Annotated in this window: 56 protein-coding genes, 2 tRNA genes, 1 riboswitch and 1 other annotated feature; of the genes, 32 read left to right on the top strand and 26 right to left on the bottom strand. The window is 44.9% G+C overall.

All coding sequences use genetic code 11. The features are described from left to right. Window positions 1-105: 105 nt before the first annotated feature. Both VNE01S_RS10440 and VNE01S_RS10435 read left to right on the top strand, forming a co-directional pair. The gene (locus tag VNE01S_RS10440; protein WP_053393911.1) at window positions 106-375 is read left to right on the top strand and encodes a hypothetical protein; all 270 of its coding nucleotides are present in this window, start codon (window positions 106-108) and stop codon (window positions 373-375) included. Between the two features lie 140 nt (window positions 376-515). After that, a complete protein-coding gene (locus VNE01S_RS10435; RefSeq protein WP_053393912.1) occupies window positions 516-1,820 on the top strand; it encodes an inosine/guanosine kinase in 1,305 nt (434 codons plus the stop codon). A gap of 106 nt (window positions 1,821-1,926) precedes the next feature. On the opposite strand, the gene VNE01S_RS10430 is transcribed toward VNE01S_RS10435, so the two are convergent. Further along, a complete protein-coding gene (locus tag VNE01S_RS10430; RefSeq protein ID WP_053393913.1) occupies window positions 1,927-2,337 on the bottom strand; it encodes an H-NS family histone-like protein in 411 nt (136 codons plus the stop codon). Between the two features lie 537 nt (window positions 2,338-2,874). Next, window positions 2,875-3,057: riboswitch (Lysine riboswitch) on the top strand. A 115-nt stretch (window positions 3,058-3,172) separates the two neighbouring features. On the opposite strand from VNE01S_RS10430, the gene tet(35) reads away from it, so the two are divergent. Beyond that, window positions 3,173-4,774, top strand: a complete 1,602-nt coding sequence (gene tet(35), locus VNE01S_RS10425; protein ID WP_053393914.1) for a tetracycline efflux Na+/H+ antiporter family transporter Tet(35) — start codon at window positions 3,173-3,175, stop codon at window positions 4,772-4,774. 209 nt (window positions 4,775-4,983) lie between these two features. Here the strand turns inward: tet(35) and VNE01S_RS10420 are convergent, their stop codons facing one another. Beyond that, window positions 4,984-5,934: a sigma-54 interaction domain-containing protein gene (locus VNE01S_RS10420; RefSeq protein WP_053393915.1), complete on the bottom strand. Its 951-nt coding sequence runs from the start codon at window positions 5,932-5,934 to the stop codon at window positions 4,984-4,986. 348 nt (window positions 5,935-6,282) lie between these two features. Further along, window positions 6,283-6,419 (top strand) — a sequence feature (His leader region). A gap of 53 nt (window positions 6,420-6,472) precedes the next feature. Here VNE01S_RS10420 and hisG point away from each other — a divergent pair. The 9 genes from hisG to VNE01S_RS10375 all read left to right on the top strand — a co-directional run bounded on the left by hisG (window position 6,473) and on the right by VNE01S_RS10375 (window position 14,461). Continuing rightward, window positions 6,473-7,369: an ATP phosphoribosyltransferase gene (gene hisG, locus VNE01S_RS10415; RefSeq protein WP_053393916.1), complete on the top strand. Its 897-nt coding sequence runs from the start codon at window positions 6,473-6,475 to the stop codon at window positions 7,367-7,369. Window positions 7,370-7,375: 6 nt separating this feature from the next. After that, window positions 7,376-8,671, top strand: a complete 1,296-nt coding sequence (hisD, locus tag VNE01S_RS10410) for a histidinol dehydrogenase (protein WP_053393917.1) — start codon at window positions 7,376-7,378, stop codon at window positions 8,669-8,671. Between the two features lie 11 nt (window positions 8,672-8,682). Next, a complete protein-coding gene (gene hisC, locus VNE01S_RS10405; protein ID WP_053393918.1) occupies window positions 8,683-9,723 on the top strand; it encodes a histidinol-phosphate transaminase in 1,041 nt (346 codons plus the stop codon). Window positions 9,724-9,793: 70 nt separating this feature from the next. After that, window positions 9,794-10,867, top strand: coding sequence for a bifunctional histidinol-phosphatase/imidazoleglycerol-phosphate dehydratase HisB (gene hisB / locus VNE01S_RS10400; protein WP_053393919.1), 1,074 nt, complete (start codon window positions 9,794-9,796; stop codon window positions 10,865-10,867). 14 nt (window positions 10,868-10,881) lie between these two features. Beyond that, window positions 10,882-11,496: an imidazole glycerol phosphate synthase subunit HisH gene (hisH, locus tag VNE01S_RS10395; RefSeq protein ID WP_053393920.1), complete on the top strand. Its 615-nt coding sequence runs from the start codon at window positions 10,882-10,884 to the stop codon at window positions 11,494-11,496. A gap of 12 nt (window positions 11,497-11,508) precedes the next feature. Then, a complete protein-coding gene (gene hisA / locus VNE01S_RS10390; RefSeq protein WP_053393921.1) occupies window positions 11,509-12,246 on the top strand; it encodes a 1-(5-phosphoribosyl)-5-[(5-phosphoribosylamino)methylideneamino]imidazole-4-carboxamide isomerase in 738 nt (245 codons plus the stop codon). After that, a complete protein-coding gene (gene hisF, locus VNE01S_RS10385) occupies window positions 12,228-13,001 on the top strand; it encodes an imidazole glycerol phosphate synthase subunit HisF (protein ID WP_053393922.1) in 774 nt (257 codons plus the stop codon). Before hisA ends, hisF begins: the two co-directional genes overlap by 19 nt. After that, window positions 12,998-13,633 (top strand): bifunctional phosphoribosyl-AMP cyclohydrolase/phosphoribosyl-ATP diphosphatase HisIE, encoded by a 636-nt coding sequence (gene hisIE, locus VNE01S_RS10380; protein WP_053393923.1) that lies wholly within the window; start codon window positions 12,998-13,000, stop codon window positions 13,631-13,633. Before hisF ends, hisIE begins: the two co-directional genes overlap by 4 nt. Before the next feature lie 84 nt (window positions 13,634-13,717). Continuing rightward, window positions 13,718-14,461: a YebC/PmpR family DNA-binding transcriptional regulator gene (locus VNE01S_RS10375; protein WP_053393924.1), complete on the top strand. Its 744-nt coding sequence runs from the start codon at window positions 13,718-13,720 to the stop codon at window positions 14,459-14,461. A 65-nt stretch (window positions 14,462-14,526) separates the two neighbouring features. Here VNE01S_RS10375 and VNE01S_RS10370 read toward each other — a convergent pair whose 3' ends face one another. Beyond that, window positions 14,527-15,735, bottom strand: a complete 1,209-nt coding sequence (locus tag VNE01S_RS10370; RefSeq protein WP_053393925.1) for a putative manganese transporter — start codon at window positions 15,733-15,735, stop codon at window positions 14,527-14,529. Window positions 15,736-15,919: 184 nt separating this feature from the next. On the opposite strand from VNE01S_RS10370, the gene VNE01S_RS10365 reads away from it, so the two are divergent. Beyond that, a complete protein-coding gene (locus tag VNE01S_RS10365; RefSeq protein ID WP_053393926.1) occupies window positions 15,920-16,825 on the top strand; it encodes a manganese-dependent inorganic pyrophosphatase in 906 nt (301 codons plus the stop codon). 69 nt (window positions 16,826-16,894) lie between these two features. After that, the gene (locus VNE01S_RS10360; protein ID WP_053393927.1) at window positions 16,895-17,275 is read left to right on the top strand and encodes a DUF2750 domain-containing protein; all 381 of its coding nucleotides are present in this window, start codon (window positions 16,895-16,897) and stop codon (window positions 17,273-17,275) included. Window positions 17,276-17,349: 74 nt separating this feature from the next. Here the strand turns inward: VNE01S_RS10360 and VNE01S_RS10355 are convergent, their stop codons facing one another. The 6 genes from VNE01S_RS10355 to pspF form a co-directional block, all read right to left on the bottom strand. Then, entirely contained in the window at window positions 17,350-18,126 is a 777-nt protein-coding gene (locus tag VNE01S_RS10355; RefSeq protein ID WP_053393928.1) for a peptide ABC transporter ATP-binding protein, read from the bottom strand. Further along, a complete protein-coding gene (locus tag VNE01S_RS10350) occupies window positions 18,123-19,121 on the bottom strand; it encodes a peptide ABC transporter ATP-binding protein (protein WP_053393929.1) in 999 nt (332 codons plus the stop codon). Before VNE01S_RS10350 ends, VNE01S_RS10355 begins: the two co-directional genes overlap by 4 nt. Then, complete coding sequence (sapC, locus tag VNE01S_RS10345) at window positions 19,121-20,008, bottom strand: putrescine export ABC transporter permease SapC (protein WP_053393930.1); 888 nt, start codon at window positions 20,006-20,008, stop codon at window positions 19,121-19,123. Before sapC ends, VNE01S_RS10350 begins: the two co-directional genes overlap by 1 nt. After that, window positions 19,995-20,957, bottom strand: a complete 963-nt coding sequence (locus tag VNE01S_RS10340) for an ABC transporter permease (RefSeq protein ID WP_053393931.1) — start codon at window positions 20,955-20,957, stop codon at window positions 19,995-19,997. The genes sapC and VNE01S_RS10340 overlap by 14 nt, the downstream gene beginning before the upstream one ends. Next, entirely contained in the window at window positions 20,957-22,570 is a 1,614-nt protein-coding gene (gene sapA, locus VNE01S_RS10335) for an ABC transporter substrate-binding protein SapA (protein ID WP_053393932.1), read from the bottom strand. The genes VNE01S_RS10340 and sapA overlap by 1 nt, the downstream gene beginning before the upstream one ends. Before the next feature lie 115 nt (window positions 22,571-22,685). Further along, window positions 22,686-23,678 carry a phage shock protein operon transcriptional activator gene (gene pspF, locus VNE01S_RS10330; RefSeq protein WP_053393933.1) on the bottom strand — a complete coding sequence of 331 codons (993 nt, stop codon included), beginning with the start codon at window positions 23,676-23,678 and terminating at the stop codon, window positions 22,686-22,688. Window positions 23,679-23,882: 204 nt separating this feature from the next. On the opposite strand from pspF, the gene pspA reads away from it, so the two are divergent. From pspA to VNE01S_RS10295, 7 genes are all read left to right on the top strand, one after another. Further along, window positions 23,883-24,551 (top strand): phage shock protein PspA, encoded by a 669-nt coding sequence (gene pspA / locus VNE01S_RS10325; RefSeq protein ID WP_053393934.1) that lies wholly within the window; start codon window positions 23,883-23,885, stop codon window positions 24,549-24,551. Window positions 24,552-24,734: 183 nt separating this feature from the next. After that, window positions 24,735-24,968 (top strand): envelope stress response membrane protein PspB, encoded by a 234-nt coding sequence (gene pspB, locus VNE01S_RS10320; RefSeq protein ID WP_053393935.1) that lies wholly within the window; start codon window positions 24,735-24,737, stop codon window positions 24,966-24,968. Beyond that, complete coding sequence (gene pspC / locus VNE01S_RS10315; protein WP_053393936.1) at window positions 24,961-25,350, top strand: envelope stress response membrane protein PspC; 390 nt, start codon at window positions 24,961-24,963, stop codon at window positions 25,348-25,350. The genes pspB and pspC overlap by 8 nt, the downstream gene beginning before the upstream one ends. Before the next feature lie 142 nt (window positions 25,351-25,492). Then, window positions 25,493-26,524: an efflux RND transporter periplasmic adaptor subunit gene (locus VNE01S_RS10310; protein ID WP_053393937.1), complete on the top strand. Its 1,032-nt coding sequence runs from the start codon at window positions 25,493-25,495 to the stop codon at window positions 26,522-26,524. Between the two features lies 1 nt (window position 26,525). Then, complete coding sequence (locus VNE01S_RS10305; protein WP_053393938.1) at window positions 26,526-27,620, top strand: efflux RND transporter periplasmic adaptor subunit; 1,095 nt, start codon at window positions 26,526-26,528, stop codon at window positions 27,618-27,620. Continuing rightward, window positions 27,613-30,717, top strand: coding sequence for an efflux RND transporter permease subunit (locus VNE01S_RS10300; protein ID WP_053393939.1), 3,105 nt, complete (start codon window positions 27,613-27,615; stop codon window positions 30,715-30,717). The genes VNE01S_RS10305 and VNE01S_RS10300 overlap by 8 nt, the downstream gene beginning before the upstream one ends. A gap of 55 nt (window positions 30,718-30,772) precedes the next feature. Next, window positions 30,773-31,336 (top strand): DNA-3-methyladenine glycosylase I, encoded by a 564-nt coding sequence (locus VNE01S_RS10295; protein WP_053393940.1) that lies wholly within the window; start codon window positions 30,773-30,775, stop codon window positions 31,334-31,336. A gap of 72 nt (window positions 31,337-31,408) precedes the next feature. Here the strand turns inward: VNE01S_RS10295 and VNE01S_RS10290 are convergent, their stop codons facing one another. Both VNE01S_RS10290 and cls read right to left on the bottom strand, forming a co-directional pair. After that, window positions 31,409-32,614 carry a cystathionine beta-lyase gene (locus VNE01S_RS10290; RefSeq protein WP_053393941.1) on the bottom strand — a complete coding sequence of 402 codons (1,206 nt, stop codon included), beginning with the start codon at window positions 32,612-32,614 and terminating at the stop codon, window positions 31,409-31,411. 63 nt (window positions 32,615-32,677) lie between these two features. Further along, window positions 32,678-34,132 (bottom strand): cardiolipin synthase, encoded by a 1,455-nt coding sequence (cls, locus tag VNE01S_RS10285; RefSeq protein ID WP_053393942.1) that lies wholly within the window; start codon window positions 34,130-34,132, stop codon window positions 32,678-32,680. Window positions 34,133-34,500: 368 nt separating this feature from the next. On the opposite strand from cls, the gene VNE01S_RS10280 reads away from it, so the two are divergent. The 3 genes from VNE01S_RS10280 (at window position 34,501) to VNE01S_RS10270 (ending at window position 37,694) form a co-directional block, all read left to right on the top strand. Next, window positions 34,501-35,931 (top strand): sodium-dependent transporter, encoded by a 1,431-nt coding sequence (locus VNE01S_RS10280; RefSeq protein ID WP_053393943.1) that lies wholly within the window; start codon window positions 34,501-34,503, stop codon window positions 35,929-35,931. Window positions 35,932-36,051: 120 nt separating this feature from the next. Beyond that, the gene (locus VNE01S_RS10275; RefSeq protein WP_053393944.1) at window positions 36,052-36,747 is read left to right on the top strand and encodes a TIGR01621 family pseudouridine synthase; all 696 of its coding nucleotides are present in this window, start codon (window positions 36,052-36,054) and stop codon (window positions 36,745-36,747) included. 11 nt (window positions 36,748-36,758) lie between these two features. After that, window positions 36,759-37,694, top strand: a complete 936-nt coding sequence (locus VNE01S_RS10270) for a class I SAM-dependent methyltransferase (RefSeq protein ID WP_053393945.1) — start codon at window positions 36,759-36,761, stop codon at window positions 37,692-37,694. A gap of 60 nt (window positions 37,695-37,754) precedes the next feature. Here VNE01S_RS10270 and VNE01S_RS10265 read toward each other — a convergent pair whose 3' ends face one another. The 5 genes from VNE01S_RS10265 to VNE01S_RS10245 form a co-directional block, all read right to left on the bottom strand. Beyond that, on the bottom strand, window positions 37,755-38,360 hold the full coding sequence (locus VNE01S_RS10265; protein ID WP_053393946.1) for a CDP-alcohol phosphatidyltransferase family protein: 606 nt from the start codon (window positions 38,358-38,360) through the stop codon (window positions 37,755-37,757). Continuing rightward, window positions 38,353-39,000: an ATP-binding cassette domain-containing protein gene (locus VNE01S_RS10260; RefSeq protein ID WP_053393947.1), complete on the bottom strand. Its 648-nt coding sequence runs from the start codon at window positions 38,998-39,000 to the stop codon at window positions 38,353-38,355. The genes VNE01S_RS10265 and VNE01S_RS10260 overlap by 8 nt, the downstream gene beginning before the upstream one ends. Beyond that, on the bottom strand, window positions 38,966-40,675 hold the full coding sequence (locus VNE01S_RS10255) for an ABC transporter permease (RefSeq protein ID WP_053393948.1): 1,710 nt from the start codon (window positions 40,673-40,675) through the stop codon (window positions 38,966-38,968). Before VNE01S_RS10255 ends, VNE01S_RS10260 begins: the two co-directional genes overlap by 35 nt. Before the next feature lie 10 nt (window positions 40,676-40,685). After that, window positions 40,686-41,831 carry an ABC transporter substrate-binding protein gene (locus VNE01S_RS10250; RefSeq protein ID WP_053393949.1) on the bottom strand — a complete coding sequence of 382 codons (1,146 nt, stop codon included), beginning with the start codon at window positions 41,829-41,831 and terminating at the stop codon, window positions 40,686-40,688. A 367-nt stretch (window positions 41,832-42,198) separates the two neighbouring features. Further along, entirely contained in the window at window positions 42,199-42,642 is a 444-nt protein-coding gene (locus VNE01S_RS10245) for an META domain-containing protein (RefSeq protein WP_053393950.1), read from the bottom strand. Window positions 42,643-42,836: 194 nt separating this feature from the next. Here VNE01S_RS10245 and VNE01S_RS10240 point away from each other — a divergent pair, with 194 nt between their 5' ends. Continuing rightward, window positions 42,837-43,085, top strand: a complete 249-nt coding sequence (locus tag VNE01S_RS10240) for a DUF1289 domain-containing protein (RefSeq protein WP_053393951.1) — start codon at window positions 42,837-42,839, stop codon at window positions 43,083-43,085. 79 nt (window positions 43,086-43,164) lie between these two features. Here the strand turns inward: VNE01S_RS10240 and VNE01S_RS10235 are convergent, their stop codons facing one another. From VNE01S_RS10235 to VNE01S_RS10215, 5 genes are all read right to left on the bottom strand, one after another. Continuing rightward, window positions 43,165-43,386 (bottom strand): hypothetical protein, encoded by a 222-nt coding sequence (locus VNE01S_RS10235; RefSeq protein WP_053393952.1) that lies wholly within the window; start codon window positions 43,384-43,386, stop codon window positions 43,165-43,167. 297 nt (window positions 43,387-43,683) lie between these two features. After that, entirely contained in the window at window positions 43,684-44,076 is a 393-nt protein-coding gene (locus tag VNE01S_RS10230) for a GspS/AspS pilotin family protein (protein WP_053393953.1), read from the bottom strand. 2 nt (window positions 44,077-44,078) lie between these two features. Beyond that, a complete protein-coding gene (locus VNE01S_RS10225) occupies window positions 44,079-44,375 on the bottom strand; it encodes a YciI family protein (RefSeq protein ID WP_053393954.1) in 297 nt (98 codons plus the stop codon). Between the two features lie 103 nt (window positions 44,376-44,478). Beyond that, a complete protein-coding gene (gene yciA, locus VNE01S_RS10220; RefSeq protein ID WP_053393955.1) occupies window positions 44,479-44,877 on the bottom strand; it encodes an acyl-CoA thioester hydrolase YciA in 399 nt (132 codons plus the stop codon). A 92-nt stretch (window positions 44,878-44,969) separates the two neighbouring features. Then, on the bottom strand, window positions 44,970-45,521 hold the full coding sequence (locus VNE01S_RS10215) for a septation protein A (RefSeq protein WP_053393956.1): 552 nt from the start codon (window positions 45,519-45,521) through the stop codon (window positions 44,970-44,972). Window positions 45,522-46,024: 503 nt separating this feature from the next. On the opposite strand from VNE01S_RS10215, the gene ihfA reads away from it, so the two are divergent. Next, window positions 46,025-46,321, top strand: coding sequence for an integration host factor subunit alpha (ihfA, locus tag VNE01S_RS10210; RefSeq protein ID WP_053393957.1), 297 nt, complete (start codon window positions 46,025-46,027; stop codon window positions 46,319-46,321). 112 nt (window positions 46,322-46,433) lie between these two features. Here the strand turns inward: ihfA and VNE01S_RS10205 are convergent, their stop codons facing one another. Then, on the bottom strand, window positions 46,434-46,754 hold the full coding sequence (locus VNE01S_RS10205) for an HI1450 family dsDNA-mimic protein (protein ID WP_053393958.1): 321 nt from the start codon (window positions 46,752-46,754) through the stop codon (window positions 46,434-46,436). 2 nt (window positions 46,755-46,756) lie between these two features. Further along, window positions 46,757-47,323, bottom strand: a complete 567-nt coding sequence (gene yeiP / locus VNE01S_RS10200) for an elongation factor P-like protein YeiP (RefSeq protein ID WP_053393959.1) — start codon at window positions 47,321-47,323, stop codon at window positions 46,757-46,759. A gap of 132 nt (window positions 47,324-47,455) precedes the next feature. Here yeiP and VNE01S_RS10195 point away from each other — a divergent pair, with 132 nt between their 5' ends. Then, window positions 47,456-48,223, top strand: coding sequence for a nucleotidyltransferase domain-containing protein (locus VNE01S_RS10195; protein ID WP_053393960.1), 768 nt, complete (start codon window positions 47,456-47,458; stop codon window positions 48,221-48,223). 35 nt (window positions 48,224-48,258) lie between these two features. Here VNE01S_RS10195 and VNE01S_RS10190 read toward each other — a convergent pair whose 3' ends face one another. The 3 genes from VNE01S_RS10190 to VNE01S_RS10180 all read right to left on the bottom strand — a co-directional run bounded on the left by VNE01S_RS10190 (window position 48,259) and on the right by VNE01S_RS10180 (window position 53,176). Next, the gene (locus tag VNE01S_RS10190; RefSeq protein ID WP_053394079.1) at window positions 48,259-50,622 is read right to left on the bottom strand and encodes a DNA polymerase II; all 2,364 of its coding nucleotides are present in this window, start codon (window positions 50,620-50,622) and stop codon (window positions 48,259-48,261) included. A gap of 70 nt (window positions 50,623-50,692) precedes the next feature. Beyond that, complete coding sequence (locus VNE01S_RS10185; RefSeq protein ID WP_053393961.1) at window positions 50,693-52,546, bottom strand: Lnb N-terminal periplasmic domain-containing protein; 1,854 nt, start codon at window positions 52,544-52,546, stop codon at window positions 50,693-50,695. Between the two features lie 144 nt (window positions 52,547-52,690). Then, window positions 52,691-53,176: a DUF3015 domain-containing protein gene (locus VNE01S_RS10180; RefSeq protein WP_053393962.1), complete on the bottom strand. Its 486-nt coding sequence runs from the start codon at window positions 53,174-53,176 to the stop codon at window positions 52,691-52,693. Window positions 53,177-53,535: 359 nt separating this feature from the next. On the opposite strand from VNE01S_RS10180, the gene uvrY reads away from it, so the two are divergent. From uvrY to VNE01S_RS10155, 5 genes are all read left to right on the top strand, one after another. Further along, window positions 53,536-54,180 carry a UvrY/SirA/GacA family response regulator transcription factor gene (gene uvrY, locus VNE01S_RS10175; RefSeq protein ID WP_061781643.1) on the top strand — a complete coding sequence of 215 codons (645 nt, stop codon included), beginning with the start codon at window positions 53,536-53,538 and terminating at the stop codon, window positions 54,178-54,180. Further along, window positions 54,180-56,012, top strand: a complete 1,833-nt coding sequence (gene uvrC / locus VNE01S_RS10170) for an excinuclease ABC subunit UvrC (RefSeq protein WP_061781639.1) — start codon at window positions 54,180-54,182, stop codon at window positions 56,010-56,012. The genes uvrY and uvrC overlap by 1 nt, the downstream gene beginning before the upstream one ends. Window positions 56,013-56,084: 72 nt before the next feature. Then, window positions 56,085-56,642, top strand: a complete 558-nt coding sequence (pgsA, locus tag VNE01S_RS10165; protein ID WP_053393964.1) for a CDP-diacylglycerol--glycerol-3-phosphate 3-phosphatidyltransferase — start codon at window positions 56,085-56,087, stop codon at window positions 56,640-56,642. A 240-nt stretch (window positions 56,643-56,882) separates the two neighbouring features. Beyond that, window positions 56,883-56,956: transfer RNA gene (locus VNE01S_RS10160), tRNA-Cys, on the top strand. Window positions 56,957-56,959: 3 nt separating this feature from the next. Next, window positions 56,960-57,035, top strand: a tRNA-Gly gene (locus tag VNE01S_RS10155). Window positions 57,036-57,111 lie beyond the last annotated feature (76 nt).

Here is a 57,111-nt window from a genome sequence, read left to right as displayed (position 1 = left end):
ATGGTGAACTTTTGCCCGTTTGCTCTATCTATTTTCGCTTTTATCACTATCAATGATTTATATGTGGCATAGTTGACGAAATTCAAGCCAACGCGGAAATAACAAATGAGCGAAGAGAACCAGATCTTTGAAGAAGCGCAACTAATTGAAGTGGTCGAAAACCAACTTGAAGATGGCAATCCTCTCAAAGTAAAAGAGACATTAATGCGTCTTATGATGACAGGAACAAGCCGTGAAGATGCGATTGCGATGATGGCATGTGCCGTGGCGATTGAGATTTTTGATGTGATGAAAAACGAAGGTGAGTTTAACTTAAAACGCTACTCTGAGAATCTAGACCGACTACCAGATTTGAGCTTTATGGAAGGCGAGTAACCCTTCTTATTTCTACGTATGTCAGCAGCCAGTCATTTTCTTGTTGCTGGCAAACGTTTGCTATAATTCGGGATATTGCCGCACTGTCAAGTGCGATGTAGAATCCGGCATCCTTTCATCCCTTACTCAGAATCATTGATATGAAATTTCCTGGCCAACGTAAATCAAAACACTACTTTCCAGTGCATGCACGTGATCCGCTAGTTAGCCAATCACAAGAAAGCAAACAAATGTCACGTACACACATTATCGGTATCGACCAAACGTTAGTCGATATTGAAGCGAAAGTTGGCTCAGAGTTAATTGAAAAATACAAATTGAGTAAGGGGCATTCTCTGGTCATCGATGATGAAACGGCAGAAGCACTTTATAACGAACTAAAACAATTCGATCTTATTACTAATGAATATGCTGGTGGTACGATCGGTAATACCATGCACAATTACTCTGTACTTGCGGATGATCGTTCTACGCTTTTAGGTGTAATGAGCCAAGATATTAAAATCGGAAGCTATGGTTATCGTTATTTGTGTAACACATCAAGTCGTATGGACTTGAACTACCTGCAAGGGGTAAAAGGGGCGATCGGTCGTTGTTTCGCACTTATTACGGAAGATGGTGAACGTACATTCGCAATTAGTGAAGGCCAAATGAACCAGCTTTTACCAGAAAGTATTCCAGAGAATATTTTCGAAAACGCGTCGGCTCTTGTATTAACGGCTTATTTGGTGCGCTGTAAAGAAGGTGACCCAATGCCAGAAGCCACAATGAAAGCTATTGAATACGCGAAAAAGTATGATGTGCCCGTTGTATTGACGTTGGGAACGAAATTTGTCATTCAGGATGACCCAGAGTACTGGCAAGAATTTTTACGTGATCACGTAACAGTGGTGGCGATGAATGAAGATGAGGCGGAAGCACTCACAGGTGAGTCTGATCCTTTAGCTGCGTCAGATAAAGCACTCGATTGGGTTGATTTAGTATTGTGTACTGCAGGTCCAGTAGGCTTATTTATGGCTGGCTATACCGAAGATTCAGCAAAACGCGAAACGTCTTTACCACTATTGCCAGGTAGTATTGCGGAATTTAACCGTTACGAATTTAGTCGTCCAACATCCAAAAAAGGATGTGATAGCCCGATCAAAGTGTATTCGCATATTTCTCCGTACATGGGCGGCCCTGAAAAAATTAAGAATACCAATGGTGCAGGTGATGCGGCGTTATCAGCATTGCTGCATGATATGGCGGCAAACAAATATCATAAAGAAAACGTGCCTAATTCCAGTAAACACGCCCATGCGTTTTTGACATATTCTTCTTTCTCACAGGTGTGTAAGTATTCAAACCGCGCAAGCTATGAGGTGTTAGTGCAACATTCTCCTCGTCTGTCACGTGGCTTACCAGAGCGTGAAGACAGCTTAGAAGAAGCTTACTGGGAACGTTAACCCGAGATTAATTCTAATTAAAAGCCCTGACTATTCAGGGCTTTATTGTATTTAACACTCGACAATAAAAAAGCGCCGTTAAAGGCGCTTTTTTATTTAGAGCTTTTTAGATTAGGAATTCATCCAGAGACTTACCAGCATCTAACTGCTCTTGAATTGCTGAAGGTGTACGACCTTGACCTGTCCAAGTTTTCTCGTCACCGTTTGCATCTACGTATTTGTATTTTGCAGGGCGAGGTGCGCGCTTAGATTTTGATTTCGTCTTTGTCTTCTCACCAGAAAGAGCAGAAATTAGGGCACTTACGTCAATACCATCTTTTTCGATTTGTTCTGCAATCGCTGCTAGTTTCGCTTCTTGCTCCGCTTGTGCGGCTTTTTCTGCTTCAGCTTCTTCTTTACGCTCAGCAACCACAATCGTTAATTTATCTAGAGCTTCTTCCAGTTGTTCTAGCGTTAGTTCACGGGCAAACGCACGCAGACTACGAATATTTAATAATGTTTTAGTTAGTTCCGACATATTTTGATCTCACTAATTAAGGATTAGCTAATTGAAAGATAATAATCCTGAATTTTCTAATTTACAATCCATTAGAGATAAATTTAGTACATTTATGAAAAATACTAATATTTATAGTTCAAAAAATAGAGATATGTTCATTATTTATATAGTGTCGAGGATATTTGAAATCAATAGGCGAAATATGGTTTTTATAAATTTAATCCATGTGTTTCATATGTAGGATGGCAGTTTTAGCAGAGCACTATAAATTGCTTAATACGCAACTGGCTCGGCAAATAAATTATCAGTAATAAATCGAAGTGAATTATTATCGTGCTATTTATTGATGGAAGCCTTTAGAGTATGACGTACATATTGTGTGTGAGTATGCATATTTTAAGAAACTTTAGTGGCACTTTTGTACCAATATTTTTAACAATAATTTAGATGTATATGTTGAAATGGCGCATGGGATAAGTACAATGAGCGTCACCTAATGCGAGGCGTTGGTTAAATCATTGTTAGTTTTTCTTTCATTTGGTTTAAAGTTTCAACAATCGCGGTAGAGGTGCGGAATAAATCAGTACGACTTGTTGGGGTGATGCCAATGAGCAAGTCAGAAAGGTTACGCCGCCGAAGTGAGTATCTTCATCAAAAGTATTCGCTGGGGTTAGACTCGAATAGGGCTAACACTGCCATAGTCTATAATTTGTAAAACTATGGAGCGCTACTGTAGGGTTGGGTGAAGTGTTCGCTTCCCTTTCGCTAAGTTCAACACAATTGTGTGGAATTTAACTTCCAGCAATGAGTCTGCAGTAGATCTCTAACCATTTATTACTGGTTTTTGAAGATCATGAATTTAATTGATTTTGCATCATCTCCCTTATCTCTTTTGCCTCCGCTGGTGGCATTAAGTTTGGCGATCATTACTCGCCATGTCCTTGTTTCTCTTGGTGTCGGTATTGTCTTAGGCTCTGTCCTATTAAATGACTACTCAGTAAGCAATGCTTTGAGCTACGTTGGCTCAACAGTATCTAATGTGTTTGTCGAAGATGGCGGCCTAAATACTTGGAATATGAGTATTGTTGGCTTTCTATTACTACTTGGCATGATGACGGCCTTACTGACATTGTCAGGTGGTACACGTGCATTTGCTGAATGGGCACAGTCTCGAGTTAAAAGTAAACGCGGCTCTAAACTTCTTGCAGCCTTTTTAGGCGTATTCATTTTTGTCGATGATTACTTTAACAGCTTGGCTGTGGGCGCGATCTCTCGCCCAGTAACAGACCGTTTTTACGTATCTCGCGCAAAGTTAGCTTACGTATTGGACTCCACAGCGGCACCTATGTGTGTATTGATGCCAGCGTCTAGCTGGGGTGCTTACATTATTACCATAATCGGTGGCATTTTAGTTTCACACGGAATTACCGAATATTCGGCACTGGGTGCTTACGTTCGCTTAATTCCAATGAACTACTATGCGGTATTTGCACTGCTTATGGTGTTTGCTGTTGCATGGTTTGGTCTAGACATTGGTAAAATGCGCGACCACGAGATCGCGGCTTCTCAGGGGCGTGGTTTTGATAAAGACAAAGAGAATGACTCACAAGAAGCACATGAGCTGAATGAAGAGCTAGATATTCGTGAAAGTGACAAAGGCAAAGTAATGGATTTGGTTTTGCCGATCGTTACTTTGATTATTGCGACCGTTGCTTCCATGTTATGGACGGGTTCACAAGCCTTAGCTGCGGATGGCAAAGAGTTTGCTCTGCTTGGTGCGTTTGAGAACACTGACGTAGGCGCGTCATTGATTTATGGTGGTCTGGTCGGTCTAGCGGTTGCACTACTGACGGTATTCAAACAGGGCCTTCCATTTGCAGAAATCGTACGAACTCTTTGGATTGGTGCGAAGTCTATGTTTGGAGCAATCCTGATTCTAGTGTTTGCTTGGTCTATTGGTTCGGTTATTGGTGACATGGAGACAGGCGCTTATCTGTCTACTATGGCTCAAGGTAACATCAATCCACATTGGCTACCGGTTATTCTGTTCCTACTGTCGGGCTTAATGGCTTTCTCGACAGGTACGTCTTGGGGTACTTTCGGTATCATGTTACCAATCGCTGGCGATATGGCAGCTGCAACAGACATCGCTTTGATGTTACCTATGTTAAGTGCCGTTCTTGCTGGCTCAGTATTTGGTGACCACTGTTCTCCAATTTCTGATACGACCATTCTGTCATCAACAGGTGCGCGTTGTAACCATATCGACCATGTCGCAACACAGCTACCGTATGCGCTTGCTGTCGCACTAGTCTCTTGTGTTGGCTTTATCGCGTTGGGTATGACGTCATCTATTGCACTTTCGTTTGGCGCTGCAACCGTGACATTTATAATCGTATGCCTTGTGCTATCTTGGTTGTCAAAATCCAAAATAGCCTCTTGTCAGAACGCCTAGCCGCACTGATATATAGATAAAAAGCTCCGCTAACTAGCGGAGCTTTTTGTATACGTGACGTAAAAATATGTACCGCTATACACATCACTTTTATCTGTTGTTCCCCTATTGATTTATCCCATCTCTTCGACAAAAGAAGTGATACAGAGAATTCAATAGTGTTGAGTTTTTTTGAAATTTAACTGTCAAGTTAAACGCAGATAATGATTCTATATATCCAAGTTGTATTTCTTAATCAGTCGATACAAGGTTGTTCTCGAAATCCCAAGCTGTCTAGCCGCTGCGCTCATGTTGTGCTTATTGTCTTCAATGGCTTGAAGTAAATAGTCTAAATCCACTTGATCTGTGCGAGGGTTGGAGTGGCGTTCCAATGTATCAATGCCTAAGTCTGCTGGTGTTATTGTGGCTTTTTCGCACATTACCACGGCGCGCTGAATGACATTATGTAGCTCGCGAACATTACCCGGCCAAGAGTGGGTGAGGAGAGTCTCCTGCGCATCTTTCGAGATGATCACTTTCCCGTTGGACAGTTCCTGTAAAAAGTAGTCGGATAGTATAAGTATGTCGTTGCCTCTATCCCTCAATGGGGGGATTTTAAGGGGGAGAATGTTGAGTCGATAAAACAAGTCTTCTCGAAAGTTTCCTTGGACAACATCTGCTTTTAAATCGACATGGCTGGCGGCGATGATCCGGCAATCGACGTCGATTGTTTTGTCTGCACCAACTCGTTGTATCTGTTTACTTTCTAAAAAGTGGAGTAGGTGAACTTGAAGATCTGCAGGCATATCACCAATTTCATCAAGGAACAAGGTGCCTCGGTTTGCTCTTTGAATAAACCCAACTCTGTCGGAGATCGCACCTGTAAACGCACCTTTCTCATGACCAAAAAGCTCTGATGCAATTAACCCGCTTGGTATAGCTCCGCAATTGACTTCAATAAATGGAGCATTCTTACGTGAAGATTGCTGATGAATAATTCGAGCGCAAAGCCCCTTACCAACTCCAGTCTCGCCTTGTATAAGCACCTCTGCATCACACTGGGCGTACTTTTTGAGTTTGCAACGTAAGTCTTTCAAACACATGCTTTCGCCGATCAAAGGGCATAAACACAATTTCTCCACATGCAAAGAGAAATCTGTATTCAATCTATTCGTAGACATTTTATCGGAGTTTTCGTTTCTTTCCCTACATAAAGCGTAGCTACTAATCCGCGCAGAACTGATGTCGTTGGTGTTTCATGTTTGAGAATGTGAAAACTTCGTAAGTGAAACAAATGGCCCAAAGTCAGGCTCTTCATTAAGGATCTTGCGAACGCTTCATGTGACATATTTCGTTGTATCGTAGGGAATAATGCAAATTTATACTTTTTACTATTCAGTGTGTTATGTGTTTTTTTATGTTTTTAATAAATTAATGGTTGAAATGAAAATAAACCTTGGTTAGTGTTGTTGTTAACAGATAGATACATCTAGAGATTAATTAGTTATGCGCAATTTTGTAATGAACATTCACCATCACCATCACCCAGTCTAGTCTTTCGGGAGATGTGCGCATACCCGGGAGGCAGGAAACTCCCGGAGGTTAAAATCGCTAAATTCAGATTTCAAACCCTCGGGAGACCAAAATCTCCCGAGGGTTTTTTAGTTTTTAACGCTTTTAAATATACAAATAATCAAATACTTATGCAGGGATAACGCAATGCAAACACAACGCCTAAGAATCGCAATTCAAAAGAAAGGTCGCCTAAGCAAAGAGAGCCAAGCACTACTCAAAAAATGTGGCGTAAAGTTCAATGTAATGGGTGAGCGATTGGTTGTTCACTCAGAAAATATGCCAATTGATTTACTGCTTGTTCGAGACGACGACATCCCAGGGCTTATCATGGATGGTGTGGTTGATTTGGGCTTTATCGGGGAAAACGAACTGGAAGAAGTTCGCCTTGACCGCAAAGCGCTGGGAGAGCCGTCTGAATTCATTACGCTTCGCCGCATGGATTTTGGTGGTTGCCGACTGTCTATCGCCCTTGATAAAGATGAAGAGTACAACGGCCCGCAAGACCTGGCAGGCAAACGTATTGCCACCACATACCCGCACCTTCTTAAAGCGTACATGGATGAGCAAGGGGTTCCGTTCTCAACCTGTATGCTGACAGGCTCTGTAGAAGTTGCGCCGCGTGCAGGTTTGGCGGATGCCATTGCTGACTTGGTTTCTACAGGTGCGACATTGGAAGCCAACGGTTTGAAAGAAGCAGAAGTGATCTTCCAATCAAAGGCGACTCTGATTCAACGTGCTGGTGACTTTGATGCAGACAAGCAAGCGTTGATAGAGAAACTCCTTACCCGTATGCAAGGCGTTCAACAAGCGAAAGAATCGAAATATATCATGCTGCACGCGCCAGTCGAGAAGCTTGAGCAAGTTAAAGACTTACTTCCTGGTGCTGAAGATCCAACGGTTTTACCTCTTTCAGCCGACAAGCAAAAAGTGGCGGTTCACCTAGTGAGTACAGAAAACCTCTTCTGGGAAACGATGGAAGGTTTAAAAGAGCTGGGTGCGAGTTCGATTCTGGTTCTACCTATTGAAAAAATGATGGAGTAAAGCGCGATGAGAACGGTAGTTTGGCAATCATTAAGTGAGTCTCAGCAGGATTCAATCTTAGAGCGTCCAGCCATTGCAGAAGGTGCGAACATCACGGCAGCGGTCTCGGAAGTTATCGCAAAAGTCCGTAACCAAGGCGATGCGGCTCTTCTGGAACTGACAGAGAAATTTGATCGTGTTCGACCAGAGTCGATTCGCGTATCGAACCAAGAGATTGAAGATGCATCTGCGCGTCTTTCCCCTGAAATGAAACAGGCGTTAGAGCAGGCGTACAGCAATATTGCTAAGTTTCACAAAGCGCAAAAACCACAGCCTATCAAGGTAGAAACTCAGCCAGGCGTTGTATGTGAACAAGTCACTCGCCCAATTCAAAAAGTGGGTTTGTATATCCCAGGTGGCAGTGCTCCGCTGCCGTCAACGGTACTGATGCTTGGTGTACCAGCCAAAATTGCTGGCTGCCGTAAAGTGGTGCTGTGTTCACCACCGCCAATCGCTGATGAGATCCTCTACGTCGCTAAACTGTGTGACATCGACGAAGTGTACAACGTCGGTGGCGGTCAAGCGGTCGCAGCAATGGCATACGGTACTGAGACCGTGAGCAAAGTGGATAAGATTTTCGGACCAGGCAATGCGTATGTAACTGAAGCTAAACGCCAAGTGAGCAATGATTTTCGTGGTGCGGCGATTGATATGCCAGCAGGCCCGTCTGAAGTGTTAGTCATTGCCGATGAAACCGCAGAACCAGACTTTATTGCCGCTGACTTGTTGAGCCAAGCGGAGCACGGACCTGATTCTCAAGTGGTGTTAGTGACGCCATCCCCAGTGATAGCTGACCAAGTGACTGATGCGGTTCAGCGTCAACTGAAAGAGCTTTCCCGTGCTGATATTGCAGAAAAAGCACTCGCGTCGAGTTTAATCATTATTTCTGAGTCAATTACCCAAGCGATCTCAATTTCGAACTACTACGGTCCAGAACACTTAATCGTACAGACTAAGAACCCTCGTGAGTTGTTGCCTCTGCTCGACAACGCTGGGTCCATTTTCTTAGGTGATTGGTCGCCAGAGTCTGCCGGTGATTACGCTTCCGGTACTAACCACGTATTACCGACTTACGGTTATACCCGTACATACTCAAGCTTGGGTTTGGCAGATTTCTCTAAGCGCATGACGGTGCAGCAGTTATCAGAACAAGGTTTGCAGAATCTCGCACCAACGGTTGTGACGATGGCAGAAGCAGAAGGGTTAGATGCGCACAAACGAGCAGTGACTATTCGAGTAGAAAAATTGGCAGCGAAAGCATAAGGGTGATTGAGATGGAAAAGTTAGCAAGAAAACAAGTACAGAAACTCACGCCTTACCTGTCTGCGCGCCGCATAGGTGGTACTGGAGACGTGTGGCTTAATGCCAACGAATCGCCTTTTAACAATGAATACAAAACTGACTTTGCTCGCCTCAACCGCTACAGCGAATGTCAGCCAAAAGAACTGATCGAAGCGTACGCGAGTTATGCAGGAGTGAAGCCTGAGCAAACGCTGACGTCTCGCGGCGCAGACGAAGGTATCGAATTGTTAATCAGAGCCTTTTGTGAGCCGGGTGAAGACGCGATTCTTTACTGCCCGCCAACGTATGGTATGTACTCGATCAGCGCAGAAACAATTGGTGTTGAACGTAAAACGGTACCGTTGACAGCTGACTGGCAACTAGACTTACAAGGCATCGAAGAAAGCCTTGATAACGTTAAGTTAGTGTTTGTTTGTAGCCCAAATAACCCAACCGGTAACTTGGTTAAACGTGAAGACATTGTTGCTTTACTTGAGATGACTAAAGACCGTGCGATCGTGGTTATGGATGAAGCTTATATTGACTTTTGCCCAGAGGCATCCACTGTTGATTTATTGGAGCAGTACCCAAACCTTGCGATTCTTCGCACGTTGTCAAAAGCGTTTGCATTAGCAGGCTTACGCTGTGGATTTACGTTGGCAAACGAAGAGTTGATCAACGTTCTACTTAAAGTCATTGCCCCATATCCGGTGCCTATCCCAGTGGCAGAGATCGCGACTCAAGCCTTGTCTGAAGCTGGATTAGCGCGTGCTAAATTCCAAGTATTGGATTTGAATGCGAACCGAGCTTACTTGCAGGTAGGATTATCGATGATCCCTGGATTGCAAGTCTTTGAAGGTTGGGGAAACTATTTGTTGGTTAAATTCCCTGGCGGCGATGCACTATTTAAAGCAGCGTGGGATACCGGCATTATTTTGCGTAACTCACCAATCGAGAATTGCGTACGTATTAGCGTAGGTAATCGAGATGAGTGTGAGAAAACACTAGGGTTTATCCGCAATTATTATTCATAAGTAAAGCGTAGAGAATGATGAGCTCTGGCTACAGCAAGGGCTCAGTAAAAATAGAAATAAGGAAGTTCGAGTGAGCACACAACAAAAAATCCTTTTCATTGATCGTGACGGCACGTTGATCGTTGAGCCACCAACTGATTTTCAGGTAGATCGTTTAGATAAGCTTCAACTAGAGCCGTTTGTTATTCCGAGTTTGCTGGCACTACAAGATGCTGGCTACAGCTTAGTAATGGTCACCAACCAGGATGGTTTAGGCACAGACAGCTATCCTCAACAGGATTTCGATGCGCCGCACAACATGATGATGGAAATCTTTGAGTCACAAGGTGTGAAGTTTGATGATGTCCTGATCTGTCCTCACTTTGAAGAAGACAATTGCTCATGCCGCAAACCGAAACTAGGTATGGTTAAAGGGTATCTTCAGGGCGGCAAGGTCGACTTCAAAAACTCGGTTGTGATCGGTGATCGTCCAACGGATTTACAGCTTGCAGAAAACATGGCGCTTCGCGGCATTCAATATAACCCCGAAACGATGGGTTGGAAGCAAATCCTGAAAGACCTTACGGTGAAGGCGCGCGTTGCTGAAGTTGTTCGTACCACAAAAGAGACGGATATCAGAGTGAAGGTCAACCTTGATGAGCAAGGCGGCAATCAAATATCAACGGGGCTTGGGTTCTTCGATCACATGCTGGATCAAATCGCAACGCATGGTGGTTTCCAGATGGTGTGTAACGTTGAAGGCGATCTACACATTGATGATCACCACACCGTTGAAGATACGGCATTGGCTTTGGGACAGGCTCTGAAAGAAGCGCTTGGCGATAAACGTGGTATTGGCCGTTTTGGCTTTAGCCTGCCAATGGATGAGTGTTTAGCGCAGTGTGCGCTTGATTTATCGGGTCGACCATACCTTAAGTTTGATGCCGAGTTCGGTCGTGAACAGGTAGGGGACTTATCCACCGAGATGGTCGTACACTTCTTCCGTTCGTTGACCGACACTCTAGCTTGCACACTGCACCTGTCGTCTTCAGGTAATAACGACCACCACATTATCGAAAGTTTGTTTAAGTCATTTGGTCGCACGCTTCGTCAGGCGATCAAAGTGGAAGGAAACGAGCTACCAAGTAGCAAAGGCGTGTTGTAGGGAAGGGTAAAGCAATGACAGATCAGAAAGTCGTTATTATCGATACAGGTTGTGCCAACGTTTCCTCGGTTAAATTTGCAATTCAGCGCTTAGGCTACGAGGTTACCATCTCCAAAGACCCTGAAGTGGTGCTTGCGGCAGAAAAATTGTTCCTACCCGGGGTAGGCACTGCAAGTGAGGCGATGAAAAACCTCGAAGAACGTAACTTGATCGAGCTAGTTAAAAAGGTTGAAAAGCCGTTGCTAGGTATCTGTTTAGGGATGCAGTTGCTTGGTAAGTCCTCACAAGAAAAAGGCCAAAAAGCGGACGAACAAGTTGATTGTTTAGGCCTATGTGATGGAGATGTGCGCCTACTGGAAACTGGCGATTTACCGTTACCTCACATGGGTTGGAATACCGTCAGTGCTCAACCTGGCAACCCGCTGTTTAAAGGCATCGAAGAAGGCGAATACTTTTACTTCGTTCATAGCTTTGCGATGCCAGTAGGAAACTACACCATTGCGCATTGTGATTACGGCAAGCCGTTTAGCGCAGCGGTACAGAGTGGCAATTATTATGGCGTGCAGTTCCACCCAGAGCGTTCTTCAAAAGCGGGCTCGAAACTGATTCAGAATTTCTTGGAATTATAAGGATATAACTACGTGATTATTCCCGCATTAGATTTAATTGAAGGTCAGGTAGTGCGCCTATACCAAGGCGATTACGGCCAAGTGACCGAATACAAGGTAGACCCAGCAGAGCAATTTAACCTCTACCATCAAGCTGGCGCTAACTGGTTGCACTTGGTTGATCTGACGGGCGCTAAAGACACATCGGCACGTCAGCTTGATCTTATTGCTAAGCTATTGGCCAGTACACCAGCCAACATCCAGATTGGTGGTGGTGTACGTAGTGAACAAGACGTTATCGATCTTCTTGAAGCTGGCGCTCAGCGTGTTGTTGTCGGTTCAACAGCAGTAAAACAGCCTGAATTAGTGAAGGGTTGGATGGAAAAATATGGCGCGGAAAAAATTGTTCTGGCGCTCGATATCAACATAGATGAAAACGGTACGCGTAAAGTGGCCATTTCGGGTTGGCAAGAAGACTCGGGTGTAACGATTGAAGCGCTTATTAATGACTATCTAACCGTTGGCCTAAAACACGTGCTTTGCACCGATATATCTCGAGACGGCACGCTAGCAGGTTCAAACGTAGAACTGTATGTCGACCTGTGTAAGCAGTACCCTCAAGTTCAATTCCAGTCGTCTGGTGGTATTGGCTCTCTTGCTGATATTGAGGCGTTAAAAGGTACTGGAGTTTCAGGTGTGATCGTTGGTCGTGCGCTATTGGATGGAAAATTCACCGCAGAGGAGGCATTTGCATGTTGGCAAAGCGAATAGTTCCGTGTCTTGATGTGCGCGATGGTCAGGTTGTAAAAGGTGTTCAATTCCGTAACCACGAAATCATCGGTGACATTGTTCCACTGGCGCAACGTTACGCGGAAGAAGGCGCAGACGAGCTGGTATTTTATGATATTACTGCCTCAAGTGATGGCCGAGTTGTCGACAAAAGCTGGGTTGCTCGTGTCGCAGAAGTGATTGATATTCCGTTCTGTGTCGCTGGTGGGATTAAATCGGCTGAAGATGCAGCTCGTATATTGGAATTTGGCGCAGACAAAGTGTCAATAAACTCGCCAGCGTTAGCTAATCCAGAGCTGATTACTGAGCTTGCTGACCGATTTGGTGTGCAGTGTATTGTGGTCGGTATCGACTCATACTACGACAAAGAAACGGGGAAATACCAAGTTTACCAGTTTACTGGCGACGAAGAGCGCACGAAAGCGACACAATGGGAAACACGCGATTGGGTACAAGAAGTGCAAAAGCGCGGCGCAGGTGAAATTGTTCTCAATATGATGAACCAAGACGGTGTGCGCAACGGTTATGACATCGAGCAACTTAATATGGTGCGAGAAGTCTGCAATGTACCACTGATTGCTTCTGGTGGTGCGGGTGCGATGGAACACTTCGCCGAAGCCTACCAAAAAGCGAACGTTGATGGTGCCTTAGCGGCATCTGTATTCCATAAACAGGTCATCAATATTGGCGAATTAAAACAATACTTAAAACAACAAGGTGTAGAGGTACGCGTATGAGTTTTGCCACAGCAGAAGTAAACTCACTTGCTGAACGCATTAACTGGGACAAAGTTGATGGTTTAGTGCCTGCGATAGTCCAAGATTTTCAATCTAGCCAAGTGTTGATGATGGGCTATATGAACAAAGACGCGCTGGCAAAAACGGGTGAAACTGGCCACGTGACCTTCTTCTCTCGTACCAAAGAGCGTTTATGGACCAAGGGTGAAACCTCGGGCAATGTATTACAACTGAAGAACATCGCGTTAGATTGTGATAACGACACTCTGCTAGTGAAAGTCGACCCGATTGGTCCAACTTGTCACACTGGTACGACAACGTGTTGGGACGGCGATACACAAGAAGAGTCGCAGATGGTGTGGCTTCATCAACTTGAGCAGCTATTGGCTGCCCGCAAGAGTGCCGACCCTGACTCTTCTTACACTGCCAGCTTATATGCCCGTGGCACCAAACGTATTTCGCAAAAAGTGGGCGAAGAAGGCGTTGAAGTCGCGCTTGCGGCGACGTCGGGCGATAAGGCGGAACTAGTGTGTGAGTCTGCAGATCTTATCTATCACTTGCTTGTTCTGTTGCAAGACCAAGGTTTGTCGATGAACGATGTGGTTAACAAGCTTAAAGAGCGCCACAAGTAAAACATCATTATTTGTGATAAACTAGCCGAAATTTCAAAGCCGTAAGCACAACTTACGGCTTTATTGTTTTAAAGGGAGAATCAAATGGCTGGTCATAGTAAATGGGCTAACATTCGTCATCGTAAAGCGGCTCAAGACGCTAAGCGAGGCAAAATTTTCACTAAGCTGATCCGTGAGATCGTCGTTGCAGCGAAAGAGGGCGGCGGAGAGCCGGAAAACAACCCGCGTCTCCGTGCTGCGATCGATAAAGCCCTTTCGAACAACATGACCCGTGACACCGTTAACCGAGCTGTTGCACGTGGTGCGGGTGGCGAAGGTGACGAAGGCATGGAAACCGTTATCTACGAAGGTTACGGGCCAGGTGGCACGGCGGTAATGGTCGAATGTATGACAGATAATCGCAACCGTACCGTTTCTGGCGTTCGTCACGCATTTTCCAAAGCGGGTGGGAATCTCGGCACCGATGGCAGTGTGAATTATCTATTCGACAAGAAAGGGGTGATTTCATACGGGCCAGGACTGGATGAAGACGAAGTGATGGAAGTGGCACTAGAAAGTGGTGCAGACGATATCGAAACGGCAGAAGATGGCTCGATCGATGTGTTTACCGCACCTTCTGACTTTGGTTCAGTAAAGGATGCCTTAGATGCTGCTGGGTTCGAGTCGGAAAATGCAGAAGTGTCTCTTATCCCTTCGACAAAAGCTGAGCTAGACGCGGATACCGCGCCTAAATTGTTGCGCTTAATCGATGCTTTAGAAGATCTAGATGATGTCCAAGAGGTGTATCACAATGGTGATATATCCGATGAGGTTGCCGCAACTCTCTAACTTACGTCACATTTAATATAAGCACGCCCTCGACTGAGGGCGTGCTTATTTGGGACCTACAATGGCTAAATCTCAAATAAGAAATAGTAGCCATAACCGACGATGATCGCGGGCACAGCAGAATAGATAGTTGCAACAAAGGCAGCCTTAGGTGCCAGTGCAATCATAGGGAAGAGTGCGTCACCATCATTAGAAATCGCATTTGATATCTGAGCTGATAACGGTACCGCTCCAGCAATATATAAACTCGTGACCAAAATCTGTGGGCCACACCCTGGCAACATACCAATCGCTAGGCCAATCAGTGGCATCAGCATTCCCCAACCAGAGAAAGTTGCCGCTAAATCAATATGGCCAAAAAAGGCGATAAGCTCGAAAGCCATAAAAGCGACGATAACCCATGCAGTAACAAAGTTGGTGTCTTGCGCTGCTTTTTGCAGTGGGTGTGATGAAACACATTTGGTGTCTTCCGCTACCGTTGATTCATAGTCTTTAATCTCTTTAGTCAAAGACCACAGCAACATACTGCTAATGATAAGGATTGTGCCCAGCCACTCTATACTCATTGTTGGGAGTGAAAGTAGAGCGTTAATGTCTACTTGGAAAGAGCCTAAAAAGGCAACAACAGTGGCAGGGACGAGCAGCCATTTCCAGAACGCACCTTGTAGGTTGATTGCCTTCTTTTCAAAATTGGTTGTGTGGGTGGTTGATGTACAACAAAACTTATTAGCGACAGTTTGTGCTTCTGGACGCAGAAAGTCGTCTTTGTGAATCATGTTTACGACCCAACCGGACACACAACCTACAACTACCCCCAGGGCAACCACAGCAAACCCAATATCAGGTTTACTCGCCAGCAATAGAAAAGCGGCATCGCCCATCGTTGAGGTTAGCACGGCTACAATGGCGCCAAATCCAACTCGTCCGCTGACAAATTGCGTGGTGACAATAATTGCGCCGCCACAGCCCGGTAAAGCGCCGAGAATGGAAGAGAACAGAACCTGATAACCTCGCGACTTTTGGTAGAGGTTAACGATCTTGCTTTCTCTATTCATGAATATGGAAGCGTAGTGATAAATTGCGAGTGTAAAAGCGACGTAGGCAGACACCGCCCAAAACGCATCTGAGAGCGTATTTACCGCGACGTCGCGGGTTGTTTCATTGGCGACTAAAGCGACCAGTGAGATAGGCAGGAGCAATCGCTTATAAGCCGGACTAAATTGAGACAACGAAAACCACTGTGTGGAGGACTGAGAAACCTTAATTGAGTCCATAAAAACCTCAAATGCAAATGCGAATTATTATCAATATATGGTAATGATAATTATTTGCAACAAAAACTTGAAAGATTGGCTTTTCTTTTTCCTAACCCATGACAAATCTCAAAAATCAGGTAAAGTAACGGGCTTCGTGAGTTAATGCCCAAACAGGGCCTGTTTTAGTCGTATAGGAAATAAGATGATTCTAGTTGTAGGTCACAAGAACCCTGATAGTGATAGTATCTGTAGTGCACTAGTAGCCACTGAACTACTAAAAGCACGTGGTGTTGAAGCAATGCCAATTCGCCAAGGTGAAATCAACCGCGAAACTCAACATATTCTTGAAGTAGCAGGTGCAGAAGTTCCAGAACTTCGTACTTCTGTTGCAGGCGAGAAAATCTGGCTTGTTGACTACTCAGATCTAGCACAAGCACCGGATGACGTGGCTGAAGCAGAAATTCTAGGTATCGTTGACCACCACCGTCTGGGTGACGTGATGACCGTTAACCCAATGGAAGCTTGGATCTGGCCTGTTGGCTGTACCAACACAGTACTGTTCAACATGTTCAAGATCGAAGGTCACGAGATCACTCCTCAAATCGCTAAACTAATGATGTCTGCAATCCTGTCTGACACAGTAGGCTTTGCATCGCCAACTTGTACTCAAAAAGACAAAGACGCAGTTGAAGAGCTAGCGAAAATTGCTGATGTTGCTGACGTTGATGCATTCATCAAAGATCTATTGATCGCAAAAACAAACATCGAAGGTCTTTCTGCTGCTGAGTTGGTAGAAAAAGACCTGAAAGGTTACCCATTCAACGGTCGTGATGTAGTAGTTGGTCAGGTTGAACTGGCAACTCTAGAACAAGTTGACGGTATGATCGACGGCCTTGAAGCGGATCTTGAGCGTCGTTGTAACGATGAAGGTCTAGCGTTTGCAGCTGTAATGCTAACAGACATCACAACTGCGCAAACTCGTCTACTATACAAAGGCGAGTGGGCTGAGAAGCTAGTTAAGCATGAGCAAGATGGCATGCTAATGATGGAAAACACGCTAAGCCGTAAGAAACAAGGCTGGCCGTGGCTACAAACCGAACTAGCGTAATCGCAAGTTTCGGATGAGCTTTTAAACGCCCATGGTTTTGCCGTGGGCGTTTTGTTTAAGGAGACATGTATGTTGGAAGCACTAACACAAGAACAAATCGATGCGGTAAACAAAATGCGCCCTGAAGAGCGTTTTAACTACTGTGTTAAAGAAATAGCGAAGCATCGTAAAGTTTGGATCCTTACCGATGAGCATGGCTGTGTGATGCTCAATACGGAAGACGAAGATTGCGTACCAGTATGGCCGAATGAAGAGTTTGCCAACGAATGGGCAACAGGGGAGTGGGAACACTGTAAAGCTGAACCTATTTCTACTGCCAAGTGGTTTAGCCGTTGGACATATGGCCTTGAAGAAGATGAACTGTCGGTCGTGGTATTTCCAAACGATAATGAAGAAGGCGTCGTGCTTTATCCTGATGAGTTTGAATTTGAACTCAAGAAGCGCTCTTAACAACTTGAAGTTGGGCTTTAACGACTCTCGCTGGGCTTTTGATACCCGCGAGAGTATTTTTAGGAGTGTTGGCCTTAGCGGCGCTTGCTAAAGTGACTCTCTACAAGACGCTGTGTGATGATGTGCTCAGGGCATGTCAAAACTTGCTGCGTTTCACCACTTTCAACCACATCACCTTCGTGCATCACCATGATCTTATCGGTAATGTGTTTAATAATCCCTAGGTGTTGGGACACATAAACAAACGACACCCCCATCTCTTCTTGTAGCTCTAAAAACAGGTTAATGATCTGAGAGCGCATTGCCATATCCAAGCCATTTAATGCTTCATCTGCAACGATGATTGAAGGTTGCAGGATCAGTGCCCGTGCAAGGCATACACGCTGTTTTTGGCCTGTTGCTAGCATTTGCGGGTAAAAGTAAGCATGCTCCGGCAGCAACCCGACACGAAGCAGCGTATCTTTTACACGTTTCACACGGGCCTCCATAGGCATATCCGTATTTCTTTTTAGTGGACCTTCAAGAATGTTGCCAATCTGGATCCTAGGGTTTAACGATGTATTAGGATCCTGAAATATCATGCGGATCAGTTTGCAGCGTGTCGTGTAGTCTTTATGCGCTAGCAGCTCACCATTTACGCGTATCTCACCAGCTGATGGCTCAACCACACCAGCCAGCATGCGCGCCAACGTCGACTTTCCAGAGCCATTTTGGCCTATAAACCCAATAGTTTGGCCCACTTCTAGCGTAAAGCTGACAGGCTTGACTGCCTGGTGGGTTTTCTTACGAAAAAGCCCTGGGCGCGTGACAAACTCTTTCGACAAATCATTGACTTCTAATAATGCACTCATGCTTTTTTCTTCTCCATGTTAAGTGGGAAGTGGCAAGCATATTTATGGTTTTTTATCGTTTTAGTCATTGGGATTTCAACACATTGACGCTGAGCGTATGGGCAACGTGGCCCGAGTCGGCAGCCTATTGGTAAATGTTGGAGTGGGGGGATGGACCCAGGCAACGATTGAAGTTTCTCTTTGTGAGGGATCCAATCATTAAAGTCTGGCATCGCTTTCAGCAGCGCCACTGTGTATGGGTGCTTAGGTTTTGCCAACAATTTTTGTGTATCGGCAGACTCAACGGACTGACCACAATACATCACGGTAATACGGCTGGCCCATTGGGTAATCGTTGTTAAGTCATGACCAATCAGAATGATTGAGGTGTTATTAACCTGATTCATTCGGCTCAACAGGCGCAGTATTTGCGATTGTGTAATCGGGTCGAGGTCGTTGGTTGGCTCATCAGCAATCAATAGCTTTGGTTTGGCTGCAATTGCCATCGCTATCATGACTTTTTGACACTCACCATCGGTCAACTCATACGGGTAGCTGCTCATGATTTGGCGGTGGTTTTTTATCCCAACCTTGTGCAGCAGCCCTATGGCTTGTTTTTTACGCCATTTAAAGCGTTCCCACCATTTACCTTCGAAAGATTTCGCGGGAATCGATTCAAGCAATTGGTTCCCCACCTCTTCTGATGGGTCCAGACACGTTGAAGGCTCTTGGAAAATCATGGCAATATCGCGCGCGATAACACGGCGTCGCTCACGTGGGGTGAGCTGAAGCAAATCAATATTGCCAAGCCGCATCCGGTCGGCTGTTACCTTCCAGTTGTCTTTACATACCCCGACGATTGCTTTGGCGACTAGGCTTTTTCCTGAGCCAGATTCACCTACCAAGCCACGAATCTCACCTTCATTTAAGGTAAGGCTCATGCGGTCGACTGCTTTCATCATGCCTTGCGGCGTCTCAATCTCAATGGTCAGATGTCGAATATCTAATAATGGCATTATTCGATCCCCGCATTCAGTGCCTGACGAACGCCTTCGCCAACCAAGTTGATAACAATAACGGTGAACATGATCGCTAAGCCCGGGAGTGTTACTGTCCACGGTGCTAGGTAGATCAGTTCAACCGAATCACCTAACACTGCTCCCCATTCTGTACTTGGAGCTTGCGCCCCTAAACCGAGAAAACCAAGAGCTGTTATATCAAGTATGGCAATAGAAAGCGCAGCTGTAACCTCTGCAGCGATTACAACGAGAATGTTGGGTAATATTGAGTTCCACAATAAGTAGAAGTCGTTCGCACCATCCAACCTAGCGGCCATGATGTAATCTTTCTCTACCTCAGTATGCACGGCGATATAAACGGAGCGGATAAAGCGTGGGATGAGCGCTAAACATATCGCCAATAATACGTTGAATTCGCCAAAGCCAAGCACCGCGACAAAAATGATGGCAAGCAGCAATGAAGGAATAGACATGACCGTGTCTAACAAGTGGTTTAACGTGCTCGAAATCAGGCCACGAGTCATACCTGCTAAAACACCGATAATGCAGCCAACTACGCCAGCAATAGCAGTAATAAGTACCGCAGCACCAAATGTAAACTGAGAACCAGCCAACAAGCGTGAAAGAATATCTCGACCAAGGTCATCAGTACCAAGAAAGTATTCTACTGTACCCGCTGGGTTCCATGATGGCGGAAGTAACAGCACCCCCGTTTGCTCTTGCGGATCGTGTGGCGCAATCCAAGGTGCGAGTATCGTCAGCACAATGATAAGTGCTAGGCACCACAAGCCAAACATGGCTAGGTTGTTTGATCGGAAACTGCGCCAAAAACGTTCAAATTGGGTAGGAATGTGTTCTTCCTGATACACGCTATCGGTTAGCATACCATTCCTTCCTTACTAGTGGGTTAATCATCGCGCCAATCAGATCAGAAAGAATATTGGCGGTTAAAACGAGAGTCGCTACCACAATTACACCAGCCTGAATAGAGACGTAATCCTGATCAGAAAGTGCATCCAGTAACCAGCGGCCAATGCCGGGCCAGTTGAAAATCGATTCCGTGATGATGGCCAATGTAAGCATGCTTGATAATTGGACACCGATCTTGGGAATGATGGGTGGAATAGCGTTACGAAGTACATGCTGGGTCACGATCTCTTTGGTCGAAAGGCCTTTGATGCGTGCTGCGCGAATGTAGTTTTGGCTCATTACTTCTGCAACTGAAGTTCGCATTGAGGCAATAACTTGTGTCGTCGGGGCAAGAGCCAGTACCAAACAAGGCAAGATCAAGTGTTCTATTACACTCTGCAGTGCGTGCGCTCGATAAGGGCTTTTGGATAAAAAGGCATCAATAATTGCGAAGCCCGTGACATGGTCTATTTGATAAAGCATGTCGTATCGGCCCGCGACTGGGAACAGTTCAAAATGGAGTGAGAACACCATGATCATCAACAGGGCTACCCAGAATATCGGCGCCGAATACCCAGCCATCGAAGTAAATGAGATGATCGTATCGGTCCACTTACCTTGCTTCATCCCCGCAACAGTACCGAGAGGAATACCAATTAAAAGGGCGAGAATGAAAGCGATAAAACACAGCTCCAGTGTCGCAGGGAAAACCACTGCAAGCTCATCAATCACTGGAATGTGGTGCTTATTCACACCAAAGTTAAGCTGCATTAACTCGCCTAAATAAGTAAACCAGCCAGACCAAAAATCTTGTAGAGCCCAAGGAGAGTTAGGTTCAAGGCGTAGGATACTGAACCCAACAATAGTCAGGATCAGCATTGTGATAATAAAAAGGTTAAGGCGTCGAACGGTATAAAAAAGCATTATTTCGTCCTCTCTACCTTATCAAAAGGCTGAGCGTTGAATGGGCTCACTTTGAATCCTTTTAAAGAATGATGCTGAGCTTGTAACTGCATGCCATGGTTAAGTGGAATGACAGGGAACTGCTCGTTGAGAATGTTCTGTGCTTGACGATACAAATTGAGTCGATAGCGCTTTTTATCCACTTCCAGTGCAAGGTCAAGTAAAAAGTCAAAGTCTGGGTGACACCAGCTTGAAACGTTTAAGCCTGCACGTTTTGAGTCACAAGAGAGTAATGGTCTGAAAAAACCGTCTGGATCACCAGTGTTAGCGATCCAGCCCGTCAGATATAGGTCCACACTTTCGTCTGGTTCAGTACGATCGTATCTATCGTCGGTCAATAGCCGCAGTGTAATACCGACATCTGCCAAGTTGGCTTGGATGAGCTCGGCGGTTTTCCTAGGGCTTGGGTTATAGGACCTAGGCTCCAGTGGTACAGACATGGTTAACTCTAGCCCTTCGCTGTAGCCCGCGTCACGCAGCAGAGCAAGCGCGTAGTTGCGATCATAACGAATTTGAGAGGTGTCTTTTTGGTATGCCCAAGAAGAGGGAGGCAATACAGAATAGGCTTGTGTTCCGGTGCCATAATAGACCGAGTCGAGAATATTCTGACGGTTTATCGCATAGTTTAGCGCCTTACGAACACGCGCATCATTCATTGCAGGGTGGGAAGTATTGACCGCGACAAAGGAAATATTCATTGCTGGTATTGCCGTCAAGGTAACGTTGTCGTTGTTCTTAATTACAGGCAGTTGGCTAGACAGCGGTGCATGTAATACGTCGCATTCATCTCTTAATAGCTTAGCTAGTGTGCCCGTGCCGCGGTTTGATACATCGAATACCACTTGTTCCATTTTGGCTGGGCCTTTCCAGTAATTGGGGTGTCTTTTTAAGCGAATAAAGTCATTAAATTGAGATTCAGACAGATAGAATGGCCCGGTTCCAACTGGGTGTGAGTCAAGCATGGATTTTTCATCGACTAGCTCCAGTTGGTTCGCGTATTCCTTTGAATGTATAACAGCGTGACTGGTTGCAATACCAGATAAGAAGGAGTTGTCTGGTCTACTGAGAGTAAACTTCACTTGGTTTTCAGACAACGCAACAATATCAACCACCAAGTTTTGGAAGTCATTCCCGTTGAACCAAGGGTAAACGCCACCGCCTACATAGTGGTATGGGTGCGTTGAGTCTAAGATACGTCTGAAACTAAACACCACGTCATCCGCGTTCATTTTGCGAGAAGCGGTAAACCAGGGTGTTGTTTGAAATGCTACGTCGTCACGCAGCGTAAAGGTATATTTTGTGCCTGACTCATCGACTTCCCAGCTTGTTGCCAGGTTAGCAACTGGTTCATAGCTCTCGGGATCAAGAGTTAGCAGCGAGTCGAATATCTGTGGGCTTAACGTCTCTGGAGTAATACCGCTATCGGTAAGTTGAGGATTAAAGGTTTCAGGGCCAGCTTGACCACAGTAAACAAATCCATTTTGGCGGATTTTGCCGTGGTCAATGGCTTCGCCACAGCCTGTTAAAAGACCGCAGCTAAATAACCCAAGAGTAAGTTTAATGAACGCTTTCATAGCAAGAATGACTGTCGACGATAAGCACAATAAGATTCACCATTATGCCTTACTATCTTATTAATTTACCATTATTTGTTAGGGCTAACCAAAGTAAACCTTAAGTTTCGTCCTGTTATTCCGGGTTGGTCAAATTGTACTTACGTACCATACCCCTAAGTTGATGATAACTTAACCCCAGTAATTGAGCCGCTTTTCTTTGATTATATTTACTTTCTTCAAGCGCGGCGTTAAGTACTATCAGATCTTGTTTCTCCTGCCATTGCTTGTAATCCAGCGGGAATGTCAGTGTCTCTGCAATGGAGTCAGAGCAAGGGGACTCAGTCGACTTGTCTTGCTCCCATTGGGCGGAAAACGGATCGAACACCAGCGTATCAATAGGCATTTCCTGCTGACCGTGTTGATACACAGCCCGCTCAATGACGTTTTTTAGCTCACGCACATTGCCGGGCCAGTCATAATCCAGCAGGGCTTGCTCGGCTTGGTGACTGAAACCGACAAAATATTCATAACCCAATTCGCGACACATTTTTATCGCGTAGTATTCTGCGAGTAAGGGGATGTCTTCTTGTCGTTCGCGTAGAGGCGGTAGGTGAACAACATCAAAGGCTAAACGATCGAGTAAGTCTGCGCGGAACAGCCCATTTTCTGCCATTTGGGGTAAGTTTGCATTGGTGGCGCATACCAACCGGACATTGGCATTCAGTAGCTGGTGGCCACCCACACGCTCGTACTGGCCATACTCAATCACTCTAAGAAGCTTCTCCTGCACCATAAGTGGAGCAGTGGCAAGTTCATCAAGGAACAGCGTGCCACTTTCTGCGCGTTCGAACCGACCTTTATGCCTACCTTTTGAGCCCGTAAATGAGCCTTGCTCATGGCCAAATAGCTCAGAGTCAATTAAGCCTTCACTCAATGCTGAACAATTGAGTGAGATGAGCGGCTGATCCCACCGTTTAGACAGGTAATGGAGACGTTGAGCAATCAGTTCTTTACCTGTGCCTCGTTCACCGATGATGAGTACAGGGCGCTCAATGGCAGCAAGTTTAGAGACTTTATCCAATACAGCCAGAAAGGCTGGCGATTCGCCGATAAGGTTTTGTTGCATTTGCGTATTCCTTTGGTGAATTTTACCAACTGTTGGTTAAAATTATCATACACACTTAATTAGACTCAATGCAATTAATTTAAATTACTGATTATTAAGGGGTTTAAAAATGGCATGCATCTTGGATTATTGAATATCAACAGATAGAAACACCTAGTGATAACAAGCGGCATTCGTGCCAAGTGATAAGTAAGGAGCTGTGCTATGGGTATTTTTTCTCGATTCGCGGATATTGTTAATTCAAACATCAGCGCGCTACTTGATAAAGCGGAAGACCCGGAAAAAATGATTCGCCTGATCATTCAGGAGATGGAAGATACATTGGTTGAAGTACGCACTAATTCAGCAAAAGCGATTGCAGACAAGAAAGAGTTGGCAAGAAAAGTCGAAGCATTAGAAGATCAAATCGATGAGTGGCAGAACAAAGCCACATTGGCGTTGGCAAAACAGCGTGAAGATTTGGCTCGCTCTGCGTTGATTGAAAAGCAGAAGCTGCAAGATGTGCTGAAAGGTCTGCATACCGAACAAACTTTGGTTGAAGAAACCATCGAAAAGCTCACAGGAGAAATCGGTAAGTTAGAAAGTAAGATTACGGAAACGCGTGCTAAGCAGCAAGCTCTGACTATTCGCTCTCAGGCAGCGTCAAATCGTCGTGACGTTCAAAAGCACTTGCATACGGCGCGCACGTCAGAAGCGATGGCAAAATTTGAACAGTACTCACGTAAAGTCGATGAACTGGAAGCAGAAGCGGATGTTTACTCAAAATCGGGTAACTCAAAAACGCTAGAGCAAGAGTTTGCAGAACTTCAGGCTCAAGATGAAATCGAAAAAGAGCTAGAGAAACTGAAACAGCAAATGGAAGAGAAGAAATAAAACGTTAATTTTTACGAGTCTGGCTTTGGAACTCTGAAAGCTTAAGCTTCTACAAAGCCAGCACTCTTCTCACCATTTGTGTATGCGCTCGCCATTTGGCCTCGCATTTTGTGTTTCAATATAAACATTGGATTTTTTTGAGTACTTTAAGGCCTACAGAAGCCTTAATAGTAGGAGTTGCTTATGTCTTCATTTTTCATCGCTGGTCCGCTGATTGTATTTTTAATTTTCGTTGCGCCGCTGTGGTTGATCCTTCACTACCGCAGTAAAAAGAAAGCTGCTGGTGGTTTGTCTGAAGACGAATTCCAACGACTTCAGGCACTGTCTGAAAAAGCAGAACAAATGCAGCAACGCGTCGCAACATTGGAACGAATTCTTGATTCAGAATCACCAGAATGGAGGCGTCGTTATGAATAACAAAGAGCTATTTCGAGATACCACAAATGGGAAAATCTCGGGTGTATGTGCAGGGCTCGCGAACTATTTGAGCGTAGAAGTTTGGCTAATTCGTATCTTGGTGGTTTCCGCGGCATTGCTCGGTGGGAGCTTTTTGATTCTTCTTGTTTATATCGCGCTTACCCTGATGCTCGAAAAGCAACCGGTACAGTACGATGAAACGATTAAAACTCAGCAAGAGCATAAACTGAAAAGTAAACCTTGGCAGCAAGGGCAATCACCGGATGCACTTCTGGATACGTTAGAGAGAGATTTTGACCAGTTAGAAGGCAAAATTCGCTCAATGGAAGCTTATGTTACGTCCGATACCTTCAAAGTAAATCGAGAGTTCAAAAACTTGTAGTCATCTAGATGTAATGGCTACAAGTGTTAATTTAGACGAACCAAACGATTAATTTTAATCATATTTCTTAGTTCATACATGGCAGCAGAGCACTCCATCATCTATCTTTGATACTATTCGTAACGTGAATAGATGATGAGTTATGCATAAATCTTTCGTGCTTCTCGCCACAGTGGCTCTATTTAGTGGCTGTGGTAAGGAGCTTCCTCCTGTCCCTGAGCCTGAATCCAGGCCAGCAAAGCTATTCACAGTTTCAGTTGGTAATAACAAGGTCGAAAGACAGTTCCCGGCAACCTCGGAAGCCGGAGATAAAGCAGTGCTCGCTTTTCGAGTCCCTGGACAACTGCAATCCATAGACGTATCCGCAGGACTGAGCGTGAAAAAAGGCGATGTGTTAGCAACGCTCAACCCTGATGAATACTCGCTATTAGCCCAGCAGGCACAAGCGCAGTTTAGGCTGGCTGACGTTCAATTCCAAAGATACCGCAAGCTACGCAGGGATAAAGTCGTCTCTGCACAAGACTTTGACCAAGCCAAAGCAAATCACAATTCTGCCAAAGCGACGCTCGAACAAGCACAAGCAAATTTGCGCTATGCGAAGCTTATTGCCCCGTATGATGGCACCATCTCGCTTATTCCCGCTGAAAACTATGAGTTCGTTTCTGCTCAACAGGGCGTAATGAACATTCAAACGAATCAGAAAATGAAGGTGATTTTTCAGTTGCCGGATCATCTCTTGAATAGCTTTTCAGAGGGAGAGAACTTAACAGCTTCGATGACGTTTGATGCCTTCCCTGAAACTTCATTTCCGCTAACATTCCGTGAGATAGACACCGAAGCGGATCCTAAAACTGGCTCTTATAAAGTGACCATGGTGATGGACAGGCCAAGTAATGTCGGTGTTTTACCGGGTATGGCCGGAACCGCACGCGTTTCGGTGGAGCGAAGAGGTGATACGCCAGTACCAGAATCAGCACTGATGGAAAGAGACGGACGAACCTACGTTTGGCGGGTGAATCAGGAGGGGATTGTTGAGTCTGTCAGCGTAACATTGAACGAAAGTAGGCAGGTGGTCGATGGTCTTAGCGACGGCGATAAAATCATCATCTCGGGTGTCCGTGAAATTGAAGCGGGTATTAAAGTTCGTGAATGGATCAAAGAGCGAGGGCTGTAACATGAAGCACTGGCTAAGTATTTTTTCCTTCAATTTAGTGGTTATTCTTTCGGGTTGCGGCGGCGAGCAACAATATGTCGACTTTGGTAAACCCAAGGTCAAGGTTGTCGCGTTGTCGGATACAACTTTTAGCGTCGATAACATTTACTTTCCCGCAGTAGCTAAGGCGGCAGAACGCTCTCAAATCAGCTTTCGAGTCGAGGGTGAGGTGAGTGATATCTTGGTGAAAGAGGGTGACAGAATCCAAAAAGGCGACGTCATTGCGGAACTTGACCCTACTAATTACCAACTGGATGTAGACAACGCCAGTGCTCGGTACAGCGTAGTGAATAGCCAATATAGACGCTCAAAGCCTCTGGTCGATAAGGGTCTGCTAGCGAAATCTCAATTTGATGAAATTGCAGCCAACCGACAAATTGCTTACGCAGAATTACAACTGGCCAAACTCAGGCTTTCATTTACAAAACTAACTTCACCGATGGATGGCATAGTCTCTCGCGTGGCAGTAGAACAGTTCGAGAACATTCATGTTGGTCAACCCATCGTCAATATACATAGCATCGACAGCGTAGAAGTGGTCATGCAACTTCCTGATCGGTTATACATTCGTCAGCCGACACAAGGGGTATTCGACAATATTAAAGCGCTAGTGAAAGTACCGAGTGGAAATGAGTATAGCGCCTCTATAAAAGAGTTCACGACGGAGCCAGACCCGACGACAGGCACTTTTACAGTCACGCTCTCTCTTCCAATGCCAGATAAAGAGTACATTCTTGATGGTATGGCGGTCGAAGTCACCTCCAAACAGGCGGGAATTGGTTTAGATGCAAACGCTCAGGTTCTTGTACCAATTGAAGCCGTATTTAACGGGGATGGGGATGACTTACAAAGAAGCAATAAATTCGTCTGGCTGGTAAAGAGTGGCACCGTGAGTAAACAAAAAGTTGTGCTGGGGAAAGTGAGTAAAGATGCCGCGCAAGTGTTGGCGGGCTTAAGGCCTGAAGACACGGTTGTGATTGCAGGCTTAGCGAAGCTGCGTGATGGTATGACTGTTGAAGTTGTTGAATATGCGAGCAAGGAGACAGGGAATGAGTGAAAACAAGAATAACTTGTCTCAACACGATGACGACAACATAACAGGGATCGCCGCATATTTTATAAGAAATAGAGTCATTAGTTGGATGATCTCGTTGATCTTCCTGATCGGTGGTGCCAGCGCATTCTTTGGTTTAGGGCGATTGGAAGATCCTGCTTTTACGATCAAAGATGCGATGGTGGTGACTTCATACCCTGGTGCAACACCGCAGCAAGTTGAAGAAGAAGTGACCTATCCGATAGAGAAAGCCATTCAACAATTAACCTACGTGGACGAAGTTAATTCGATTTCGAATCGAGGTCTGTCACAAATCACAGTGACGATGAAGAACAGTTATGGCCCAGATGATCTCCCCCAAATATGGGATGAACTACGGCGTAAGGTTAATGATCTGAAACGCCAGCTTCCACCAGGCGTGAATGAGCCTCAAGTGATTGATGATTTCGGAGATGTTTACGGTATTTTGCTTGCAGTCACAGGAGATGGCTACAGTTACAAAGAACTTTTAGATTACGTGGATTATTTGCGCCGTGAACTTGAGCTTATCGACGGTGTGAGTAAGGTTTCGGTATCTGGACACCAGCCAGAGCAAGTGTTTATCGAAATATCGATGAAACGTTTGAGTAGCCTAGGTTTGTCCCCAGATACGGTGTTTAACCTACTTTCAACGCAGAATGTTGTGGCAGATGCTGGTGCCACTCGTATTGGTAATGAATATATTCGCATTCAGCCAACCGGAGAATTTGAAAACGTAGATCAACTTGGCGATTTGATCATCACCGAAAGTGGTGCTCAAGGGCTGATTTATTTACGCGATGTGGCAGAGATAACGCGGGGTTATGTTGAAGTTCCAAGCAATATCATCACATTTAACGGTCGAGTGGCGCTGAATTTAGGGATCTCATTTGCGCAAGGTGTCAACGTCGTTGAAGTCGGAAAGCGGTTTGATCGCCGTTTAGCCGAATTGAAGTATCAACAGCCCGTCGGTGTAAAAATATCGGAAATCTATAGTCAGCCGAAAGAAGTCGATAAGTCTGTGAGTGGTTTCGTTATTAGCCTCGGCCAAGCGGTGGCGATTGTGATTGTCGTACTGCTTTTTTTCATGGGGCTAAGATCGGGTCTTCTGATTGGCTTGATTTTACTGTTGACGGTGCTGGGTACGTTCATCTTCATGCAGTATCTCGCCATCGACTTGCAACGTATTTCACTTGGCGCATTGGTGATTGCGCTCGGGATGCTGGTGGACAATGCAATTGTTGTGGTTGAAGGCATATTGATCGGCACCCAGAAAGGGCGAACGAGGCTGCAAGCGGCAACCGATATTGTCACGCAAACCAAGTGGCCGCTGCTGGGAGCGACGGTGATAGCCGTGACGGCATTTGCCCCGATAGGATTATCAGAAGATTCGACTGGCGAGTACTGTGGCACCCTGTTTACCGTTTTGCTGGTTTCTTTGATGCTCAGTTGGTTTACCGCCATTTCATTAACGCCATTTTTTGCCGATATGTTTTTTAAGGGCCAGACATTTAAACAGGATGGTGAAGAGAGTGATCCATATAATGGAATGATTTTCGTTGTGTATAAAGGCTTTCTCGAATTTTGTATGAAACGCGCCTGGCTGACTGTGGTGACTTTAATTTTGGCATTGGCCGTCAGTATCATGGGTTTTTCCCAGGTTAAGCAGTCCTTTTTCCCATCTTCAACAACGCCTATGTTTCAAACGGATATTTGGTTGCCAGAAGGAACGGATATTAGGGCAACCAATACCAAGCTAAAAGCCTTGGAAACATGGCTAAGTGAGCAGAATGGCGTCGCACATATTACGACGACTGCTGGTAAAGGGTTGCAACGTTTTATGTTGACCTACGCACCGGAAAAAAGCTACGCCGCTTATGGCGAAATTACAACGCGCGTAGACAGTTATGAACAGCTGCCTGAACTTATGTCTAGCTTTAGGCGTCATCTAGAGCTCAATTTCCCCGAAATTAACTACAAACTTAAGCAAATTGAGCTTGGCCCTGGCGGTGGCGCAAAGATTGAGGCGCGTATTATTGGCTCAGACCCAACTGTCCTTAGAAGTATCGCCAGGCTGGTGGGAGACATCATGCAGGCAGACCCAGGGGCAACCAATATCAGGCATGACTGGCGTGAGAGAACAAAAGTGTTGGAGCCACAATTTAACGAGAGCCAAGCCCGTCGTTATGGCATTACCAAGTCTGATGTGGATGATTTTCTGGCGATGTCATTTTCAGGCAAATCAATCGGTATTTATCGAGACGGGACGACGCTGATGCCAATTGTTGCTCGTTTACCCGAAGGGGAGAGGGTGGATATTCGCAATATTGAGGGGATGAAAATATGGAGCCCGGCGTTAAGTGAATACATTCCGTTGCAGCAAGTCACATTGGGTTACGAACTGCGTTGGGAAGACCCAATCATTGTCCGAAAAAATCGAAAACGCGTTCTGACCGTCATGGCCGACCCCGATATATTGGGTGAGGAAACCGCATCGACATTGCAAAAGCGTTTGCAGCCACAAATTGAAGCGATAGAAATGCCTTCAGGGTATTCGCTTGAGTGGGGCGGTGAATACGAATCTTCAGGAGAGGCTCAGGCTTCACTATTTACAACTATGCCTATGGGCTACCTTTTCATGTTCCTAGTCACGGTGTTCTTGTTTAATTCAGTCAAAGAGCCACTGATCGTTTGGTTAACAGTGCCGTTGGCGATTATCGGAGTAACAACGGGGCTATTGGCATTAAACACACCATTTGGTTTTATGGCGTTACTCGGCTTCTTAAGCTTATCAGGCATGCTACTGAAAAATGGGATCGTGCTGCTCGATCAAATAGAGATAGAAATGCATTCTGGCAAAGATCCCTATATTGCGGTGGTAGATGCGGCCTTAAGCCGTGTTCGTCCTGTATGCATGGCAGCCATCACCACTATTTTAGGGATGTTTCCGTTACTCCCCGACATTTTCTTTAAGCCGATGGCCGTCACCATCATGTTTGGTTTGGGCTTCGCAACAGTATTGACTCTGATCGTTGTGCCTGTGTTGTATCGCCTGTTTCATAGAGTTAAAGTGCCAAGTTAAGCAAACAACAATCAAGTTTATCCTCTGAGTTACAGGGGGGCTTAAGGAGCACTGAATGAGTAAGGATACACCTTGCGCGTGGGCGATGAACCATGAACTAGAGCGTGTTTATCATGATGCAGAGTGGGGCGTCCCTGTTTTTGACGATACTGTCCTGTTCGAATTCATTACGTTAGAAGGCGCGCAAGCGGGTTTAAGTTGGATCACCATACTCAAAAAACGGGAAGGTTACCGTTCGGCGTTTGAGAATTATGACTTAGATAAACTGGCGTCATACGATGAAACGCATGTTGAGCGGATTATTGAAAACTACGACGTGGTTAAACATCGAGGCAAGATTGTGTCCGTATTTGGGAATGCGAGAGCCGCAAAAGCTCTGATTGAAGAATACGGCAGTTTTTCGAATGCCTTATGGCAATTTGTGGATGGGGAGCCAATTGTCAATCAATGGACTGAAATGAGTCAGGTGCCAGCGTCAACGGAACAATCTAAAGCCATGAGTAAGTTCTTAAAGAAGAAAGGCTTTAAGTTTGTTGGTGAAACCATTTGTTATGCGTTTATGCAGGCGGTTGGTATGGTGGACGATCATTTGCTAGGTTGCCCTCAAAAAAGCCGTTAAGTGTTTTTATTTTGCGTAAATAAATCCCCAGGTGTGTGATTAAGTCACCTGGGGATTTGTTTGGTTGAAGGACTAGATAGTCGCCTCTTTTTCGAGGATTAGCGCATTGTAACGAGCAAAGCCAGCTTCTAAGTCGGCAATTAAGTCATCCACATCTTCTAAACCGATATGGATGCGCACGAGCGTCCCTTCAAAGTTTGGATTCGCCACGGTTCTTAAGCTGTTAAAGCTTTTTGGCTCGTTGGCTAAAATCAAACTCTCATAACCGCCCCAAGAATACCCCATGCTGAAGTGTTCCATGCCATCTAATAGTGCAGTCGTCGCACGCGGGTAGCTGGTTTTCAGGACAAATGAAAACAAACCGTTGCCGCCAGTAAAGTCACGTTTAAAGAACTCATGACCAGGGCAAGTATCCAAGGCGGGGTGACGAACGTGGTCTACTTCAGGTCTGTTTTGTAGCCATTCTGCCACTTTAAGGCTGTTTTCAGCGTGCTGGCGTAAGCGTACATCTAGCGTTCGGATACCACGTAAACCAAGGTATGCATCATCTGGCGAGACGCACTGACCCATCAAATAGCTTTGTTCACGTAATTGGTCCCAATACTTTTCGCTAGCAACAGCGGTACCTAGCATGACATCAGAATGGCCAACAATGTATTTAGTAGCGGCTTGAATGGAGATGTCGACGCCATGTTCAAACGGTGAAAAGTGCACTCCAGCCGACCAAGTATTGTCCAACATTACGATAATATCGTGTTCATGAGCGATGCTGGATAGAGTCGGAACGTCTTGAACTTCCATCGTGATGGAACCTGGGGACTCGAGGAACAGAACTTTTGTATTTGGCTGAATAAGTTCGCGAATGCCTTCACCGATCATTGGATCGTAATAAGTGGTTTCCACACCCATTTTTTTCATGATCTTATCGCAGAAATCGCGAGTTGGTTCGTAACAGGTGTCCACCATCAGGATATGGTCGCCTGTTTCTACAAACGAAAGAATTGTGTTTGAAATCGCTGCTGTGCCACATGGGTAAAGTGCGCACCCTGCGCCACCTTCGATCTCAGTCATCGCATCTTGGAATGCAAAATGAGTGGTTGTACCGCGTCGACCATAAAAGAGTGTTTTATTTGCTCGGTTAACCGTGGCATGGTGCTTTTCCGCAACCGTCTTAAATACGACAGTTGATGCTCTTTGTACTGGTGGGTTAACTACGCCATTCGTCCATTTTTTGTCGCGGCCCGCGTTAATATATTTAGTCTTCTTGCCTTCTGACATCTGAAGTCCTTGTCTTAAATGTGTTGCCCTATTTAAAACATGGCAACACATTATTATCAAGAGCTAGAGTAGTGGATTGAACAAGTAGAAGACGCGTTCAAGGAATCTTGAGTAAAAAGATCGCTCTTTCCACTCTTTGAGTAGCACTAGATGTGAATCTTCCATATAGCTTTTTTGCAGCCAGTACATCTCTTTGGTGAAAGCTTCATCATCGATGGCAAGCGTCAGTTCAAAATTCAGCCATAGGCTTCGCATGTCCATATTGACTGATCCCACTAAACAAAACTGCTCGTCTATAACAACCGATTTTGTATGAAGCAGACCGCCATAAAACTCGTAGATGTAAACGCCAGCCTTCATTAACTCGGTGTAAAACGATCGAGAAGCCCACTGAACCATTAGGGAATCATTTTTTTGTGGGATGATGATTTCCACTTTGATGCCACGTTGCGCCGTCATTTTAAGCGTCTCAAGTAAATCCGCACTTGGCACAAAGTATGGTGTGGTAATACATACCGACTTATTGGCTTGGTTAATCGCTAAGGTTAAAACTTGAGAAATCAAGTACTCGGGCATACCCGGCCCAGATGGCACTACTTGAATTGGGTGCTGGGGTTCATTTGGGTCAAGGCGACACTCAGGAAACTGAGGCATTGTCCTTGAGCCAGTTTCGACCTCCCAGTCCCAGCAATGAATCGCAGACAGCACGTTTACCGTTGGTCCGGTTACACGCACCATAATATCGACCCACTGACCAACGCCAGAACCTTGTTTGAAATGGGCTGGGTCGACCATGTTCATCGAGCCTGTGTACGCGATCTTGTCGTCAATGACGATGATTTTCCGGTGTTGCCTTAGATCCAGCCTGCGTAGGAAAATACGCCAAGGGCTGACTTCCAATGCCTGGACAACTTCTATACCCGCATTTTCCATCATGGTGAGCCACTGGCTACGGAAAAACCTTGGGCTGCCTGCTGAATCAAGAAGTAGTTTGACCTGCACTCCTCTTTTGGAAGCCTGAATCAATGCAGAAGCCACGGAGTCGGCCAAGCCGCCAGGGTGCCAAATATAGAAAGCCATACGAATGTGTGATTGGGCGTTTTCTATATCATTAATGATTGAGCGCAGAATCTCATTTGGTGAGCGTTGCAAAGAAAGGGTGTTACCACTAAGAGCCGGAAGCCCTAAACGGTTGTTACACAACTCATCGATACGATAAATATGCCGGCCAAAAATTTCTGGCATGTGTGCATGGCAATCATTGAGTTTTTCAAACCATTCTGCAAACGGGGTAAGCATTTCCTTGGCACGCTCAGCGCGTTTTCGGCCTAGGTTCAATTCACCAAAAAGAAAATAAAAACCGACACCCACAATGGGGATGATGTAGATAATCATCAACCAAGCGAGGGAAACACTGACCGCGCGGCGCTTTAGCACCACACGAATAGTGACCCCTGCGACTAGAATCCAGTATAAGACGATGCCTGCAATTGTGAGAAAGTGATAAAACTTGTCCATTCAGTTACCTAGGAGCAAAACAGCTAAACTAGATAGTAATGCCCCTGTGAGATCTCGACAAGGGATGCAGAGAGACTTGGATCACTTGCAGGGAATATAGATAAAAGTTGAAAAGTGTTAGCTAAGCGTAATTCGGAGTGAAAAATGAATGTAGATGTGCAAAAAAACAGCAATTAAACATTCTGTTTACAACTTTGGTGAGAAAATATACTGTTCGGGGTTCCAATTTTATTCGTAAACTGCTTTACTTGCCATAACGTTAGCGTCATTCAAAATTCTAATAAGTGTACAAAAATAGATACACTCTACTTTTCTAGACGTCTAACCGAAGCAAACACAACATATAAAACTAGTTTAATGGAGTAATCGTGGCTACAACTACAAGTTCAAAGCCCCGTGATACGTGGGGGTCTAAATTAGGCTTCGTAATGGCCGCTGCAGGTTCTGCTGTAGGTTTGGGTAACATTTGGAAGTTTCCATACACCGCTGGTGAAAGCGGAGGTGGAGCGTTCGTTGCGATATATCTTTTCTTCGTAATTTTTATCGGCTTTAGTGTCATGCTCACAGAGTTCACTATTGGTCGTAAGACAGGTCTTTCTGCCGTAGGCGCATTTAAATCAACTGACCGTCGTTGGACGTTTACAGGTGTAATGGGCGTTCTTAGTGGTCTACTTATCATGGGTTTCTACCCAGTAGTAGGCGGCTGGGCTGTTGCTTATATCTTTAAAGTCGGTGGCGGTTTATTGAGTACCCCAGAGGCAATTGGTGACAGCTTTGGTGGTTTCATCTCTGATCCAGTGCAGCCTTTGCTATGGATGGGTTTATACCTATTCCTGAACGTGATGATCGTTATGAAAGGCATCTCTGGCGGGATTGAGAAGGCGGGTAAGATTCTTATGCCTCTGCTTTTCTTGATTCTGATTATTGTCTCGGTTAAGGGCTTGATGCTTCCTGGTGCAATGGCAGGTCTAGAGTTCCTATTTATGCCGGACTTCTCTAAGGTAGACAGCACAGTTGTTCTTGCCGCATTAGGACAGGCGTTCTTCTCTCTAAGTTTGGGTATGGGTTGTATGATGACCTACGGTTCTTACTTGAAGCGAAAAGAGAACCTGGTTCAGACAACCGGTATGGTTACTGCGATGGATACAGGCGTGGCTATCCTAGCTGGTGTAGCAATGTTCCCTGCAATGTTCGCATTTGGCATGGAGCCTGCGGCTGGTCCTGGTCTGGTATTCGTGGTTGTGCCTCAGCTATTCGCTGAAATGGGTGGCGTAATCGGCCTATTGCTAGCACTGCTGTTCTTCATCGGTTTGAGTGTTGCTGCACTGACTTCTTCAGTATCTCTACTGGAAGTGGTTGTATCATATCTGATTGATGAAAAGGGTATGCGCCGTCCTACTGCGGTAGTGACAGCCAGCGCAGTCATGGCTTCATTGTGTATCCTTGCGTCTCTGTCACTTGGCGGTGTAGGACCTCAGCTATTCGGTACGGGTGCGTTTGATATCTTCGACCTACTAACAGATAAGATCTTCCTTGCTGTTGGCGGTATGTTGGTATGTATCTTTGCAGGTTGGCGTCTAACTCGTGAAGACCTAGAGAAAGAAATTACTAACGATGGCAAAGTATCTTTCCCACTGTTTGGTCTATGGTACAACTTAGTGAAGTACGTGATCCCTGTTGCTATCGCTATTGTGGCATTCATGGGTATCAAGTCTGGCTTCGACAGCGGTAAAGGTGAAATCATGCTGCTGGGTATTGGTATCATTGTTCTTGCAGGTATTTTCTCTAAGAAACTCTAGAACAATAGAAGATATACAATCTACATGGGGGAGCTAAATAGCTCCCCTTTTTTGATCGGTACAACACTGGCTTTCACAAACATACAAGGTATACTCTTGCGTCCAACCGGAGCTCCCCAAATGTTTGATATTGTTTTTACTCATCCTGATTTCGTGGTCATCAATAAGCACCCGAATGTTTCTGTTCACAAAGATGATGGCGACACCATGCTGCTGCAAGAAGTCGCTAAAGAGACGGGTGATGCGCAGCTTTTTCTTGTACATCGGTTAGATAAAATGACGTCAGGTCTTCTGCTGTTGGCGAAAACTTCTAAAGCCGCGAGCGAATTATCTATTCAGTTTGCAAATCGTGACGTGAATAAGTTTTACTTAGCCATTGGCAGCAAAAAGCCGAAAAAGAAACAGGGCCTAGTGAGTGGCGATATGGAACGCTCTCGTCGTTCGTCGTGGAAATTAGTGAATAGCCAGCATAACCCAGCGGTAACGCAATTTTTTTCCGCTGCTGCTGAGCCTGGTGAGCGACTCTTTTTATGCAAACCCCACACGGGTAAAACTCACCAAATCCGTGTCGCGTTGAAATCTGTCGGTTCTGGCATTGTTGGCGATCCTATTTACAACACTGCGAGCCAAGCAGATAGAGGCTATCTGCATGCTTTCGCTCTCTCATTTCACTACCAGAATGAACACTTCTCACTGATGTGCGATCCGCGCAATAATCCATTGCTGGGTGAGAAATGGAATCATGAAACCGTAAGCTTAGGTATCGAGTCTTGGATTGCTCCGTGGGATTTACCTTGGCCAAAGATCAACAAATAACAGGAACCGCTATGCAGGCAACACAGCTACCAATCTTTTTTGAACAGCTTAACCGTCAATTAGAAGATGCGCCGCAAGAGGTAAGGCGGTTATTTCATGGGCGTGGAAGAAAGTTTGAAGGCCTAGAACAAATTACCTGTGACTGGGTACAAGGTCAGCTACTGGTCAATCTGTTTAAAGAAGTCGATGAAGACTTTTTGGCTGAGCTAAAACAAGGCCTAATGGCGTTAACGCAACAGGCTGTTTGGCAAAGTATTGAGGGAAAGACGATTGTCCTTCAACACCGTTATGGTGACGGTGCACCATCAGAAGTTTTAGTCGGAGAGCTAAACAGTCGACCTGTGGTGGTGGAATCGGGTCTTAAATACCAATTAGATATTGGTCGTAATCAGAACTTTGGTTTGTTTCTAGATATGCGTTACGGCCGAAACTGGGTACGAGACAACGCCAAGCATAAAAATGTTTTAAACCTGTTTGCCTATACCTGTGGTTTTTCTGTTGCTGCTATCGCTGGTGGTGCGGATCAGGTCGTGAATGTAGACATGGCTAAAGCATCTTTATCTAAAGGTCGCGACAATCACCGCTTGAATGAACACAACTTAAATCAGGTAAAATTTTTGGCGCACGATATTTTTAAGTCGTGGGGCAAGATCAAGAAGTCTGGCCCATATGAGCTGATCATTATCGATCCACCGTCATTCCAAAAAGGCAGCTTTGCTCTTACTAAAGATTACAAAAAGATTCTGCGTCGTTTGCCAGATCTTTTAGTGTCGGGTGGGCAAGTATTGGCGTGTGTGAATTCACCTCAAGTGGATTGCGACTTTCTGATCGATAGTATGAAGGAAGAGGCTCCACAACTCAGCTTTATTCAGCGACTAGAAAACCCACCAGAGTTTGCCGATATTGATGAACAAGCAAGCTTAAAAGTGCTTGAATTTTCGCTATAAACAAGCCGTAAGTAAGAGTAATAAGGCATGTACCTCTAGCGCGAGGTACATGCCTTTCTTTTATTTAAGCGTTTCAAACCCAGAGTAAATACGAGTAAACGTTGTGAACCAACACGCCGCGCCAAACACATAGGCAATCACTGCGAAATGCTGTGGGAAAAGGCAAAAAGCAATAAAGCTGGCGATGGTTTCCGTCCCTTCTGTTAGCCCACTCATGTAGTAGAGCGATTTGTTTTTATACACTGGATTATCTATCCCGCGTTTGCCTGCCATAATCGCAAAAGCCAAAAAGCTGCTGCCTGTTCCAATAAAAGAAAATATAAGAAAAGCGCCCGCCACTGCGTTTTGTTCAGGGTTCGCGAGTACAAAACCAAATGGGATGAGAGAGTAAAACAGGAAGTCGAGACTGATATCCAAAAAGCCGCCTGCATCCGTAATGCCCTGAATTCTCGCTAAGGCACCATCTAAACCATCGCATACTCGGTTGATGACGATGAAAGTTAAAGCAAGCAGGTAATACTCAGCAATCAGTGCCGGGAATGCAAAGCACCCCATAGCAAAGCCGAACAGCGTAACTTGGTTTGCAGTAATGTTTTTACCATCAAGTCGTTCGGCTGAAATTTCCAAAGGCTTGCGTATTAGTTGAATACTAAATCTATCAAGCATTGTTCGTCTCCCATGGCCAGGTCAAGCAACGGCTGTTTTCAGGTGTATCGTCAACATCGTGCGTGACCATCAACGCAGGTATATTGGCATCGCGCAGTTGATCAGTTACCCAGTTTCTAAATTGAATGCGGAGATCTTTATCCAGCTTGCTATAAGGTTCGTCCAGCAGGGCGACTTTGGGTTGTGCCAGCAACATGCGGGTAAGGCTAATGCGTGCACGTTGCCCACCAGATATTTGGTCTGGATAGGCGTCAGCAAGTTTGGATAGGGATATATTTTTAAGCGCGTCCAGAGCCAACTTTTTTCTATCACTTCGCTTAACTGAGTTGGGCAACGCGAAGGATAAATTCTCCCAAATTGCGAGGTGAGGGAAGAGTAAGTCATCCTGAAATAGGATCCCAACCTGACGGTGGTGTGCAGGCACTTGGTTTAAGTTTTTCCCGTTTAGCGTGATTGAACCGGAACAACAAAATTCAGGGGACAAATGCCCTGCAATGGCATCTAGTAGTGTCGATTTTCCGCAACCACTTGGTCCCATTAAAGTGACAATTTCGCCATTTTCTATTGATAGGTTCAGGTTAGAAAATAGAGGCTCACCTTGGCGATTATGGATGGCGAGGTTTTCGAGACAGAGACTCATTCAGTAATAGACCTTTTAAGGATAATCGGCGATATCTCATTTGTAAGCGACTAATCACTATGGCAAATGAAAAGAAAACAAACGGCAATAGAGCTTGCCAAATAGCGTAAATAGCGGTGACTCGCCGGTCAAACCCGCTGGAAAGTGCGACCGCTTCCGTTGTGAGGGTGCTGATACGCCCTGAGCCTAGCATTAAAGTCGGTAAATACTGAGCTAAGCTAACACTGATTCCCACAGCCCATGCAAACACAACGGCCGGCAATAGAATGGGCAGTTTGATTTTTAACCATGTATGCATAGGAGACTTACCCAGACTGAGTGCCACTCGAACCAGTCCGTTATTGAAACTTCGCCAAGGACCATCAAGCGACAAATAAATATATGGGAAGGCAAAAAAGACATGCGACCAGCATACCCAAAACCAATAACTGTCACTGTTTAGGTAAAGTGTCGCGACTTGCATACCAAACAATATCGAAAGCTGGGGGATCAGCATAGGTATTGCGATGATATAGCCTGGAATCTGCCGGCGATAACGCAGCTTATACTCTTGAGCGATGATGGCGAGTAACAAGGCAATTGAAGCACTTGTCAGAGCTAGTAACATACTTTGTCCAACTGTACTTACGATGCCATTCCACTCATATTCCCAAAAGCGCGTGCTATAGCGGCTCGGTAGTAAGTCAGGAAAGCGCCAGCGCTGCGCGAAGCTCCAAAGTACCATCAAAGGAATCATCACCGCCGACAAAATCGCCAAACCGATAAATAAGGTTTTGCCTGGAAGAGAAAAGCCACTGCGTCCGGAATACTGCCAGTTCTTATTGGCTTTAGTGATTGCCCATTCAATAGAGCGAGTTAGGGCAATCAGCATAGTCGCCATTATAAATAAGCTCACTGCGCCTGCTGCAGCTCTTGGTAAAAGAGAAAGATCTGGATCGTTAAACCATTGCCATACTAATACGGCAAATGTCGGTGGGTTGGTTGGTCCAACGATTAACGCAACATCAACGACAGACAGGCTGTAGGCCATAACAGCAAACATTGGAAAGCGAATTTTGGTTATCCATTGTGGGAAAAGACACTTCCACCAAGTTTGCGCACGATTGTAGCCCATTGAATGGCAGACCTTTTCTGTCTTTTCGACGTTAAGTTGCTGCAAGATAGGAATGCTCATGAGCAGCAAAAACGGCACTTCCTTCAATGCCAGCATCAGGATAAGGCCTAATGCGTAAGGGTCTTTTACAAGCGTCGCTAAGTCTGTAACGGTACTTGTGCTTGGATCATAGCCAAAGAAATGGGTGAGCGCTCTCACTCCCATGCCCGTGGGAGCAAATAGAAAAGCAAATCCAATTGCGAAAGCAACATGAGGCATGGCAAGTAGCGGAGAAAGTGCTATTTCGATGCTCTTCCAAAATCTGGTTTTCCAGGTGGATTGAAGAACAGCGAAGGTGATCAAGCAGGCCAGGTAGCTACTAATGATCGCGGTATAGAGTGTCATGCCGATGGAGTGCCAGACTCCCGTCCACGAAAACACCTCGCGAAAACCATCCAACCCAAACTCATACAACCCCAATGGTGGAATATATCCTAATGCTGAAAGCACCACCCCAAGTAACCCTGGGATGGTCGGTAATACACAAATACCAATGATGATGAAATAAAGTGTTCTTAACATTGAAACTGCACTAACTGCCGTAGCGTTTTAGCCACTCTTTTTCTAACGCTGTTTGCCAGCTTGGGTGTGGTTCCGCGATAGATTTGAATTGCTGAGTATTTTGGGCTGAACCAGTCAGGTATTGATTACTGAGCACCGATGGATCGCCCCAAATATTAATATCCCCTTTACGCGACTGAGCCTCTGGGCTTAGCAAAAAATTGATGGCAACTTTTGCGCCCGCTTTTGCATTGGCATTCCACGGAATAGCAAGGAAATGGATATTCGAGAGTGCGCCGTTGTTGAGTGCGTAAGCTTGTGTGGTTTCAGCCAGATTACCATTGGCTTGAGCAGAGTAGACGGCATTTGGATTAAAGGTCACAGCAAGGTCGATTTGCCCATCATCCAAAAGTTGTACGGTCTCAGCGGTACCCGCTGGAAACTGTTTTCCACCGCGCCATGCAACGTTATGAAACTGATCAAGATAGTCCCACAGCGGCTTAGTGATCAGAGCAAAGTTCTCTGGTGAAACTGGCTGCTGCAGAGCAGGGTCATTATTGGTGAGCTCAATCAGCAATGATTTTATAAAACTGGTGCCATGAAATTCAGGGGGGCGAGGGTAGGTTAAACGGTTAGGAAATGCTTTTGCATAGCTCAACATCTCCGAGAATGACTCGGGTGGGTTGTTGAGTTTTAACTTGTCGTGGATGAAGACAAATTGTCCGACACCCCAAGGTGCTTCAAGGCCATCGGTCGGCACTGAAAAGTCGACAGTAACAGGTAGAGATTTATCAACATATTCCCAGCTAGGAAGTTGTTCAACAAAAGGTCCGAACAGAAGCTGGTTCTCTTTCATCGACTTAAAGTTTTCACCATTAATCCAGACCATGTCTACGCTGCCACCATTTTCTTTTCTTGCCGCCTTTTCAGCCAGAAGGCGAGCGGTAGTTTCGGCGATATCTGACACTTTTACATGATGAAGAGTGACGTTGTAACGACTCTTGAGTTCTTGTTCTGCCCATTGAATATAGCGATTGATTTCTTGGCTTCCACCCCAAGCGTGGAAATAGACATCTTGTCCTTGTGCTTGTTGTTCAACTTGCTGCCAAGTCTCACCAAAACTCGGAGCAGAGATGGCGGTTGCTAATATACCAAGCGTCGTTAATAGCTTTTTCATATTTTATCCGTGTTTAACCTTGTTGTTATAAACGATGGGGTCGGAGACTAGATCCCTTGTAGAGTCATTCCCTTACATTGGATAGTAATTCATCCTAACTTTTTATCAAATGTGCGTTTGTTATTGATTCAAAAGATTAAGTGCATGCAATCAAGGGGAATAGACATATCTGATTTGATCTGCGGCCGAACCTATCTCTCGGAATTAAGGATTTGTACTCTACGATATTAATGAGACCGAGCAAAAACACGATTCATTTCAGCAAACAGGAAAATTAGGATAGATATGGGGAGTAATGATGGTGTAGGTAAGTGGCTTCAACAAAAATAGCAGCGTTGTCGCTGCTATTTTTTGTAAGAGTCGGAGATTAGTTTTTCCAATCACTCAGTTTGAATGTCAGGGTATGAACATCACTTTTTAGAGTTAATGATTCATTTGTTAACGTCACATCACTCCAATCTGAAAGCGTTTGGGCAACAGCTTGTTCAACATCCATGATGTTTCCAATACACATTTTCATCGTCATGCCCATTTTATCAATGCGCAGTTGGTTGCCTTTTAGCTCAGCTTTACCAATGAAGTTATTACAACCAGCGTTACCGTTTGCGGTCATATTTTCAGCAATTTCAAGGCGAGGGGCTTTACTGCGACCTTCAAGCACGAGATCTTTACCGTCAAGGCTGGTTAGTTCCCAGTTGTGGTGCTGGAGATCAAGAGCCGTAATCTGTTTGACATCACCGTTGCTTGAACATGCCGTCATAAGAACAGGTAGAGTAATTGCAGCCAGTAATGTTTTTGGACTAAGCTTCATAATAGTCAACTCCAATATGTGAATTATTTGGTAAGCACTGATTTGCTTGGTGGCGACAGTATAGTTAATAAAACACTGTTTTTGTCAGGTTTTCGTTATAGTTCGCCTCATGTCACATAATAGAACTGATTGATAAACAAAGATATTTAAGTATTGTAAATTCATTTATTAGATGAATTTCTAATGAGGCAAAAGTGGAGCAGTTAGAGTTTTTCGAAGTACCAAGCCCATGCGTAGGAGTCTGTACAGTGGATGAAAAAGGCTACTGCAAAGGCTGTATGCGTAATCGAGACGAACGTTTTAATTGGCTCAAATTAACCACTGCGCAAAAACTCCACGTCATAAAGCTTTGTCGGCAAAGGTATCTTCGTAAGCGCCGCGCTGAAAAGCTCAATGGCGGGGTCAACGATCAAAGTGAAAACCCACAACAAGAACTTTTCTAGCGATTCAGAGAGTGAGTAGGCTGCTCTTAAGACGTACTCTCAGTGATTAGCTGCCTTTGATCGTTTACTTTAAGTCAGATTACTTCAATCCCCATCGGTCGCTCACCCAACCCCCTGCATGCTCATCATAATGGCTGCCTGAAAATCGATGGTTACGCTCCACATTCTGGTCACACTCTGGTTTTCCATCAATTAGCTGTTGAATATAGCTCGCCATTGGATCACCACTATTTAGCCGCTCGCGCCGAGTTGCTACTTCCTTGATAAGTTGAAGACGGTATGAGTTGCGAGCACGTTTCATGTGGTGATCCTCCTAGTTATGACACTAATATGAAAAGTTAGAAGCTCATACGGGGATCGTCAACGTGGATAAAATGAGTTTTTAGGGGATTTGTCTGAAAACAGTGGCAGTTTCCCTTAAAAATGTAAGATATTTGGCGTCTAAGTGTCTAAAATAACGTATATTTCACTGCATTTTTGATTTTGATGTGAAATAAAAAATTCATACTATTTATATTCGGATGTGCGGAAGGCTTATGTGTTTGGATGAAGGCCAATAAAAAGCCCCACAATGTGAGGCTTCGGAAGGGCATTAGCTTTATTCGCAGTTTTTTTGAGTGATTAACTCATCAACCAAAAGTTGACCGCGAGTATTACGCATTTTAATTCTGTAGCTAAGCCCTGCTTCTAGGTTGTTTTTCGTATCCTTTGAAGTGCAATAGCTTTGGACGCTACCTTTAAACACTTCAGCGATAGGTTTGGCACCTTTGGCATCTTGGTTATAGACCATCATCAGTTCGATGGTTGAACCTTTTGCCGTTGCTCTCATGATCGATAAGGGACCAGACTCTAATGGTAATTCACCAGAGAGCATACCCGCACGGCTATCAGCTAGTAAGGCGAGATGCTTTTCTTTTTCTGCGCTGGCTGAGCACCCGGCCAGAATCATACACGCGGTCAGAAAAACACTCGTTTTGATGTATTTTTTCATTATTAGAAGACTTTTTTGAATGGCTTAACGATAACATTCTCGTACACACCAGCTTCAACATAAGGATCAGCATCAGCCCAATCTTGAGCTTGAGCCAAAGAATCAAACTCTGCAATCACGGTTGAACCCGTGAATCCCGCTTCTCCGGGGTTGTCTGAATCGATGGCTGGCATTGGGCCAGCAGTCAACAGACGACCTTCATCTTGCAGTGCTTGGAGGCGCTCTAGGTGAGCAGGTCGTACACTCATGCGCTTTTCAAGCGAGTTTTCAACATCTTGAGAAAAGATAACGTACCACATGGCTAAATATCCTTATTTGGGCATTTCAAGAAAATAGACGTTCACTCTACCGCAACACCTTAATTTTAAAAGTCTAAACGCTGATAAAGTGTGAATCGAATCGTTAAACGGTACGAATTGGGCGTGGTTTTCCATCACTATCAATCGCAACGTAGTTGAAGGTTGCTTCACAGACCTGATAGCGATCCTGAATACCGTTCTCGGTGACAGGTTTCACCCAGACTTCTAGGTTAATCGACATTGAAGTACGCCCTATATTTGTGCATTCACCGTAGCAGCAAACGACGTCACCGACACGGACTGGTTTTTTAAAGGTAATGCTTGAGACAGACACAGTGACGATACGGCCTGAAGAAATCTCCTTTGCGAGAATGCCACCCGCAAGGTCAAGCTGGGACATAATCCAGCCACCAAAAATATCGCCATTCGCATTGGTATCTGCAGGCATGGCTAAGGTACGAAGTAGTAGTTGGCCTCTAGGGGCATTAAATTCCTGACTCATTTGACATCCACAACAAACAAAACAGCGACCTGTAGGGTCGCTGTAAATCTCTAGAAGAGGTAAAGAAGCCGGATTGTAGCAAACTAAAGGGGTTAGTCGCCAGACTCTGGTTTGCTTAGGCTTTTAGGCATGCTCTTGTAGACATAGATGCCTGTAAGAATCGTAAAGCCAAAGGTTGCCGCTAATAGGCCAAATACTTTGAAGTTAACCCATACGTCAAGTGGTAACTCGTAGGCAACATAAATGTTTAAGCCCGCACAGAATGAGAAAAACGCTACCCATGCCCAAGTGACTTTGGCCCAAACGGCATCTGGTAGTTCAATTTCTTTACCTAGCATTCCTTTGATTGCTGATTTTCCTATGGCGTGGCTTATCGCCAGGCCAACCGCAAATACGATGTACACAATGGTCACTTTCCATTTGATAAAGTTATCGTCGTGCAGGAATATGGTCATTCCGCCGAACACAGCTACCATCAAAAAAGTGATTACCTGCATTTTTTCTACTTTTTTATATACCAAGTAGGTCACAATAATTTGGATGGCGGTCGCGACGATAAGAGCACCCGTTGCAACATAGATATCTTGCATCTTGTACAGAGCAAAGAAAACGATAAGAGGGATAAAGTCGATCAGTTGTTTCATTAAAATAATCTTTAGGTATTCACATTTCCATCAGTCTAACTAAATCATAGTTGAAGACAAAGCGCTTCGTGACAATCTGAAACAACTCGAAAGAAAATACATGCCAGTTGATTGTTACAATCTGGTCTAATCACTCACTTGCTTTTAATACGTGTGTTGTTTCATTTTTCTCGTAACTTGCTGATTTCATACGATACTGTGTAATAAAAAATTACGCTGCCGATAAGTTTAGTATTTTATACTGATAATTTTGTCAACTCAGTTTAACTTTCTGATATTTAATGAACTTTTAGATAATTTTCGTTATGAAATGTTGTCGGATAAGGTGGCCCAATAGTCAGCTTCTTAAATCTAAGTGTGAACATTAGATAAAAAAGTTGGCGAAAATCATAAGCTTGGCATACACTTTCCAAGGTGAGGCTGATATGTCGTTGATTGGTCTAACTAAAATTAAGGTGTCGCCTAGCGGCGGCAATGTTTAACACAGCTTTGAGGAAAGTTTTATGGCGCTCACAAAGGCCGATTTGGCTGAGAACCTGTTTGAACAACATGGATTCAGTAAGCGGGATGCCAAGGAAACGGTTGAGGCGTTTTTCGAAGAAATTCGTAAAGCACTAGAAGGTGGCGAACAGGTAAAACTGTCTGGTTTTGGTAATTTTGACCTACGTGACAAAAATGAACGTCCTGGTCGGAACCCAAAAACGGGTGAAGACATTCCAATCAGTGCTCGCCGCGTAGTGACCTTCCGTCCTGGTCAAAAACTGAAAGCACGTGTAGAAAACATTCCAGTAAATGAGTAAGACTCGGTCTGCGACCCAGCAAGAATTTACTGTTTGTTAAGATTATTCAGTTTCAGACTGGCAGAAAACACCCAAGTTTACTTGGGTGTTTGTGTATCTAACATGGCCTAGTTTAGTCACGTTTCCATAGAATGTGACAAAACTTATGCTCAGGGTCTCGGCTGACAAGTAATCGAGCGAAGACATCATCTAAAACGTCGTCTTCTTCGTTTACAAGGCCGATACGTACTTCTGCATAGATTTCCTTATCTACTTCAAACCCTACGTGTCCCGTCCAGTCATTCGCGGTTTCTACTAGCTCAGCAGCGCCACGCTCTTCGAACTGTGCGGTAAAAATGATCACGTCTGCTGCTTCCAGGTTATCTGGAGCCATCTCTAAAAAGATGTCATAGGCATTGTCTATGGTGTCGTCGTAAGAAATCAATTCAGACATAGTTACGCGCGGCTCATGTATTTACGTTCGGTAGTGTTGATCACAATGCGATCACCTGTCGCGATGTACTCAGGAACTTGTACCGTTAGACCAGTCGCAAAGCGGGCTGGCTTGGTACGTGCAGACGCTGATGCCCCTTTGATTGATGGGTCAGTCTCTTCGATCACAAGCTCAACAGATGCCGGAAGTTCGATGCCTACCGCGTTACCGTTCACTAGGATGATATGCAGACCTTGAATATCTTCTGTAATGAACAGAAGTTCATCTTCGATCTCTTCTTTTTTAAACGTGTACTGCGTGTAATCTTCGTTGTCCATAAAGATGTACTCATCGCCATCTACGTAAGAAAATGCAGAAGCACGTTTGTACATGTCTACCGTGTCAACGACATCATCAGACTTGAAACGCTCGTCAACACGTGCGCCTGTACCCAGCTCAGTACAACGCAACTTGTAGATCTTTGCGCCACCGCGACCACCAGGCGTAGTCACTTCGATATCTTTGATTAATAGCGTTTTACCATTTGACTCAATAGCAAAACCTTTTTTCAGCTCACTCGCCTTAGGCATGAACGTTTTCCCTTTGTATGGTGTTGAATAGCCGCATTATATACCTAGCGTTTGGTAGAAAGGAATATCTTGATTCACAGCCTAGGCTGAGAGATCATGAGCGGATTCATGAATAGCTGTTTTCTTGGTTAAATGTCTCTTTCTACCATCGATCCTAAACAACCGTTTCAAGCGCAATATCAACCTGCCATTCACGACCTTGTTCGCTCACTGAAGGCTGGGGTGGGTGATAATCTACACAGTGTTTATTTATACGGGAGTGTTGCCCGAAAAACAGCAAAGCCAGGGCTATCAAACTTGGATGTGATTGTGGTAACACATCGACCATATGCAGATACCAAAACGGCGTTACTTAACTCAATTAAGTGGCGTTTTCAAAAAGCCTATCCCTTTATTAATGAGATTTCCTTTAAGTCAGCGTTGGTTGAAGAGGTCGCGAGCCTGGAAAGTATTTTTTCTTGGGGCTTTCAACTGCGTCATTGCTCTGTTTGTGTCTACGGTGAAGATTTAGCGCAATGCTTTGGTGACTATGAACCAAGTTGGGAAATTGCAAAACACTGGAATATGGATGTAGAAGACTGGGTAGCTGTGTATCGAAACCGCATTGCTAGAGCCGCTAAAGACGAAGAACAGATTAAAGCGCAAAAAATCATTGCGAAGAAGCTACTGAGGGCGAGTTACTCACTGGTTATGTACCGAGACAAAAACTGGTTTGATGATCCCATTGAGTGTGGGCAGCAGTTCCTGCGCTATTATCCTGATAAACAGGTCGAGATTGAACGCTTAGGTATTCTGCTTTCTGGGCGGTTAATCGCCAAACGTTCAGTCATCGGTATTTTAGATAGTTTTGGGGATTGGTTGGCTAAGCAATACAAGAAAACCGAATTCAGAATCGGTTAGTTGAAGCCGCTTGCAGTTGAATATGCAGCGGCTTGTTAGAACAACCCGAGCTGTGGTTCGCTCAAAGAAGAGAAGTCTAACCCAATAAAGGGCAAGATGGCTTCGGCGACGGGCTTAAGTTGCTTATCGATATAGTGCTGATAATCGATACTACTCTTTAGGTATTCTTTAGGCTCGGGTCCGGAAGTGGTAATCAAGTACTCGATGCGACCTTTGTTCTGGTATTGGAGGGGGCGACCTAACTGAGCGTTGATTTCATCTGCCATGCGTGCTGCACGCACTTGCGGCGGAATATTTTTTTGGTACTCGTGGAGTTTACGGCGTAGACGCTTTTGATAAACCAGCTCACTATCAAACTCTCCGGCTGAGGTGCGCTCTACAAAGTCACGCACGTAGTCACTTGGGTCTTCATCGTGAAAGACCATAGAGTAAAGCGTGGATTGAAAACGTTGAGCAAGAGGCGTCCAGTCCGTACGGGCACTTTCTAACCCCTTGAAGACAATTCTCTCTTTGTCACCTTCGCCAATCAGCCCGGCATAACGTTTCTTTGAACCCGTTTCCTGCCCACGTATAGTCGGCATCAAAAACTTGCGATAGTGCGTTTCGTATTCCAGCTCAAGAATGGATGTCAGGTTGTACTCATCTTTAAGGTGCTTCGTCCACCAATCATTGATGTAAGCGACCAGCTCATTACCGACTTTATCGGCTTCAGCTTGCGTGAATTGACCGTTGAGAGAGACGAAAGTGGAGTCGGTATCACCGTAAATAACCTGAAAACCTTGTGCTTCGATCAGCTTTTTGGTCTGTTTCATAATCTCATGGCCACGCATGGTAATACTCGATGCTAGCCGAGTATCAAAAAAGCGACAGCCAGACGATCCGAGCACACCATAAAACGAGTTCATGATGATCTTAATAGCCTGAGAAAAGGCTTTTTCGTTATTCTTCTTGGCGACATCTCGCGCAGCCCAAAGATCCTCGATCATTTTAGGTAAGAAGTGCCTTGTCCGGTGGAATTGTCCGCCGCGAAACCCCGGGACAGCTTGATTTCTATCTTTGCCAATTTCTTGCTTTAAGCCCTCGATCAGCCCCATAGGATCAATCAGGAAAGAGCGAATGATGGAAGGGTAAAGGCTCTTGAAGTCGAGAACCAGAACCGAATCATAGAGGTCCGGTATGGAGTCCATTACATACCCACCAGGACTGGCGATCCAGTTTTCAGAATGTAGATTCGGTGCCACATAACCCGCGCGGTGAATTTGCGGTAAGTAGAGGTTGGTAAACGCAGCAACTGAACCACCGACACGATCCAGCTCTACACCCGTTAGTCTTGAACGTTCAATAGCGAATTCCAGCAAATGTGTGTGCTCAAATATTTTATTGACCAAGACACAATCTTGAAGGTTGTAACGAGCAAGAGAGGGCTTGTCTTTTCTGAACATATGGTTGATTTCATCCATACGGTCATGAACGTTATGAATCTCTTTACCTTCTCCTAATAATTCTTGAGAAACAGATTCGAGAGACCAACTTCTAAAGTGATAGGTTGCGGTTTTAAGCGTATCAATACCATCCATCACCACTCGTCCAGGAATGGAAATAAATGCCTGTTGGGTGGTGTTTGATGTGCGGAAAAAACTAGCTTGATTGGCTCGTCCTATGTAGAGCCTGAGCTTGTTCCACTCGGCGCGCTTGTGCAAAAGTCGGAAATCGAAGTCAATAACATTCCAGCCTACAATGACATCTGGATCGAACTGTTTAAACCAATTCACCATCGCAAGTAAAAGCTCGCGTTCGTCTTTCACCCATTCAATCGGCGTGTCAGCAGGTTGCTCTTCTCCAATCATGATCACGCGGCTATCCATTGGGCTATCGAGGCCAATAGAGTAAAGAATGCCTTTTTCGGAGCATTCAATATCGAGGGAAACCACTTTTAGACTCGGAGTATAGCTGCCCTGACGACACTTCACGTCTGTTGTCCGGATGTGGCTAGTGCGTTGCTGTATTTGGCCTGTAAATTCCACACTACCTTTGATGAAGCGCTCCATTAAGTACCGATCAGCAAGGCGAATATCGTCTTCCAGAACCAAAACTTCCTCATCTTTGAGCTTCTGGCTCAATGCTTGTGAGGTTTTAATCGTGGAGCAATAGCAGGCAGTAAGGGGCGTTGAGTCAAAACTTTGAAGTGGCAGTGCTTTAAAGCTTGCAGAAATACCGTGTGTACGCGCTAGTTGTTCCGCTAGTGGTGTGTCAGATTGGGGAATAAAGAAAACGGGTTTCTCCCCCTCGATGATCAGCTGCGCTGGCCCATGCTCCGTGGAGAGCCATAAATCGATTTGCGTAGCACCAGAAACATCTCGCGCCTGTCGTGTAAGGAGGAAGCCTTGATTCATTGTCATTTTGTTACTGCTAAATAAAAAGCGAAACACCAACTTGATGTTTCGCTCCAGCAGCTTAGCACAGATGTGACTAGTAGTAGAGATACCCAGTGATTTTGCCGCTGACATCCTCGTTGTGCCAATGCTGGTATGAGACTTGGCTACGAATTGCAAAGTTCCTATCAAGTGACCATTGCCAACTGGCTGTTGTACTCGCATTCTGGTCTGCTTCAGAATTAAACAAAGTCAGGTATTGCCCTTGTAGGCCAAAGCGATGGCTGCTGCCCAATTGGTACAGTAAGCCAGCTTCAACCCCAGCGCCCGTTACGGCATCATAATTTGTTAGCTCACCACCGCTTAGATCTCCTGATATAAGAGCATAAAGGTGAAGGCCATCCGAGTCTCCCCAGGCTTTACCAAATCCACCTTGGGCGAAAGTGCGTCCGGCAAGCTTATGTTCGTCTGGCTTGCGGTCAAAGCCAATGCGAGCATTCCAAGCCCAACTATCAAACACTTGGTTTGAAGGCGCTAATGCCATTGAGTCCATAAAGTAGAAGCGGTCAAGTCGACTGGTGCCATTTTCATCAATACTAAACTGAGTATCAAAAAAGCTGATTTTGGCGCCTGGAATAAACCCTGCCTGTGAGTCCAGTAGATCGTGGTATGCCGCTCGCCATTCGAATGTTGCTTTATTGGTAAAGCTGTCGCTGTATTGGTAACTCATTCCTAGTCGTGCAGACGCGTGGCCTTTTTCAGGTGAAACGTCCGGTTTTGGCACAGCAGAAAATGGAGAGTCTACTTTGATTCTACTGCGTTGATACAGTAGCGATGTGAGACGTTTGGCCGTCGGGTCTCGCTCCAAACCTAAGTCATACAACTCAAAATTGAGCCATTCGTAGGCAAATTCCAGAATGGCGGCACGCTCAGCGTCAGTGTAGTCAGTTTCTGAAGGAAATTGACCCTGTTTTGCTTGTTTCGCAGCTTCGAATAATCGTGGGTCGATTTCTTCACTTTGATGAAGTAGGCGAGTACCAAATGCTTCACGATACTTTGGCTCTTCAAGTAAGCCATTCTTAGCCAATGTTTCCACCGTATCGGATGGAATCGCTTGAAGAGGAAAATCTGCAATTAAAGACAAATCGTCTCTCGCTAACTCTAATAGAGCCAGCAATTGATATGAACAGTTCTCATCTAGGAAGTAGTAGTCAAACTCTGCACGTTGCATCTCCCAAAGGTGGAGTAAAACTCGGTTCACTTCTTCTTCGCTCAGCTTGAGTTTGTATTCCCAAATGTCGCGAGATTCAATGTCGTTGTACTCACGGACTTTGCGGTAGTAGGGCATTACCGTAAATCGTCCAGGGTAACTCCCCACAAGGCCTTTGAACGCATAAAGTGCCGCATTATCTTGCGTTTCAGGTTCGGCAGCAAAGTTAATAGCAAACGCGACCAGTTCTTTGTGTCGAGTCTGATCTTTGGCATCGACACGTAGAAGTGTATGACCAAACATGGATGAAGGATTATTCATAAAGGCGGTAGGGAAAACCAGCGTCATACCCTCAGGGTCGATCACATCACGCCAAGTTTCTAGCTCTTCACAATTCAATTTTGCTGCATTGCCAAGCTTAGATTCGAGCCACGTATAACGGGCTGGATATTGACAACGGGCTTCGTTTGCTGCGGTCTGATCGTCGCTATAGAGCGCATTGATAGTGGCTACCAACTCTGCTTCTGGTGATGATTTACCCTGTGGTGAAAAGAAAAAATCACCCTTATCCACGCTACTTTCAAAGCCAGAGAAGGTGTTGGGAATGTAATGGCCTAATTTTAACCAGTAAGGGTCCCTGGCTAGCTGTTCTGTGTCGAAGTTTTGCTGTGAAAATGCGGATGTACTTGCAAGTGCACCAAGACCAATAAGAAGAGATTTACAAAGGGAAGTTAGCTTCATGTGATACTGCTGTTCAATCCGTGAGATTAGCTAAGTACTCTATAACTCAAACAAGAGCATTAGAATACTCAGCTAATATTTCACGGTATGGAGACATGAAAAAGGTGCTCAAATGAGCACCTTTGAAATACTAAGTGAGTCGACTTAGATTGCGTAAGCTGCTAGTGCGTTGTCGCTAGCAACTAGAGTATTTAGGTTAGCAAATACTTCTTGAGAAGTTACGTTTTCAGATTTGAAAACTTCTGCGAAGTTTTGTTGAGCTAGCTCGTTGAAAGCAGTTTTGTCTGCTGCGCTGATGCCCCAAACTTCAGAAAGAGTTGCTAGAGTTTCGCCTTCGCCTTTAGCGATATCACGAGCTAGGTTATCCATGTTGCCATCGATAAATAGAGCTAGTTTTTGAGCTGATGTGATTGTTCCGTTACCGTCACATCCAAGAGTACCAAAAGTGATACCGAAAGTTTGGTTACCAGAAGTACCGTTAGTAGTAGCACCAAGAACTTTAAATACTTTGCCTGACTTGCCGTCAAATACCATAGTACCTAGACCACAACCAATATCTGAGTCAGCCATTGCAACGTTTGATAGAGGTAGAGTTGAAGCCAGAGCTGCCACTGCTAGTAGCTTTTTCATAACAATTCCTTATTAAATTATATATTTGCTAACAATGAGTTAGCCTTACAGTGGAATCAATATATTCACACCTTTTTACAAATAGATGAATTCCATCCGAATTTCAAATTATGCCTGATGTTTCACGTTTTGCTATTTCAATAGTGAGACATATAAAGCATTTTAACTGCAACTGTAGTGATATTTATGTCACTAAGGCTATCACCGACAGTTCTAAAAATAAGTACTTGCCAAAGTTTGCGTTTGGGCACATATTCAGAGTAAGCAATTTTCGAAATTTGCGTTAAACTATGCAACCATCCTGTTGTCCACGATAAAGTGTGGCGACAAAGCTGAATATGAAGTGTGGAGATACAAGTTTGATAAGTGTTTTCCTTGTAGATGATCACGAGCTGGTTCGCACAGGGATACGACGTATTATTGAAGACGTCCGTGGAATGAACGTAGCAGGGGAAGCTGAAAGCGGTGAAGATGCAGTGAAATGGTGTCGTAGCAATCATGCCGACGTCATTTTGATGGATATGAATATGCCTGGTATTGGTGGGTTAGAAGCTACCAAGAAAATATTGCGATTCAATCCTGATGTGAAAATCATCGTTTTAACTGTTCATACGGAAAATCCGTTTTCAACTAAAGTGATGCAGGCCGGCGCTGCCGGGTACCTGACAAAAGGCGCAGGGCCAGATGAAATGGTCAATGCAATTCGTGTGGTGAATAGTGGCCAGCGCTACATCTCGCCAGAAATCGCTCAACAGATGGCACTAAGCCAATTCTCTCCAGCGTCGGAAAATCCTTTTGCCGATCTCTCAGAGCGTGAATTGCAGATCATGATGATGATTACGAAGGGGCAAAAAGTCACAGATATTTCTGAACAACTGAACTTGAGTCCTAAAACGGTTAACAGCTACCGCTATCGTTTGTTTAATAAGCTAGACATCAGTGGTGATGTCGAACTTACCCATCTTGCCATCCGTCATGGAATGTTAGACACCGAGACCTTGTAGTGACATCCTCGTTTGACTCGGTTTCCTTCCTAAAAACTGTAACTAACCAGCCTGGTGTTTATCGAATGTATAACACCGAGGCTGTCGTTATTTACGTCGGTAAAGCCAAAGATCTTAAAAAACGCCTTTCTAGCTACTTCCGCAAAAACGTTGATAGCGAAAAAACGCGCGCGCTCGTTAGTAATATTGCCAAAATAGATGTAACGGTTACTCATACAGAGACCGAAGCACTGATCCTTGAGCACAATTACATCAAGCAATATCTACCCAAATACAATGTGTTGCTGCGTGACGATAAATCTTACCCATATATTTTTATCAGTGGTCATCGGCACCCTAGATTATCGATGCACCGCGGCGCCAAAAAGAGAAAAGGGGAGTACTTTGGGCCGTACCCTGACTCCGGTGCAGTAAGAGAAACGCTTCATCTTATCCAGAAAATCTTTCCGGTACGTCAGTGTGAAGATACGGTTTACAGTAATCGGACTCGACCGTGTCTGATGTACCAAATTGGGCGCTGTGCGGCCCCGTGTGTTAGCAGTATCATCTCAGATAAAGAGTACGCTGAGTTAGTCGATCTTGTTCGCTTATTCTTACAGGGGAAGGATCAACAAGTACTGAACACGTTGGTAGAAAAAATGGAGCAGGCAAGTAAAACCCTAAAGTTTGAAGATGCCGCTAAGTTTCGCGATCAGATACAGGCCATAAGGCGTGTTCAAGAGCAGCAATTTGTTTCTGAAGATTCGATGGACGATATGGATGTGCTGGGCTTTGCTCAGGAAAATGGAATCGCTTGCATCCATATTCTGATGATTCGTCAAGGCAAAGTGCTGGGCAGCCGCAGCCATTTCCCTAAAATTCCGAATAACACGACACAGCAAGAGGTGTTTTACAGCTTCTTGAGTCAATATTATTTGAGTCACAACGAAGCACGTACTATTCCGACTCGGATCATTCTCAATGCTGGTTTGATCGACGAAACGCAACCTCTATCGCAAGCACTTTCGGCTATCGCAGGGCGTAAAGTGCATTTTCACGTTAACCCTACGGGGACACGTGGTCGTTATTTGAAGCTTTCCAATACCAATGCGTTGACGGCAATTACAACCAAGATCAACCATAAGATGACGATTTCTCAACGCTTTAAGGAGCTGCGAGAAGTGTTGGGGATGGACAATATTGCGCGAATGGAATGTTTTGATATCTCGCACACGATGGGAGAAAGTACCATTGCCTCTTGCGTCGTATTCAACCACGAAGGACCACTGAAACAAGAATATCGGCGTTATAATATCAGCGGTATTACCGGCGGAGATGATTATGCAGCAATGGGACAAGCATTGGAACGTCGCTACTCTAAGCAATTAGACATCGATAAAATCCCAGATATTGTGTTTATCGATGGTGGTAAAGGGCAACTTAACCGAGCACATGAGATCATCTCTCAGTACTGGGGGGATTGGCCGAAAAAACCTCGCTTGATAGGTATTGCGAAGGGAGTAACACGCAAGCCGGGCTTGGAAACGTTAATCACCACTGAAGGCGATGAGTTTAATTTGCCAAGTGATGCGCCTGCCTTACACCTAATGCAGCATATACGAGATGAGAGCCACAACCACGCGATTGCAGGACACAGAGCTAAACGTGGTAAAACACGTAGAACCAGCGCACTGGAAGGGATTGAAGGGGTAGGCCCCAAACGTCGCCAAGCGCTTTTGAAATATATGGGTGGTTTGCAAGAACTTAAGCGTGCAAGCGTTGAAGAAATCGCCAAAGTGCCGGGCATCAGTCATTCTTTAGCAGAAAACATTTATCAAGCATTGAAACAATAGGAAAAATCCCGCACCATAAGGGCCTGTTTTCAAGCAGTAAACAGCGCAACACGATAAGAGCCACTAATAAATATGCGTTTAAACATCCCTAACATTTTATCTTTAATGCGACTTTTCCTTATTCCAGTATTTGTCGTTGTCTTCTATCTCCCATATGAGTGGGCGCCTTTTGCTGCGGCAATGGTTTTCTGGGTCGCAGGCTTTACGGATTGGTTAGACGGTATGCTAGCGCGTAAGTTGGGCCAAACTTCCCGTTTCGGGGCATTTATCGACCCAGTTGCCGATAAAGTGTTAGTGGCAACGGCGTTGATTCTGATTACTGAACATTTTCATACCATCTGGATTACTATACCTGCCGTGACGATGATTGCTCGTGAAATTATTATTTCAGCGTTGCGAGAATGGATGGCTGAAATAGGCAAACGCGCAAGTGTCGCTGTCTCGTGGGTTGGGAAAGTGAAAACGCTAACGCAAATGTTCGCCTTATGGGTATTGATTTGGCGCTATGATGACTGGATGGTCTGGCTTGGTTACGCAGCACTTTATGTGGCAACAATCCTCACATATTGGTCGATGGCACAGTATCTGATGGCTGCTAAAGATGATTTGCTAGATGAAAAGCATCATTAACGAATTAATTAAACGGGCAGTCGCCCGTTTTTTTGTATCTACTACTTTGGTTACGACCAAGAAAGTTATCCATATTTGAGCAAATAGCGATACTAAATTGACCAATATAGAGCTCTCTGGGTGTTATTTAGACAAACGATTCAAAAAATTAAAAATAGTGTTGACTCAAAGAGATGAATCCGTAAAATGCATCCCGTACCCAAGAGGAAGGCGAAACAATTCTTCTGATTGAGTATCGAAGGCGCGTTGGCAGAGTGGCTATGCAGCGGATTGCAAATCCGTGGACCTCGGTTCGACTCCGGGACGCGCCTCCATTTGCGACACTAGCTCAGTTGGTAGAGCGCAACCTTGCCAAGGTTGAGGTCACGAGTTCGAACCTCGTGTGTCGCTCCAAATTTTTGGATAGCGATTTTATTCGATATCTTAGATGGTGTTTTACTTACTTCAGTAAAGGCCTCACAAATTTAGA

It is taken from the genome of Vibrio nereis NBRC 15637, assembly GCF_001591105.1.
Classification (GTDB): domain Bacteria; phylum Pseudomonadota; class Gammaproteobacteria; order Enterobacterales; family Vibrionaceae; genus Vibrio; species Vibrio nereis.
The sequence above is the reverse complement of the archived record's forward strand: the minus strand, read 5'-3'. Positions and strand labels throughout refer to the sequence as shown.

Coding starts and splice junctions, on each gene's coding strand:
- VNE01S_RS10180 (WP_053393962.1), bottom strand. CDS start 53,176: ATGAAAAAGCTACTAGCAGTGGCAGCTCTGGCTTCAACTCTACCTCTA.
- VNE01S_RS10265 (WP_053393946.1), bottom strand. CDS start 38,360: ATGCTTGATAGATTTAGTATTCAACTAATACGCAAGCCTTTGGAAATT.
- VNE01S_RS10430 (WP_053393913.1), bottom strand. CDS start 2,337: ATGTCGGAACTAACTAAAACATTATTAAATATTCGTAGTCTGCGTGCG.
- VNE01S_RS10435 (WP_053393912.1), top strand. CDS start 516: ATGAAATTTCCTGGCCAACGTAAATCAAAACACTACTTTCCAGTGCAT.
- hisG (WP_053393916.1), top strand. CDS start 6,473: ATGCAAACACAACGCCTAAGAATCGCAATTCAAAAGAAAGGTCGCCTA.
- VNE01S_RS10255 (WP_053393948.1), bottom strand. CDS start 40,675: ATGTTAAGAACACTTTATTTCATCATCATTGGTATTTGTGTATTACCG.
- VNE01S_RS10350 (WP_053393929.1), bottom strand. CDS start 19,121: ATGCCATTATTAGATATTCGACATCTGACCATTGAGATTGAGACGCCG.
- VNE01S_RS10290 (WP_053393941.1), bottom strand. CDS start 32,614: ATGTCAGAAGGCAAGAAGACTAAATATATTAACGCGGGCCGCGACAAA.
- VNE01S_RS10205 (WP_053393958.1), bottom strand. CDS start 46,754: ATGTCTGAATTGATTTCTTACGACGACACCATAGACAATGCCTATGAC.
- VNE01S_RS10230 (WP_053393953.1), bottom strand. CDS start 44,076: ATGAAAAAATACATCAAAACGAGTGTTTTTCTGACCGCGTGTATGATT.
- VNE01S_RS10235 (WP_053393952.1), bottom strand. CDS start 43,386: ATGAAACGTGCTCGCAACTCATACCGTCTTCAACTTATCAAGGAAGTA.
- sapC (WP_053393930.1), bottom strand. CDS start 20,008: ATGCTAACCGATAGCGTGTATCAGGAAGAACACATTCCTACCCAATTT.
- VNE01S_RS10225 (WP_053393954.1), bottom strand. CDS start 44,375: ATGTGGTACGTTATCTTTTCTCAAGATGTTGAAAACTCGCTTGAAAAG.
- VNE01S_RS10340 (WP_053393931.1), bottom strand. CDS start 20,957: ATGCTTTTTTATACCGTTCGACGCCTTAACCTTTTTATTATCACAATG.
- hisH (WP_053393920.1), top strand. CDS start 10,882: ATGACAGATCAGAAAGTCGTTATTATCGATACAGGTTGTGCCAACGTT.
- yciA (WP_053393955.1), bottom strand. CDS start 44,877: ATGAGTCAGGAATTTAATGCCCCTAGAGGCCAACTACTACTTCGTACC.
- hisC (WP_053393918.1), top strand. CDS start 8,683: ATGGAAAAGTTAGCAAGAAAACAAGTACAGAAACTCACGCCTTACCTG.
- VNE01S_RS10195 (WP_053393960.1), top strand. CDS start 47,456: ATGTCTCTTTCTACCATCGATCCTAAACAACCGTTTCAAGCGCAATAT.
- VNE01S_RS10215 (WP_053393956.1), bottom strand. CDS start 45,521: ATGAAACAACTGATCGACTTTATCCCTCTTATCGTTTTCTTTGCTCTG.
- VNE01S_RS10375 (WP_053393924.1), top strand. CDS start 13,718: ATGGCTGGTCATAGTAAATGGGCTAACATTCGTCATCGTAAAGCGGCT.
- yeiP (WP_053393959.1), bottom strand. CDS start 47,323: ATGCCTAAGGCGAGTGAGCTGAAAAAAGGTTTTGCTATTGAGTCAAAT.
- VNE01S_RS10260 (WP_053393947.1), bottom strand. CDS start 39,000: ATGAGTCTCTGTCTCGAAAACCTCGCCATCCATAATCGCCAAGGTGAG.
- VNE01S_RS10185 (WP_053393961.1), bottom strand. CDS start 52,546: ATGAAGCTAACTTCCCTTTGTAAATCTCTTCTTATTGGTCTTGGTGCA.
- VNE01S_RS10440 (WP_053393911.1), top strand. CDS start 106: ATGAGCGAAGAGAACCAGATCTTTGAAGAAGCGCAACTAATTGAAGTG.
- VNE01S_RS10305 (WP_053393938.1), top strand. CDS start 26,526: ATGAAGCACTGGCTAAGTATTTTTTCCTTCAATTTAGTGGTTATTCTT.
- VNE01S_RS10245 (WP_053393950.1), bottom strand. CDS start 42,642: ATGAAGCTTAGTCCAAAAACATTACTGGCTGCAATTACTCTACCTGTT.
- pgsA (WP_053393964.1), top strand. CDS start 56,085: ATGCGTTTAAACATCCCTAACATTTTATCTTTAATGCGACTTTTCCTT.
- sapA (WP_053393932.1), bottom strand. CDS start 22,570: ATGAAAGCGTTCATTAAACTTACTCTTGGGTTATTTAGCTGCGGTCTT.
- VNE01S_RS10270 (WP_053393945.1), top strand. CDS start 36,759: ATGCAGGCAACACAGCTACCAATCTTTTTTGAACAGCTTAACCGTCAA.
- VNE01S_RS10420 (WP_053393915.1), bottom strand. CDS start 5,934: ATGTCTACGAATAGATTGAATACAGATTTCTCTTTGCATGTGGAGAAA.
- VNE01S_RS10275 (WP_053393944.1), top strand. CDS start 36,052: ATGTTTGATATTGTTTTTACTCATCCTGATTTCGTGGTCATCAATAAG.
- hisIE (WP_053393923.1), top strand. CDS start 12,998: ATGAGTTTTGCCACAGCAGAAGTAAACTCACTTGCTGAACGCATTAAC.
- pspF (WP_053393933.1), bottom strand. CDS start 23,678: ATGCAACAAAACCTTATCGGCGAATCGCCAGCCTTTCTGGCTGTATTG.
- ihfA (WP_053393957.1), top strand. CDS start 46,025: ATGGCGCTCACAAAGGCCGATTTGGCTGAGAACCTGTTTGAACAACAT.
- VNE01S_RS10360 (WP_053393927.1), top strand. CDS start 16,895: ATGTTGGAAGCACTAACACAAGAACAAATCGATGCGGTAAACAAAATG.
- VNE01S_RS10250 (WP_053393949.1), bottom strand. CDS start 41,831: ATGAAAAAGCTATTAACGACGCTTGGTATATTAGCAACCGCCATCTCT.
- hisF (WP_053393922.1), top strand. CDS start 12,228: ATGTTGGCAAAGCGAATAGTTCCGTGTCTTGATGTGCGCGATGGTCAG.
- VNE01S_RS10300 (WP_053393939.1), top strand. CDS start 27,613: ATGAGTGAAAACAAGAATAACTTGTCTCAACACGATGACGACAACATA.
- pspA (WP_053393934.1), top strand. CDS start 23,883: ATGGGTATTTTTTCTCGATTCGCGGATATTGTTAATTCAAACATCAGC.
- VNE01S_RS10190 (WP_053394079.1), bottom strand. CDS start 50,622: ATGACAATGAATCAAGGCTTCCTCCTTACACGACAGGCGCGAGATGTT.
- VNE01S_RS10370 (WP_053393925.1), bottom strand. CDS start 15,735: ATGGACTCAATTAAGGTTTCTCAGTCCTCCACACAGTGGTTTTCGTTG.
- hisD (WP_053393917.1), top strand. CDS start 7,376: ATGAGAACGGTAGTTTGGCAATCATTAAGTGAGTCTCAGCAGGATTCA.
- VNE01S_RS10295 (WP_053393940.1), top strand. CDS start 30,773: ATGAGTAAGGATACACCTTGCGCGTGGGCGATGAACCATGAACTAGAG.
- cls (WP_053393942.1), bottom strand. CDS start 34,132: ATGGACAAGTTTTATCACTTTCTCACAATTGCAGGCATCGTCTTATAC.
- pspC (WP_053393936.1), top strand. CDS start 24,961: ATGAATAACAAAGAGCTATTTCGAGATACCACAAATGGGAAAATCTCG.
- VNE01S_RS10310 (WP_053393937.1), top strand. CDS start 25,493: ATGCATAAATCTTTCGTGCTTCTCGCCACAGTGGCTCTATTTAGTGGC.
- pspB (WP_053393935.1), top strand. CDS start 24,735: ATGTCTTCATTTTTCATCGCTGGTCCGCTGATTGTATTTTTAATTTTC.
- VNE01S_RS10355 (WP_053393928.1), bottom strand. CDS start 18,126: ATGAGTGCATTATTAGAAGTCAATGATTTGTCGAAAGAGTTTGTCACG.
- VNE01S_RS10365 (WP_053393926.1), top strand. CDS start 15,920: ATGATTCTAGTTGTAGGTCACAAGAACCCTGATAGTGATAGTATCTGT.